We start from the raw sequence: 55848 nt of genomic DNA, 5'->3' as shown, positions 1-55848 counted from the left end.
CGATCTTCGGGGCGTTCTCCCCCAGTGGCCGCCTGCCGATCACCTTCCCGATCTCCGCGGAGGCCGTCGCCATCGATACGGAAGGCCGCTGCGCCTCGCCGAACGACGTCCCCGGCTTCGCCAAGGAGCAGCACATGGACGGCCGCCCGTACGTGTACGTCGACGCGGACGGCAACCGCTACGAGCTCGGCCACGGCCTCGGCTACGAGGGCTGAGCCGGCTCCTCCGCCACGCCCCCGCCCTCACCTCGCCAAGAGGGCGGGGACGTGGCGGCGCTGTTGTGCTCACCGCGTGGGTACAGAGTGGGTACAGGAACGCGAAAGGCCCCCTCCCCCGCGCATCAGCGCAGGTGAGGGGACCTCTCGTCGGTGAGTGCAGCGTGGAGCCGGCGGGAATCGAACCCGCGTCCGATAGTGCGAAGCCAGGGCTTCTCCGGGCGCAGTCCGCGAAAACGTGTTCTCAGTCCCGACGCTCGCACGGACACGTCGTCGACGGACTCAGTCACTCTGAGGTGTTCATCCTTCCCCGGTGACCAGGGTCGGCAGCAGTGGCTCCTTAGCTGATGGAACGATCCGGGTCAGGAGCACCCCCGGGGTTCCAGACTGCTAACGCTGATCAGGCAGCGAGAGCGAAGTCAGTGCGCTTGGGTTCGGCACTTATTGGTTTCCAGAGAACGTTTACGAGATGACTCTGGATTCTCGGCCCGCTTCCCCTCGCTGGACAACTACCGTCGAAACCGATCGGCCCCTGGCGTGGGAAGGCATGACTATCGTGACGGCCTGATGGCCGTCCTGCACTCACTCTTCGGTTGTCAATCACCCACGGGCGCCCCCGGGGGAACGCCGTGGATCTAGTCTACCGCGCCCCACCGACGGACAGAAGCGAATATCCCTCAGCTCACGGCGAAGCGCCGGGGGCTGGACCAGGCAGTCCTCCGCGCCGATGATGACGCGATGAGCAGCTTCGAGATGGCCGGGATGCGGATCGAGATCGACCCCGAGACCCTACGGGAGACCGTCACGGATCCCGCAGCCCTCGCGAACTGGTGCGCCGAGAACCCCGAGGATCCGCGCACGGTGGCCGGTCTGCGCATCGTGGGCCGGCTCGACGAGGCCGCCGCCGCGGGGAGGCGGGCCCTCGATCAGTCGGGGCTGTCGCCGGTGATGCGAGCGGTGCGCCGCACCCGCTATGCGCAGGTACTGCAGTGGCAGGGCGCCTTCCTCGCGGCCGAGGAACAGATGGACCTCGCCGCCGAGGAGACCGGGTTCGAGGACCCGACCTCGCCGTCCTCGCTGTCGGCGCTCGCGAGCGTCTTCCAGCATCGCGCGAAGAATCGCTTCGAGCACGCCCGGGCGGAGCAGGCCGCGGACCGGCCCCGTGCCGCCGCCCGGTTGTGGGACGCGGCGCTCGAGGACGCGCGCCGGGCGCTGCTGATGCGGGAGCGTCTGGGCGTCGCCGATCAGGGACTCCTCGCGTCGAGCCGCCAACTGGTCGCCCGGCTGGAGCGGCGGGACCTCGGGGCCGCGGAGCCGTCGGAACGATCCGGCGTCTGAGCCGGCGTCGGGCCGAACCCTCCGGGCACCGCGGGCGACCCCTCCGAGAGGGGCTCGCGTCGGCTGCAGCCCCGCGGTCGACGACCGGGGTCAGGCGATCTCGCGCTGGCGCATGGCGCGTTGCGCCTCGCGCATGTCCTGCTTCTCGCGGAGGGTCTGGCGCTTGTCCCATTCCTTCTTGCCGCGGGCGAGGCCGATGAGCACCTTCGCGTGCGAGCCGAGGAAGTACATCTCGAGCGGCACGATCGTGTAGCCCTTCTCGCGGGACTGGCTCGCGAGCTTCTCGATCTCCCGCTTGTTCAGCAGGAGCTTGCGCTTGCGCCGCGCGGCGTGGTTGGTCCAGGTCCCCTTCACGTAGGGGGCGATGTGGGCGTTGTCCATCCACACCTCGCCACCCTCGACATAGCAGTAGCCGTCGATCAGCGAGGCTCCCCGATCCCGCAGCGACTTCACCTCGGTGCCGGTCAGGACGATGCCCGCCTCCCACGTGTGGTCGATGAAGTAGTCGTGACGGGCTCGCTTGTTCGAGGTGATCAGCTTCTTCTGGGGGCCGTCGTCCGCCGCGGATTTCTTCGCAGCGCCCTTCTTCGCGGACATGGGTCCCTCCTCGCGGATCCTCGTGGTGGTCGGTGCCGGTGCCGCGGGATGCCTCCCCGCTCGGACCGGATCTCCCAGCTTACGCGCCGGTCAGCGGCGGGGCGAGGGAATATGGCGCGCCCCGCTCGCGAGGCGGCGCTCCCCCGCGGTCCGTCGGCCCTCGGCCCGACCCGGCCTCAGATGTACTTCGTCGGGTTGACGGCGTTGCCGTCCTCGTGGACCTCGAAATGCAGGTGGCAGCCGGTCGAGGAACCGGTCGTGCCGACGTAGCCGACCGTGTCCCCGGCGGAGACCTCCGCCCCGACCGGCAGCGCGAAGCCCTGCAGGTGGTGGTAGCTGGTGGTGATCAGCTTCCCGTTCTGGATGCCGTGGCTGAGGATGATCTTGTTGCCCGCACCGCTGTTGTAGGTGCGGGCGATCACGCGGCCGGAGTGCGCGGCTCCGACGGGCACGCCGCAGGCAACGGGGAAGTCCACGCCCGCGTGCAGCTTCCGCGTGCCGTAGATCGGATGGACCCGCCAGCCGAAGTTGGAGTTCAGGCGGGCATCCACGGGGCGCACCCAGCCGCTCGAGCTCGAGGACGACGACCCGCCGCCGCCACCGCTGCTCGAGCTCTTCTTCGCGGCGGCGGCCTCCCGCTCGGCCCGCTCGCGCTCCTGACGGGCGAGCTCCTCGATCTCCGAGTCGAGGGTCGAGCTGCGGGTCTCCAGTGTGGAGACGTCCCCCTCGTACTGCGCCTTCTTCGTCTCGAGATCGTCGCGCTGGGTGATCTGCGTGGCGTAGAGGGCGTCGAGGTCGGCCTTCGCGTCGGCCGCTGCCTGCTCGGCAGCCTCGGTGCGGGCGACCGCCGCCTCCGCCTCGATCTTCAGATCCGCGATCTCCTCGCGGACGGCCTCGAGGCGGTCCGCGGAGTTCTCCGTGACCGCCTGGTCGCTGCGGAGATCGTCGAGGCGGGTGCCCTGGGAAGCCAGGGTCAGGCGGTAGTTCATGGAGCGGTCCACCGCGTCCTGGGGCTCCTCGCCCCCGAAGTAGATGGTCGAGGGGTTGGGCAGGCCCCCGCCCTTGTACGCCTCGAGCGCGATCTGCGACAGCTCCTCGTCGCTGCGGTCGACCTCGACCCGGCCGTCCTCGACCTCGCCCGAGAGCTCGGCCTCCTCCTCCTCGGCGGCCGCGAGGCGCTCGCCGGTGAGGCGGTCGTCCTCCTGGGCGGCCGCGAGCTCGGCCTGGGCGTCCTCGAGGTCCTGCTGGGCGATCGGGATCTGCAGCTCGGTCTCGGCGAGGGCGAGATAGGTGGAGGCGAGATCGTCGTTGACGCCCTCGAGCTCGAGGCGGAGGTCCTCGAGCTGCTGGTCGACGCTCTCCCGCTCGGCGATCTTGTCCTCCTTGGTGGGGGCGGCCCAGGCGGAGCCGGGCAGGCCCAGCGCGGGGACGACCAGGAGCGCGCCGGCCGCGAGGAGGGACAGCGGGCGGTGCAGACGGCGCAGGAGCATGCTCACACCTTCAGATGTCGGTTGAGGGAGACCACGGAGGAGGCGATCGACAGCACCGCCCCGAGGACGACCAGGGTCGGGGCCGCCCAGAGGAGGTCCGCGGTGGAGACCGTGATCAGCTGCTCCCCGAGGGTGGGCGCGAGCCAGCGGGCGACGATGTACTCGAGGCCCACCCAGAGCATCCCCGAGGCGATCAGGCCGCCGATGATCGCGGCGACGGCACCCTCCAGCAGGAAGGGCAGCCGGATGAAGACGTTGGAGGCACCCACCAGGCGCATGATCGCGATCTCGCGGCGCCGGTTCGCGACCGACATCCGGATGGTCGTGGCCACGAGCAGCACCGCCGCGATCAGCATCAGCACCGCGAGCCCGAGGGCGAAGAGGGTGGACTGGTTGAGGACGTCGATGAAGGGGGCGTATGTGCTCAGGAGGTCGGTGACCTCGTCCACGCCGTCGCGGCCCTGGAAGAACTCGACCACCGCCGCGGAGTCGTCGGCGTCCTGCAGGGTGATGTGGAAGGAGACGGGCATGTCCTCGGCGGTGAAGTTCGAGACGAACCCCTCCCCCGCGAACTGCTCCTGGTAGATCGCGAGCGCCTCCTCCTGGGAGCGTTCGTCGTAGGAGGCGACGTACTCCGAGAGCACGTCGCCCTCGAGCGCCTCGCGCACCGAGTCGATCTGGGCGTCGGTCGCCGCCCCGCCCGCGCAGGAGGCGGCGGTCGAATGCGGGGAGCACAGGAAGATCGTCACCTGCGACTGCTCGACGAGCGTCGCCTTCATGTCCATGATCTGCTTCTGCATCAGCAGTCCGGTGCCCACGAAGGTCAGCGAGACGGCGGTGACGATGACCACCGAGATCACCATCGAGACGTTCCGCCACAGGCCCGAGACGATCTCGCCGAGGATGTAACGGGCCCTCATCGGGTGACCTCCTCGTCCTCGTCGAAGGCGTCCGCGTCGAAGGCATCCGCGTCCCGCTCGCGGCGGGACGCGCGCTCGTCGATCAGGTCCTCGTCGAGCACGTCCGTGCCCTCCGGCTCCGCGGTGCCGGGGGTCCGACCGTCCTCGTCCGAGAGGTCGATCGCGTCGGACGGACGATCGAGGTCCTCATCGTCCTCGCGGGCCGCCTCCGAGGGCTCGTCCGCGGCTCGATCCTCTGCGCTGTCCGGGCTCGCGACCGTGACGACCAGCTCGTCCTCCGATTCCGCCTCGACCCGCAGGGACGAGTCGTCAGGGAGGTTCCCGGAGATCACCGAGACGGCCTCGGCGGAGTCGTATCCGCCCTCGTCTTCGTCGCGCACGACGACGCCGCCGACCATCTCCACGACGCGGCGCCGCATGCGGTCCACCGCCGCCCGGTCATGGGTGGCCATGACCACGGTGGTGCCGCGCTCGTTGATCTCCGCGAGCAGGTCGAGGATGCCCTCGGCGGTCGAGGGGTCGAGGTTGCCGGTGGGCTCGTCGGCCAGCAGGATCGAGGGGCGGTTGACGTAGGCGCGGGCGATCGCGACGCGCTGCTGCTCGCCGCCGGAGAGCTCGTGCGGGAGCCGCTTGCCCTTGTCCTCGAGCCCGACCATCTCGAGCATCTCGGGGACCAGGCGCCGCACGACCTTGCGCGGGGTGCCGATCACCGCGAGGGCGAACTCGATGTTCTGGTACGCGGTCTTCGAGGGCAGCAGGCGGAAGTCCTGGAACACCATGCCGATCTCGCGACGCAGGGCGGGCACCCGCCAGGACGGGATCCGGGAGAGGTCCTTGCCGGCGACGTAGACGGTGCCGCGGGTGGGGGCGACCTCCTTCAGCACCATGCGCATGAGGGTCGACTTGCCGGACCCGGAGGCGCCGACGAGGAAGACGAACTCCCCGCGGGAGAACTCGATGTCGAGATTCTCCACCGCGGGGTGCTGACCGCGCATGTACGTCTTGGTGACGTTGTCGAAACGGATCACGGGAACCTGTCACATCGGGGGTGTCGAGCGACTCCAGCGTAGGGGCGCGCCGCGGCGGGACACGGTCAGGGCATGCGGGATCCGGGTCAAGACCTGGTCAAGGCCTGGTGGGTCCGGTCACGTCGTGCGCTCCGCGGCCCGGTCCCTCCGCCGACGGGTCGGCGCCGAGCTGGGCCGACGCGATGGCGGTCCGGTGGGGTCTCGGTCCGAGGAGAACGCCCGAGCTCGGGTCGGCTCAGTCCTCGGACTTGGACTGCCCGGCGCGCCAGCGGATGCCGGCGTCGATGAACTCGTCGATCTCGCCGTCGAACACCGAGGCGGGGTTGCCCTCCTGGTACTCGGTGCGCAGGTCCTTCACCATCTGGTACGGGTTCAGGACATAGGAGCGCATCTGGTCGCCCCAGCTGGCCTTGACGTCGCCCGCGAGTTCCTTGCGCTCGGCGGCCTCCTCGGCGCGCTTGAGCAGCAGCAGGCGGGACTGCATGACCCGCAGCGCCGCGGCGCGGTTCTGGATCTGGGACTTCTCGTCCTGCATCGACACGACGGTGCCGGTGGGGATGTGGGTCATGCGCACCGCCGAGTCGGTGGTGTTGACCGACTGGCCGCCGGGGCCCGAGGAGCGGAAGACGTCGATCTTCAGCTCGTTCTCGGGGATCTCGATGGAGTCGGTGGACTCGATCAGGGGGATCACCTCGACCGCGGCGAAGGAGGTCTGCCGGCGGCCCTGGTTGTCGAAGGGGCTGATGCGCACCAGGCGGTGCGTGCCGCCCTCGACGGAGAGGGTGCCGTAGGCGAAGGGGGCGGAGACCTCGAAGGTGACGGACTTCAGGCCCGCCTCTTCCGCGTAGGAGGTGTCCATGACCTTGGCCGGGTAGCCGTGCCGCTCGGCCCAGCGCAGGTACATGCGCAGGAGCATCTCTGCGAAATCCGCGGCGTCCACGCCGCCGGCGCCCGCGCGGATGGTGACGACGGCGTTGCGCTCGTCGTACTCCCCGGCGAGGAGGGTGCGCACCTCGAGCTCGTCGAGGGTGCGGTGGATGGAGACCAGCTCCTTCTCGGCCTCGGCGAGGGTGTCGGCGTCGTCCTCCTCGGCGGCGAGCTCGACCATCACCTCGAGGTCCTCGATACGGCTCGCGAGCTCGCTGATGCGGCGGCGCTCGGCCTGTGCGTGGGAGAGTGCGGCGGTGACCTTCTGGGCGTTCTCGACGTCGTCCCACAGGTCCTGGGCGGAGGCCTGCTCCTCGAGCTCCGCGATCTTCGCGTCGAGCGCGTCGATGTCCGTCACCTGCTCGATCGAGGACAGGGTCGATCGGAGCTGCGGGATCTCTGCGGAGAAGTCGGTGGAAGTCACAAGGGGTGAGTCTACGGCAGTGCCCCTCAGGGGCCGGGGGTTTCCGGGGCGACGCCGGACAGGGAGCGTCCGATCTCACGGCCGACGAGATCGAGCAGCTCCTCGCCGCGGGCGATCGCGTCGGGGACGTCCGCGGCGCGGGAGAGCAGGTCCCAGGCGCGGGAGATCCCGGCCTCGTGCAGCTGGGCGGTGTCGAGGTCGATCGCCCCGGCGACTGCGAGGACCTCGGCGCCGGCGGCGACGGCGCGGCGCGCGACCTCCGCGGGCCCCTTGCCGTGGAGGGTCTGCGCGTCGAGCCTCCCCTCACCGGTGAGCACCACGGCGGCACCCTGAAGGCGGGTGTCGAAGTCGGCGAGCTCGAGGACGACATCGGCGCCGGAGCGCTGGGTGGCGCCGAGCACCAGGAGGGCGAAGCCCGCTCCCCCGGCGGCCCCCGCTCCGGGAGCGTCACGGTGCACCGCGCCCGGGTCGAGGAGCTCCGCGGCGGCGGCCAGCACGGCGTCGGCCTCGCGCACGTCCTTTGGGCCGAGGCCCTTCTGCGGTCCGTACACGGCAGCGGTGCCCTCGGGGCCGAGCAGCGGGTTCTGGACGTCGTTCGCGGCGACGAGAGTGATCCCGTCGAGGAGGGCGCGGGCCGGGCCGAGGTCGACCTCGGCGAGCTCCCTCAGCCCGGCGAGGCCGGGGCGGATCGGGGCACCGGCGGCGGTGAGCAGGCGCGCGCCGAGCGCCTGGAGCAGCCCGGCCCCGGCGTCGGTCGAGGCGCTGCCGCCGAGGCCGACGACGATCTGGCGCGCCCCGGCGTCGACGGCCCGGGCGATCAGTTCCCCGAGCCCGTGGGTCGAGGCGGTCTGCGGGGCGAGGGTGCCGCCGGGGAGGGCCTTCAGGCCGACGGCGTCGGCGAGCTCGAGCACGGCGGTGATCCCGTCGAGGGCCCAGGTCGTCTCGCGCTCGTGCCCCGTGGGGCCGGTGATGACGGCCGGGCGGGGCGCGGCGCCGGCGGCGAGCGCGGCGTCGACGGTGCCGTCCCCGCCGTCGGCAATGGGGCAGGCGAGGATCGGGGTCTCCGGGGCGGTCGCGGAGATCCCGCGGGTGAGAGCGGCGACGACCTCGGCGGCGGTGAGGGAGCCCTTGAACTTGTCCGGGGCGAGCAGCAGGGTGCGCGGGGTCATCGCGATCTGGCCTCTCCTTCGACGGTCAGCGGGACCGAGGTGCCGGTGCCGCGCGTGAACCATCCTGCCAGGGGCGGGTCGGTGCGCGCCGTGAGAACCACGCGCACGGTGCCGTCGTCGTCGACGGAAACGTCGGCGAGCTGCAGATCGTGGGTGCGGGAGGAGTCGAGCGGGTAGGACGCCAGGTGGTCCTGCGCCGCGCGACGGGCGGAGCCGGGGTGGATGACGGGGCCGTCGGAGGAGTCGTAGATCCGGGAGGGGTCCACGGCCTGGGAGCCGGCGAGCGCGGCGGCGTCGGCGGCGTGCTGCAGGGCGGTCCGCTCGAGCTGCACCCCGGTGATGGCGGTGCCGACGCCGATGACCATGAGGACCACGACCAGCACCCCCGTCGTGAGCAGGGTCATCGACCCGGTCGCCTCGGCGAGGCGGAGCCGGAGCGCCCGGGCGGCGCGGCGGATCGGACGGTCCCTCGGATGCGGGGACCGTGAGGGGGTCGCGGTGCGGCGGCGTCTCATGCGCGGTGCATGTCGACGGGGACGGAATGCGAGGCGCCGACGGTGATCGGCCCGTCGTCGCCGAGGATCGGTCCCAGCCCGGGGACGGGCACGGGGATGCGGACCGTGGCGACGACGGTCCCGCCCGGGCTCGAGCAGGGATCCTCCGAGCAGCGGATCTCCACGACGTCCCCGGGCTCCAGCCCGAAGTCCTCGAGGACCAGATCGGCATGCCGAGCGGCGCGCTCGGCCGCGATCTGCGGATCGGGCTCGACCGCGTGGATCCTGGCGGCATCCCGCGAGATGGTGTCGGCGGCGAAGACGGCGGCCTGCACAGACCCGAGCGTCAGCACGAGGTAGAGGCTGGGGATGAGCAGCGCCGCGGAGAGCACCACGAACTCCACCACGGCGTTGCCGCGGTCCTCGCGCAGCCGCCGCACCGTGCGGCGGACCGCGTTCACCACTGCTCCTCGTCGAGAGCGCGCCCCTCGACGGCGAGTGTCCCGCTCGGCCCGAGCAGACCGACCAGCGGGAGGGTCGCGGTGACGCGGACGTGGATCGTCCCGTCGGGGTCCTGCACGGCCGTCGCCTCCGCGCCGAGGGCGTCGCCGTAGCGCCTCTCGAGGAGCTCCTCCGCACGCTGAGCCCCATCCTCGGGATCGGAGCCCGCGAGCGCCCCGAAGTGCGCACCCTGCACCGCGGCGTCGACGAGCGAGTTCCGCGTGTGGACGATCAGCGAGGCCTGGATGATCGCGAGCCCGATCAGCACGATCAGGACCGCGACCATCGGGAACTCGACGACCGCCGCACCACGATCGGACCTCAGCCGCGCGAGGATCCCTCCCGGCGCACGGGTCGCGGCCCCGTGCGTCGATACGCACGGACCGGCACCGTCCCGGGAGGAGGAACTGGAGGCGCACACGGTGTGGCTCCGTCCGCGCTCAGAGGCTGCCGCCGAGGAACGGGGCCATGGCGTTCTCGAAGATGCGCACGATCTGGTCGGATGCCACGGCCCACAGGGCGACGACGATCCCGGCGGTCATCAGCGTGATCAGCACCCACCCGGGCACGTCCCCGCGCTCGTCCCGCAGGCGGGCGAGGAGTCGCTGGGTGAGGTGGCGGCGGCGGGTGGGGCTCGCGGAGGTGAGGTCGTTGACGCCGCGGGCATCGGGGGCACCGCCTGCGCCGGGTCGACGGAGCGGACGGTTGCGGTGGACGGTCATGATCTCCTCCTGGAGGTCGGACCGGGGGTGGATTCCCCGGTCGGGTTGGGGTGCTGCGGTCGTGTGGGGCTGGTCGGGTGTCCGGACGGACTTCGCGGTCGGCCGGGGAGCGGGGGTCGGCGCGGGGTCACAGGGAGATCTCCAGGACCGCGAGTCCGGGGAAGAGGGCGAACACGATCACGAGCGGCATCACGAAGAACACGACCGGGACGAGCATGTAGATCTCGCGCCGCCCCGCCATCTCCATCAGGTCCCGCTTCGACGCTTCGCGCGCGTCCTGCGCCTGGGCGCGCAACACCTCGGCCAAGGGTGTTCCGCGTTCGATCGCGATGGACACGCCCTCGCCGAAGCGGGCGAGCGCGTGGAGGGGTGTGCGGGTGCCGAGGGAGGCGAGGGCCTGGGCGACCGTGGTGCCCGCGCGGATGTCGGCGACGGTCGCGGCGAACTCGTCGGGCAGGGCGCCCGACGAGGTGCGGGCCACGCGCTCCATCGCGGCGATCGGGCTCTCGCCGGCCGCGACCGCGAGCGCGAGGAGGTCCGCGATGGTGGGGAACTCGCGGGCCATCCGGCTCGCGCGCCGGGTGATCTCCACTCCCAGGAGGTAGTCGCGCAGGAGCACGCCCGTCAGAGCTCCGAGGATCACGATCGCGAGGCCGAGCAGCGGGCCGGCGCCGCGCAGGGTGATCGCCCCGAGGGCGATAGCGATGCCGAGCACCATCCCGAGGACACCGCAGACGACCTGCTCGATACGGAAGGAGTCGACGGAGGTGCGGCGTCCGGCGAGCCGCAGTCGGCGCTCGAGCTGATCGGCGCCGCCGGTGAGCCGTTCGAGGAGGCCGATCGTGCGCTCGGCGACGGGGCCGAAGAGGTTCTCCGCCACGACCCGCGCCCGGCCGGGCGTCCGGGGTGCCCCGAGGAGGGAGCTCCTGCCGGGTCGGCGCAGGTAGGGGTCGATCCTGGCGGCGAGGTCGCGTCGGCGCAGCCAGGGCAGCTGGCCGGCGAGGAGCGCGAGACCTGTTCCGAGGACGAGGCCGAGCAGGGCTCCGGCGAGCATCGGGGTGGCACCGGTCATCGCAGCACCCGCTCGTCCTGCGGCAGGCGGGCGATGAGGATCATGACCCTGTAGGCGAGCAGCGAGATCCCGGCCCCGGCGAGGATCATCGCCACCCCGGCGGGCGAGTCGTAGGCCTGTGCCGCCTCGGGGCGGGTCGACATCAGGGCGAGCACGATCCACGGTGCGGCGAGGGCGAGCCGGGCGGCGTTGACGGTCCAGGACTGGCGGGCTTCAAGCTCGGCGCGGGTGCGGGCGTCCTCGCGCAGGAAGGCGGAGAGGGTGCGCAGCAGCCCGCCGAGGTCGGTGCCGCCGACGTCCCGGGTGATCCGCAGCGCCTCGACGATGCGATCCCCCACGGGATCCGCGAGGCGATGCTTGAGCCGGTCGAGGCAGACGGCGAAGTCCCCGGTGGCCTGGTAGTCGAGGGAGAACTCGTGGAACGCCGGACGGAGCTGCTCGGGCCCCTTCCGGCTGAGCTGCACGAGCGCCTCCGGGAGGGACAGCCCGGCACGGATCGCCGAATGGATGTGGTCCACCGCCTCGGGCCACACCTCGCGCAGGGCGGTGGTCCGGCGGCGGGCGGCGCCGCGCAGGATCACCGGCGGCAGCACGGCGGCGACGGAGCCGATGGTGAGGGCGGGCACGACCGCCGTCGAGACCGTCCAGAGGATCGCGGCGGCCACCAGGCCGAGGCCGACGCTGAGCGCGGGCACGGCGATCGGCGGGACGCTCGCGAGCCCGACGACGAGCAGGTCCTCCCGGATCCGCTCGAGGCGACGCTGCAGGGGTCCCTCGCGCTCGGGACTTCCCTCCTGCTCCCACAGGGACCACCAGATCGCGAGAAGGCCCAGCCCCGCCAGGAGGCCGAGGAAGGCGCCGCCGCTCATGCCGCCTCCGCTCGGCCCAGGATCGCGGTGAGGTCGTACCCGGCCCGGGCGAACCGTTCGACGTGCGGAGGTTGCCCGTCGCCGCGCACGAGCCGGTCCCCGCGCAGCGAGAAGAGGTCGCTCACCTCGATCGTCTCGTCCTCGACGCGTCCGGACAGCCCGGCGATCTCGCGGACCCGGCGCCGCCCGTCGGGGAGGATGTCGAGGTGGACGACGAGGTCGATGGCGCTCGCGACCGTCGGGACCACGAAGCGGGAGGAGACGTTCTCCCCCGCCAGCAGCGGAAGGGTGCACAGCTTCACGACGGCGTCCCGCGCCGAGTTCGCGTGGATCGAGGCGAGGCCCGGCAGGCCGGAGTTGAGGGCGATCAGCATGTCGAGCGACTCCGCCTCCCGCACCTCTCCGACGATCACGCGACTGGGCCTCATCCGCAGGGCCTCCTTCACCAGGCGGCGCATCGAGATCTCGCCGGCCCCCTCGAGGTTCGCCTGCCGGGTCTGCATCGCGACCACGTCGCGGAGGCGGAGGTCGAGCTCGAACACCTCCTCGATGGTCACCACCCGCTCCCGCGGGCCGACGGAGCCCGCGAGGCAGCGGAGGAAGGTGGTCTTCCCCGCCCCTGTCGCCCCGGAAGTGATGATGTTCAGGCCCGAGGCGACGGCGGCGTGCAGGAAGTCAGCGGACTGCTGCGTGAGGGATCCGAGGGCGACCAGGCCGTCGAGGTCCTGGGCACGGGCGATGAACTTGCGGATGTTCACGGCCCAGTGGGTGCGGGTCACGCTCGGGATCACGACATGGAGGCGCGATCCATCGGGCAGCAGCGCGTCGACGAAGGGCGTGGACATGTCCAGGCGGCGACCGGAGCTGACCAGCATCCGCTCGACGATGCCACGCACCTCGTCGTCGCTCAGCACGATCGTGGTCAGCTCACTGCGACCGTTGCGCGCGAGGAAGACCTGGCTCGGCGAGTTCAACCAGATCTCCTCGACGGTCGGATCGTCGAGGAGTTCCTGAAGGGGGCCGAAGCCGCCGATGCGGCCGGCGACCTCGGCGACCAACGTGTCAGGTTCGCGCAGCACGGGCACCTCGCCGGAGGCGGAGCGTCGGTCGTAGTCGGCGACCACCTCGCGGATGAGCGGCTCGAGCTGATCCGCGCGGGCATCCAGCCCGCGCCTGCGGATCAGCTCCCGCGACTCGTTCTCGATGACGGCAGTGACGTCCATCCGGTCCCCTCGCACCCCGCGCCGGGACTCCATGCTCCCGACGTGCGGTGCTGGCGCACCGCCTCGGCCACCCTAGGCAGGTCCGGGCGCCGTGCGCTCCCCGCTCCCCGGATTTGTGGATAACCCGCCCAGCCCGCTCCCATGGCAGGATGACGGCAGTCAGCCCGACGACTTCCCCCGAGGAGCTCTCCATGGCAGCGACCACGACGAACGGCGAGGACACCCCGAAGCTGTCCGCGCCCACGCTGAAGTACATGGCGAAGCGGGTGATCGCGGAGTTCGTCCGCGACGGCGGCACCGACCAGGCCGCGAAGCTCACCTACTTCATGGTCCTCTCGATCGCGCCGACGCTGCTGGCGCTGTTCTCGCTGGCGACACTGCTGCTCGCGGACATCAAGGACCAGATCGCGGATCTCCTGGTGGACCTCATCAACCAGGCGGCCGGCGGCAGCGGCCTCGGCGCCGAGGACGCGGTGCGCTCGACCGTCACGTCGCTGATGGGTTCTGCGACCGGCGGCACGGTCGCCCTGATCATCGGTATCGGCACGGCCCTGTGGTCGGCGTCGGCGTACATCAAGGCGTACGGCCGCGTGGCGAATCAGATCTACGAGGTGCCCGAGGGGCGCGGTCCCCTCCGGATGAACGGAACGATGCTCGCCCTGACCGTCGCGATCATCCTCGGGATCCTGCTGGTGATGGTCTCGGTGCTGCTGAACGCCTCGCTCGTGGAGGGACTGCTGGGACCGATCGCGTCGAGCATCGGCGCGCAGGGCCTGCTGACCTTCCTGCTGGACTCCTTCCTGCCGATCTGGGCCTTCGCGAAGTGGCCGGTGATCCTGGTGATCGCCTTCGCCCTGATCTCACTGCTGTACTGGGGCGCCCCGAATGTCGACAAGCCCTTCCGCTTCATCTCCCCCGGCGGCGTCTTCGCGATCCTCGGCATCGGCGTCGCCGCGGTCGCGCTGTCGATCTACATGGCCACGGTCGCCGGCTACTCGAGCTATGGCGCGATCGGCGGCATCATGGCCGTGCTCTTCGCACTCTGGGTCATCAACATCGTGATCATCCTCGGGGCGGAGGTCGACGCCGAGTACGAGCGCGCCCGCGAGCTCGAGGCCGGTAAGCCCGCCGAGGACTCCCTCGCCCTGCCCATGCGGGAGTCGAAGGGCGCCGAGAAGGCCGAGGAGAAGCGGGAGGCGATCGTCGACGAGGGCCGCGACATCCGCCTGCGGAACCTCCATCACGACGCCGACTCGTACACCGGTGAGGACGCCCGGCTCACCCCGCGCCACGGCGTGCCCGTGGTCGACGCGGACGGGGACAGGACCAGGGACGAGGACGAGCGCACCGACACCGCCTCCTCCGCGAAGGACTCCTGACATGTGCGGGCGCTTCGCCTTCTTCCAGGAGATCGAGCCGCTGGTCGACGACCTCGACGCCGTCGACCTCACCGATCCGCACCTGCGCGCCCGCTGGAACATCCCTCCCACGGCCCCGATCTACGTGGTCACCGAGTCGGTCGAGAAAGAGACGGGCGAGGTGCGGCGCGCGCTGCGCGTGGCCCGCTGGGGGCTGCTGCCGCCGTTCGCGAAGGACGCCTCCTTCTCATCCCGCACCTTCAACGCCCGCCGCGAGACGCTCGCCGAGAAGCCCAGCTTCCGCGGGAGCCTCTCCCGGTACCGCGCGATCGTGCCCATGGACGGCTATTACGAATGGGTGCGGGACGCGAAGGGCTCCCGCAAGCAGCCGTACTTCATCGCGCCCGAGGACGGCTCCCCGCTGTACATGGCAGCCCTGGTCTCCTGGTGGAAGGGACCCGGCGGGCACGAGGGACCGCCGGCGAGCGAGGATGGCGCCTTCCTGCTCTCGGCCACGATCATCACCCGGGAGGCCACGGGAGAGCTCGCGGAGATCCACGACCGCACCCCGGTGATGCTGCGCCGCGAGGAGATCGACGCCTGGCTCGACCCTGGGATGGACGACCGTGGCGCGGTCCAGGAGTGGGTCCTCGACGACTCCCACCTGCTCGATGACGCGACCCTCTCCGTGCGAGAGGTCGATCCGGCGGTGGGTAAGGTTGGCAACGACGGCCCCGAGCTGCTCGAGGGGCCGAGCCGGCTGCTGTGACCGGGCTCGCCTCCGCGGCGACCGAACGTCCGACCGCGGTCTGACGCCCCGCTCCCTACCCGCCCGTACCCTCGGGAGGATGACCGGCATGCCCGCCCCCACCGCGCCCCCGACGCCCCCGTCGTCGCCGGGTCCGGTGTCCCCGCGCGCTCGCGCGGGCTGGCGCGATCCCTTCCGCTGGGTCCTCGAGAATCCCGGCACGGTGGACCTCGTAGGTTTCGGCGCGGTCACGCTCGTGATGCTGGTGTTCGGGCTGTGGACCGGGAGCTTCGGCTGGTGGGTGCTGTTCTCCGTACCGATGGTGCTCGCCGGCGCGGTCTGCCGCATCCGCCCCCTCGCGGGCGTGCTCGTGATCGGCTCCCTGGCGCTCCTGCACGTGCTCGTCGGCATGCCGGTGGTCCTCGGTGACGCGATGACCTTCTACGCCCTGTTCTGCGCCGTCGCCTACGGCACCGGCACGGTGCACGTGGTGGGCGTCGTCGCCGGGATGCTGGGGGTGTTCGTCCAGGCGAGTGCCTGGGCGGTGGTCTCCCTGCTCGATCCGTCCGGCGGCATCGGGCCGGCGGCGTTGACCTTCGTCGTGCTGATCGTCGTCGGCACCATCACCATCGTCGCGATCTGGGCGCTCGCGAACCTGCAGCGCGCCCGCGTGCGCCAGCTCGCGCTCACCCGGGAGCGGGCCGAGCAGGCGGTGCGCGAGCGGGAGCAGCGCACGGCGCTCGCCGTCGCCGACGAGCGCGCCCGCATCGCCCGCGAGATGCACGACGTGGTCGCCCACTCCCTGTCCGTGATCATCGCGCAGGCCGACGGGGGCCGCTTCGTCGCGGCCCAAAAGCCGGAGAAGGCCGTTGAAGTGCTCGCGACGATCGGCGCGACTGGGCGCTCCGCCCTCGCCGACATGCGCTCCCTGCTGGGCGTGCTGCGCCAGGAGGACGAGACGAGTTTCGGGCCCCAGCCGGGGCCGGCCCAGCTGCCGGATCTGCTGGAGCGGGTGCGCGGGGCTGGCCTCGAGGTCGATCTCGAGATCGAGGGGTCCCTCGAGGGTCTGCCGCAGGCAGTCGGCGTCTCGGTCTTCCGGATCGTCCAGGAGTCGCTGACGAACGTGCTCAAGCACGCCGGGGCCGGGGCCTCGGCCGCCGTCCGGCTCGCGCGCACCGCCCAGAGCCTCACGCTCGAGGTGGTCGACGACGGCCGGGGCACCGATCCCGCCTCCGACGGCCTCGGCCACGGGCTGACCGGGATGCGCGAACGGATGGCGGTGCTCGGCGGGACGCTGCAGGCGGGACCGCTCCCCTCCCGCGGCTTCCGCGTCCGGGCGACGGTGCCGCTGGCGGGCCCCGAGGGACCCATCCCGCCCCGCTCGACAGCTCCCGCCCGCCCCCACTCTGTCGCTCCCGCCCGACCCCACTCTGCTGCTCCCACCCGCCCAACCTCTGCGTCACCCCCAGGAGAGACCCGATGACCGAGCCCGACTCCCGTCCCCTCCGCATCGCCCTCGTCGATGACCAGCCGCTCGTGCGCACGGGCTTCGCGATGGTCATCGACTCGCAGGACGACATGGAGGTCGTGGTGCAGGCCGCCGACGGCGCGGAGGCCGTGCAGACGCTGACCGCCCGCGCCGTCGACGTGGTGCTGATGGACGTGCGCATGCCGCGCATGGACGGCATCGAGGCGACCGCGACGCTGCTCGAGCGGCTCCCCGCGGACCGCGCCCCGAAGATCATCGTCCTGACCACCTTCGACCTCGACGAGTACGTGGTCGCCGCGATCCGCGCCGGAGCCAGCGGGTTCCTGCTCAAGGACGCGCAGCCCGAGGACCTCCTCGGCGCGATCCGCACCGTGCACCGGGGCGATGCGGTGATCGCCCCGTCGGCCACCCGCCGCCTCCTCGAGCGCGTCGTCTCCATCCCCGAGCCCGCCGTGCAGGACGACTCCGCCCTGGACCAGCTCACCGACCGGGAGCGCGAGGTGCTGACGCTCATGGGGCGCGGACGCTCGAACCAGGAGATCGGTGCCGAGCTGTTCGTCGCCGAGGCGACCGTCAAGACGCATGTCGGGCGGGTACTCGCCAAGCTCGGCGCCCGTGACCGGGTGCAGGCCGTGATCATCGCCTTCGAGACCGGACTCGTCAGCCCCGGCGACAGCTGAGCTGGTCCGGCGCGGATCGCGTCATCCCCCGGTATGACGGCCCGTCATCCCTGGGCACGTCACGGGGCCGGAGAGCGCGACCAGGGGCGGACGCCGACGGGGCCGTCGGCCGCGGAGCATGGCAGACGACCCCCGGCCCCTGCCCGAAGGACTCCCGATGACCGCCGCCGCCCAGGCCGCTCCCCCGCCCTCCGCCCCGTCCGGTCCCGGAGCCGATGCCGTCGCCCTCCGCGCCCGCGGCCTCACCCGCACCTACGGCTCGGGCGGTGCGACCGTTCGCGCTCTGGACGGCGTGGACGTCGACATCGCCCGCGGCGCGTTCACCGCGATCATGGGCCCCTCCGGGTCCGGCAAGTCGACGCTGCTGCACCTCCTCGCGGGGCTCGACGAGGCCACCTCCGGCTCGATCGAGCTCGACGGCACCGAGATCACCGCGCTGCGGGACGACGCTCTGACCCGCCTCCGCCGCGAGCGGATCGGCTTCGTCTTCCAGTCCTTCAACCTGCTGCCGATGCTGACCGCCGAGCAGAACATTCTGCTGCCCCTCGAGCTCGCCGGCGCCCGCGTGGACCGGTCCTGGCTGGACACGCTCACCACCGCCTTCGGCATCGCGGACCGCCTGGACCATCTCCCCTCTCAGCTCTCCGGCGGCCAGATCCAGCGCGTCGCGATCTCCCGCGCCCTGGTCACCTCCCCCGCCGTCGTTTTCGCCGACGAGCCCACCGGCAATCTCGACTCCCGCACCACCGAGGAGGTGCTCGACTTCCTGCGCCTGTCGGTGGACGAGTTCGGGCAGACCGTCGTGATGGTCACCCACGAGCGGGACGCGGCCGAGCGTGCCGACCGGATCCTCACCCTCGCCGACGGCCGGATCGCGTCCGACGAGGACCTGCGGGGAGCCCTCACCGCCGAGTCTTCCCGCCCCGAGCGGGGCGAGCGCTGATGGCCCGCCCGTCCGTGCGGCTGACCCCGCTGCGACGACACCTCGCGGCCGTCGTAACCATCGCCCTGTCCTGCGCCTTCGTCGCCGTGATGCTGCTCGCCGGGGCTCTGATGCAGGACACCCTGCGCTCCCAGGCCTCGCAGATGTACGCCGGTGCCGACCTCGAGATCACGCGGGAGCTCGCCGAGGAGGACTGGGCCGCCACGGAGCCCCTGCCCGCCCCCGAGGTCGAGGGCGCCGAGTCGGTGTGGCCGGTCCCGATGACCTACCTCGAGGCGAGCTCGACGAGCACCGGCGCGTATCTCGAAACGGTGATGCTCCCGCCCGGCGCGACCCTCGAGGAGGGGACGACGGCGAGCTCCGCCGGCCAGATCGTGCTCGGCCGCACCGCCGCCGAGACCCTCGAGGTCGGCGTCGGCGACCGGATCGAGCTCGCGACCCCCGTCGCCCCGGACGCGGGAGACGGGGCCGCTCCCGCCACCACCCTCGAGGTGGTCGGGATCGCCGCCGATCCCCCGGGCGCGCTCTTCGGGGGGACGCCCCGCCTGATGATCCAGGACGTCAACGCCGTGGCTGTCCTCGGACCGACGGCGGGCACCCTCACCCCGACCTGGCTCGCCTCAGTCCCCGACGGAGCCGACACCGCCGAGATCGCCGCCCGCGCCACGGACTCGGCCGCGCCCGGCCTCACCGTGCGCAGCGTCGAGGCCGCCGAGGAGGAAGCCGCCGACGCTCTGCTGAAGGGCTTCGCCGTGCTCGGGCTGCTGCTCGCCGTGTTCGTGATCATCGCCCTCGTCACCAGCGCCGTCGTCATCGCGAACACCTTCGCCGTCACCCTCGCCCAGCGCACCCGCTCCCTCGCCCTGCTGCGCACCCTCGGCGCGACCCGCCGCCAGGTCCGCGGCGTCGTACTGCGCGAATCGCTGCTCGTCGGCCTTCTCGGCGCCGTGCTGGGAATGCTGGCCGGCCACCTGCTGGTCCAGGCCGCTCTCGCGGGCGCCGCCGCCCTAGGCCTGCTCCCGGGTCTCGTCGCGGTGCCGGTGACCCTGTGGTCGGTGCTGCTGCCCGTGGTCGCGGGCATCGCGATCACGGTCCTCGCGAGCCTCGCCCCGATGCGCCAGGCGACCCGGGTCGCGCCCCTGCAGGCGCTGCGACCTGCCCCGCCCGCCACGGCACGACGCCTGGGGATCCGGGAGGCGGTCGGCCTCGCCGGTGTGGTCCTCGGCGTCGCCGCCCTCGCCGGGGGCACCGTCCTGGCCGTCCGCGGGATCGCCGGGCCCGGGCTCCTCGCCGCGATCGTCGGCGGCGTCATGAGTTTCACCGGTGTGATGCTGGGACTCGTGACCCTCACCAGGCCGCTCGCCGACCTCGCCGCACGCACCGCCGGCCGGCTCGGCGGCCTCCCGGCGCGGATCGCGGGGGCGAACGTCGCCCGGAACCCGCGTCGGAGCGCGGCCACGATCGCCGCCCTGCTCATCGGCACCACGCTGATGACGATGATGACCGTCGGAGCGCGGACCGCCGAGGCGACCCTGACGGCGGAGCTCGACTCGCGACGACCGATCGACCTGGTTCTCAGCGCCGACGAGATGCCGGAGGACGCCGCCGCGCAGATCGCCGCGATCCCCGGTATCGACGCGGCCGACGCCACCGCGCGGGGCGATGTGCAGGTCGGCGCCGACGAGCCGATGACCCTCGTCGGTGCGACCCCCGAGACGGTCCGCGAGCTGTCCCACCGGCCCGCGATGGCCGGAGAGCTGACCGACGGGACAGTCCTGCTCGGCCAGGAGCGCGCCGAGCGGTTCGGACTGCACGACGGACAGGTCCTCACGCTCCAGGGCGCCGACGGGGCATCCCGCGAGCTGCGGGTCCAGGTCGATGCGAACCTGCAGATGTCCCTCGTCACCCCGGGCACCCTCGAGCTCCTGGTCGGGGACGAGGCGCAGCCGGTGGTGCTCGCGGACTTCGCCGATCCCGGCAGCGCCGGGAGGGAGGGCGTCGACATCCACGAGCTGGTCGCCGCGGTCGAGGAGGTCTCGGCCGGGGAGGGCTTCACGGGCGCGAGCAGCGTGGTCGGCGGGGCCGAGCGCGAGGCCTACGGCCAGATCCTCGACGTGCTGCTCGGCATCACCGTGGCCCTGCTCGCCGTCGCCGTCCTCGTCGCACTCGTCGGGGTGACCAACACGCTCAGCCTCGGCGTCGTCGAGAGGACCGGGGAGAACGCGCTGCTCCGAGCGCTCGGCACCACGCGGCGCCAGATGCGGGCGATGCTCGGTTGGGAGGGCGTGCTGCTCGCGGCGGTCGGCGCCCTGCTGGGCCTGGTGATCGGCAGCCTGTACGGCGTGCTCGGGATCATCGCGATCCTCGGATCGACCTATCCCGTCTCGATCACCATCCCGTGGGACCGCCTGGTGATCGTGCTGGTCCTGGCCCTTGCCGCCGGGGCCCTCGCCTCCGTTCTCCCGGGCAGGGCCGCCGCGCGCACCGCCCCCGCCGCGGCTCTCGCCGCCGGCGACTGAGGCGCGGGGCCTCACGGCGGAGGAGTCCGGCAGGACGTGCTGGGCGGAAAGTGCGCCGCCTCAGCCGTCCTGCCGTGGGAGCGGGGTGGAGCGCACCAGGTTCAGCAGCAGCACGAAGGTCGCGATGGCCAGGAGCAGCGCGAGAGCCCCCTGCCACACCATCCCCGAGCGCAGCATGCTCGCGGCCACGAGGGCCTGGAATAGCTGCCAGGTCACCCCGTAGCCGAGCCCGAAGCGGCCCCGCGCCCGCAGGGACCGGGCCGCGAGCGCGACCAGCACCGCGAAGAGGACGAGGAAGGCGCCGAGACCCAGCCCGAACCGCGGGTCGCCGACGCCGGAAGTGGCCAGCACGAGGAAGTACGACCCGGCGGCGAGCAGCATCACCGCCTCGACGAGGAGCAGCACCGTGGCCGTCGGGCGCAGGCGGGGATCCGGGTCCACCTCGTCCGAACGGTCGGCGGGGCGGGAGCCGGAGGAGGAGGCGCTGGAGGGCATGGACGCACTGTAGCCGCCGCCTCGGGATGCTTCTCCGGGGCCCGCGCGCACAGCATCCCCGGGGCCCCCGCGCAAGCCTCCGTGCCCCGTCTCACGGGTTCCGCGCCGTGTCGGACAACCGTGTGGGAAGTGCCACCCAGGTCGCGCGGGAAGACCCTTGTAGCCCGCCCGGACCTGGCCAGAGAATGGAGGACGGCTCGAACCGGTGCCTGCGCCGGAGACGAGCCGCAGATCCGAAACCGCCCCGTCAGGGAGCGAACCCTCGTCGCAGCGCGAGCGAACCCGCCGCGCCGCGACGTCCTGGAAAGAGAGAGTGACGATGGACTGGCGCCACCGTGCCGAGTGCCTCAAGCATGATCCCGAGCTGTTCTTCCCGATCGGGAACACCGGCCCCGCGATCACCCAGATCCAGGAGGCGAAGGCGGTGTGCCAGAAGTGCGACGTCATGACCGCATGCCTGAAGTTCGCCCTCGAGACCGGTCAGGACTCGGGCGTCTGGGGCGGCCTCTCGGAGGATGAGCGTCGCTCCCTCAAGCGCCGCAACGCGCGCGCCCGTCGCGCCAGCTGACCTTTCCGGGCGTCCCACGGACGCCCCTCCCCCGAGGCCGAGGCCGCGGGCCCGCCGTGGCGGGCCCGGCCCGGCCCGCGGCGGATCCGTCCCTCAGACCTGGATCGGGTCGAGGTAGACGTCGACGACCGCGCTGGTCCCCCCGCCGTCCCGGCTCCCCCAGGTGAGCGTGCCGCCGAGCTGGCCCTGCACGAGGGTCAGGGCGATGTTCGTGCCGAGGCCCGTCGGCTTCGCTGATCCCATTCCGTTCCCGTCGTCCTCGATGGCGATGACCAGGTGCGAGCCGGTGCGCTCGCTGCGGATGGTGAGGGTGCCACCGCTCTCCGACAGCCCGTGCTCCACGGCATTCGTGGCCAGTTCCGTGACGACCAGCGCGAGCGGTGTCGCCTCCTCGGCGCGGATCGTCCCCACCCGGCCGATCTTCTCCGTGCGCACCTCGACCTGGGACTCGGCGAGCTGCGGGGTCCCTGCCCGGTGCACGGAGGCGCTCGCCGCATCCACCGCGAGGCGCAGGCAGCGATCGATGACCTCGTCGAAGTGGACGGCCTCCTCGGACCCCTGCAGGAGCGACTCGTGCACCAGGGCGATCGTGGAGACACGGCGCATGGCCTCGGTGAGCGCCTCCCGGGCCTCGTCCGTCTTCATCCGCCGCGACTGCATCCGCAGCAGGGCCGCCACGGTCTGCAGGTTGTTCTTCACCCGGTGGTGGACCTCGCGGATCGTGGCGTCCTTGGTGATCAGCTCCCGCTCCCGGCGCCGCAGCTCGGTCACGTCGCGCACCAGGATGATGGCGCCGGTGCGCCGCCCGTCCTCGGTGAGCGGGACCGCTCGCAGGGAGAGCGTCCCCCCGCGGGCCTGCATGTCGGAGCGCCAGGCGGCGCGCCCCATGAGCACGAGCGGCAGGGACTCGTCCACCGGCGAGCGGGACTGCAGCACCTCGGTCGAGTGCTCGGCGAGGGTCGAACCGACGATGGATCCCTCGATCCCGAAGCGGTGGAAGGCGGACTGGGCGTTCGGGCTGGTCCACTGCACGATCCCGGCGGCGTCGACCTCGACCACGCCGTCGCCGACGCGCGGAGCGCCGCGGCGGGGCGGGATCGGCGCCCCCTCGATCGGGAACGCCCCGGCCTCGAGCATCTGCAGGATGCGACGACCGAGCTGCTGCTGGCGCCGCTCGCTCTGCGAGGGCTCGCCGTCGGCCGCGGGACTCTCGGTGGCGAGCACGCCGAGGGTCCGTCCCGCCTTCCGGACCCGGACCAGCAGGCCGCGGGCCTCGCGGCCCTCCCGCTCGATCCCGATCGCCTCCCAGCTGGGCTCCGCCCCGGCGAAGAGCGCCCGCACCTCGGAGTCGGAGTCCTCGTCGAGCACCGTCCCGACGGGATCCTCGTAGTACACCGTGGCCCCGGTCGCGGGGCGGCAGTGGGCGACGGCCCGGGGGCCGTCCGCGGAGCGGATCCAGAGCACCAGATCGGCGCGCAGCAGGTCGGACAGGAGGTTCCAGTCCCCGACGAGGTGCTGGAGCCAGTCCGCCTCCTTCTCGGAGAGCTCACGATCATCGGCGAGGAACTTGGACAGGCTCGGCATGCCCCCAGGATAGGCGCCACCCGATGCGGACCGGACTCAGGAGACGTCCCGGTGCTGGCCTAGTCTGGGTCCGACGACCCGACGAGAGGATCCTGATGAAGCTCCGCGAGACGATGAACCTGCCGCTGTCCGCCCGCGAGGCGGCCGCGATGTACGCCGACAGCGACTACGCCGAGATCCGGCGCCGCACCCTCGGGGCCGACGCGGCGAGCGCCGTGGTGTCCGGCGATCCCGCCGGCGAGTTCACCGTCACGACCGATCTGCACCTGCCGACGGATCGGGTGCCGGACATCGCCAAGCGTTTCGTCGGCTCCTCGCTGACGGTGCGCGAGACCCAGCGCTGGTCCGCCCCCGCGGCCGATGGGTCCCGCTCCGGCACGATGCAGTTCGACGTCGTGGGGCTTCCCGCGGGGATGCAGGGCACGGCACGTCTCGCGCCGGCCGGTGAGGGATCCTGCACGGTCGAGATCGACGGCGATCTCACGGCGAAGGTGCCGCTGATCGGGGCTCGGCTCGAGAAGGCCGCCCAGCCCTACGTCTCGAAGGTGCTGCGCGCCGAGGAGCGCTCCGCGACGACCTATCGGGAGCAGTCCGCCGCGAGCTGATCAGCGAGCTGCTCGGGGGCGGCACCCGGGACGATCGCGATCAGTCCGGGGTGCCGCCGGCGAGGTACTCGAGCGCACGCGGGCCCTCGGCGGCGTCGAACCACAGCAGGGCGGGGTCGGTGTCGTCGGCCTCTGCCGCGGCGGCGCTCAGCTCGGTGACATGGAAGCTCGCGATCCTGCCGCTGGTCTCCCGCGAGGCAGCGACCCCGTAGGCGCCGCCGTCCTCGGCGGGCGCCAGGTCGCGCTCGGGGACGTCCAGCGCGATCACGAGAGCTCTCGACGCAGCCGCGACCTCGCCGAGAGCGACGTGGGTCGCCTCCTGGAGCGCCTCGTACTCGAGATCCTCCTCGTCCTCCTGGGGAAAGGAGGCCCGGACCTCTGCGGTGACGGCCCAGGCGGCGCGGCCCGCGACGAGCTCGACGTCGCTGCCGCTGCGCTCGAGCACGGGACGGTCCGCTGGGGTCAGCGGCAGGTAGATCCTCATGCAGTCCATCCTCTCACCCGCCCGGCTCCGATCCGGTCTCACCGGGCGGGCTCGACCGGCGCGAGCGCGGAGCCCAGCAGCGCCGGGGAGAGCGCCAGCTCGCGCAGCGCCCGCCGCAGCGGCGAGCGCGGCGCGGACTCGGCGAGCAGCGCACCGTCCCAGATCGCGGTGCGGCAGGCGACCGGGTCATCGGGCAGGAGGTGGAGGGAGGCCGGCTCGAGCCGGCCGCGCAGCAGCTCGCGCACCTGGTCGCCGGAGATCGGGGGTCCGACCCGGTTGACCACCAGGTGCAGTTCTCCCGCCCCGAGCTCCTCCAGGCGGGCATGGTCCCGCAGCAGCCGGGTGATGCTCACCGGATCCGCTGAGGTCACGGCGATCACGGCATCCGCGGCGGCGACGGCGCTGAGCGTCGCGGCATTGCGCTGCGGGGCGGCGGTGTCATAGCTCAGCTCCTCGTCCTCCTCGAGGACCGCGCCGACGTCGGCGATGACCAGCTCGCCACGCCGCGCGAGCGCCTGCCACACTCCGTCGAGCGAGCTGCTGCGGACCTCGGCCCAGCGTGCGGGCACCCCGATCCCACTGAGCAGGCGCAGGCCCGGCTGGACCAGGGGCAGGAGGGACCCCAGGGTCTCCTCGTCGAGGGTGTCCCGATCATGCGCGCGGCAGGCGGCGACCAGGCCCGGCGCCTCGTCCAGCACCCCGAGGACCTGGCTGAGGGATGGCCCGTAGGTGTCGGCGTCCACCAGGGTCGTCTCGTGGCCGCCGGCCGCCGCCTCGGCGGCGAGGTTGACCGCGACCGTCGTCCGTCCCGGGGCACCCCCCGGTCCCCACACCACGACCAGGCGGCCGTCGGAGCCGGCGCCCATCGCGGCGTCGCTCGCCTCCTGCACCCAGTCCGTCGCCTCGTCCCCGGAGTCCGTCGCGGCGACGAGGGCCGCGAGGATCTCCTCGATCGGGGCGGAGGCGGGCACGACGTGCCGCAGCCCCAGCGAGGTCTGCTCCCCCGCGCGCTCGTCCCACAGGCCCACCACGGCGGCGTCCCGCAGAAGGGTCGCGAGCGGCTCGCGCCCCAGCCCTCTCACCGACACGTCCAGGAGGACGACGTCGCCGATCCCCGCGGAGACCACGGCGAGCGTCTCGGCGAGATCGGCGCAGCGCCGCACGACGCGCGCGGTGCGGCCCCGGTCGACGGCGAGGTCGTGCACGATGCGGACCTCGTCGCTGCCCGAGGCGCAGAGCACCACGTCGATCATGGGGTCACCCCGTACGCCCCGGGGACACCGATGACGTCGAGACGCTCCTCCTCCGCGAGCACCTGGAGCACCTCGGCGACGCTCTCCTGCGGCACGAGCACCTCGACCGACATTGATCGCATGCCCAGCGAGCTGCCCTCGTCGACTCGGCGGACGATCGCCTCCTCCACGAGCAGGCGCGCCTCACCGCTGCCGCCGTCCTGCGGCGCCGGGCTCGTGTGCCACAGCTCGACGGTCGCACCGGGCACCACCGACTCCGCGACCGAGGCGTCGACGGGGATCACCACGGGACGGAGAGCGACGTCCTCCGGCTGGCCGACCGCCGACACCGGCAGCATCTCCCCGGCCTGCACGGCTCGGCCCGCTACCGCTCCGTCCGGGACGGCATCGAGGCTGCCGACATAGAGCTCCTGCTGGTCCCCGAGCCGCAGCTCGACCGTCGTGAGGGTCTCGGCGTCCAGCGGATCGCCCGGGGCGATCGGCCCCTTGGCGATCAGCACGGGGGTGGTCTCGGAGAGCCGCGAGACCAGCAGGGCTCCCATGAGCACGCTGGCCACCACCAGCACGATGCCCACGATCAGACGCGGATCCCTCCATCTCGGCCTGCGCAGCCTCATCACCGGTGCGGTCGCCCCCACGGCATCCTCCTGCCCTCGCCCGGCCCTGATGGCCGGGTCCCTCGGGAGAGTACGGGAGCACGAGCGGACGGGAGGCCGACGGGGCGAGGATTGTGGACAACCCGAGGGCCGGAGCACCATGACCTCGGCGCCGCACGGGGTCGGACCGGTTGTCCACAGCGCCCCCACGGAATGCTCGGAAAGCTGTGAGACTATCCGTGACGCAGTCAAAGCAGCAGTCGCCGGAGCATCCCGTGAGCCGGCAGGAGTCGGAAGGAGCAGTGGTGGCGCCCCGCTTCATCCCGTTGTCCGACGTGGCCGAGATGCTGTCCATCTCCGCCTCGCAGGCCTACGCCCTGGTCCGTTCCGGCGAGCTGCGAGCGATCAAGGTCGGCGGCCGCGGCCAGTGGCGGGTCGAGGTCACGGAGATCGAGTCCTACATCGAGCGCAGCTACGCCGCTACCGCCCAGATCCTCGAGGAGGAGCGGGCCGCCGAGCACCCCTCGATCCGCGGAGAGGTCTGATCCCTCCGGACCGCTCCCTGCTCAGCGGGGACGCACCGCCAGGATCGACGAGAGCACCACACTGAGGCGTGAGGAGCCCGGGACCGAGGATCGCTCCCCCGTCGGGAGCGACACGACGTCGATCAGCTCGGCCCCGACATCGGCGATCCGCCCCGTGATCCCACCCGACCTGGTCTCCACCCGGACCGTGGCGCGATCTCTCGCCATGCCCCGCAGCATCGCCCCCAGTCCCCGCGGCGCGAGCGCCGACTCCTCGAGCGGACGCGCCCGGGCGCTCAGCCCCTCGAGGAGCACGATCGCGGTCAGGGGCACCAGCGAGGCCCGTCCGGCACCATCCTCCCGAAGCGTCATCCAGGAGGACGAGACCTCCTCGACCCGACCGGAGAGGCGCAGGCTCTCGCTCAGCTGGAGGACCACGGGGCGATCGAGGGATGCCCGCAGACGATCCGCGAGGGTCAGCTGCGCCCGCTCTGCGCGGGCCAGATCCTCGGAGACCGCCAGCATCTCCTCCCGCTCCTGATGCGCGAGGCGCCCCGAGAGGTCATCGAGGAGCCGGTCCAGGTGCGGGTCGTCAGCCATGTCCGCCACTGTAGATCCCCGCTCCCGCGGCCGTGGCGCGGGGCCGCCGTCGTCCACATGGCACTAAAGGACCATTGCGCCGTGTCCCAATCCACACTAGGTTCCCAGGAAACAGATCGATCAACACCAAACTGCATCAAACGACACGGTCGGCAGGCCGGGTGTCACGAGGGGTCAGGGGGATCCGATGGAGCAGCAGTACGACGACGGCGCCGAGAGCGTCAGAACACAGCCCGGGGGTCTGCTGTGCGGGGCCGTCCTCGCCGCCCTCGCGACCGCGGGGATGACGGCCGCGGCGTCGGCCCTCCTGCCGAGCGCGCGCTCGGGCGACCCCGCCGCCGCGCTGCAGGGAATGCTCCTGGCCGGGACCGCAGCGCTCGGTGCACTCCTCTGCCTGTACCTCGCGGTGATCTGGTCGCTCGCCGGCCTGATCCTGATCGCCGGCCCCGCCAGCCGCACGGGCCGCACCCTTCTCGCCGCCCTGCGGGTGATCGCCCCGCGCATCGCCCGCCGGATCACGCTCGGGGCCGCGCTCGCGACCACCGCCACCGGTCTCGTGCTCGGCCCGGCGCTCGCCGCCTCCCCGTCGACCGATCCCGAGGAGGCCCCACGCCCGATCGCGGTCGCCGCGGAGCTGCGGCCCGCCGCTCCGGCCGAGGCTCCGACGGAGTCCCCGTCCGGCGATCCGGCCGAGCGGCCACAGCCCTCCTCGGCCCCGGAGGACGCGACGGAGGCCGAGGACCTGCCGCCCCTGGGATGGGAGACGGCACCGCCCGAGTCCGCGCAGGACACCGCCGTCCCTGAGCCGACCCCGATCTCCCCTCCGCCACCGAGCTCGCCCGGATCCTCGGCGCCCCCCGCGCGCACGATCACCGTGGCACCCGGGGACACGCTGTGGAGTCTCACCGATGACCTCCTCGGCCCGGGCCCTGACAGCACGCAGGACGTGGCCGCCGCCTGGCCCCTGCTGTACGACCTCAACCGCGACAGGATCGGCGACGATCCCGAGCTCATCCGCCCCGGGCAGGAACTGATCGTGCCCACCTCCCTCGCCTCCCAGGAGCAGCGATGACCAGCATCGACCACCGACCGGCACACACCGGGGAGCAGTCCGGGCCCCAGCGCACGGACGATCCCGGGCAGGTCCAGCGCATGGTCGAGGCGGTCGCGCGCCACGCCATCGAGATCGTGCGCGATATGCGGCCCGAGAACGCGCTGTCCCGCATCGTCACCCCCGAGGTCACCTCGATGCTCGCCCGCCGTGCCGCCCTGACCCGGCGACTGCGCGCGACCACCGGATATGCCCCGGTGCAGCGGGTGCAGGTGACCGGGGTGCGTACCTGCATCGTCAACGAACGGACCGTCGAGGCGAGCTGCGTGGTCCGCGAGCCGGAGCGCAGCCGCTTCCTCGCCATGCGCTGGGAACTGCGGCACTCCGGATGGCGGGTCACGGTGCTCGAGATCGGGTGACCTCGCGGCGCGGAGGCCGAGCAGCTGCCGCTCGGTGAGAGCTCCGCACCGCCTCATCACGGCAGGAGGGCCGGTCCACCAGATGGTGGACCGGCCCTCCTCACTCGCGGGTCGGCGTGTCGGGCCCGGGTCAGCCCCGGCGGCGCTTGCTCGCGCGGCGTCGCTGCGCCCGGTTCGCCCCGGACTGGCTGGGCGCGCCCTCCGGCTTGTCCGAGGGGGTGGTGCGGGCGGCGCTCTCCGCGGTGGTGTCCTGGCGCTGCTGCCGCTCGCGCTGGCGACGCTGAGCACGGGTGAGCGTGCCGGAGTCCTGCACCCCGCTGCCCTCCGCGGAGCTGTAGCGCAGCTGACCGGCGGACGGGCCGTCATCCAGCCCCTTCGCGACGATCCGCACGGAACCCGAGGGGCTCGCGTCGGCCGCCTCCTCGCTGGAGTCGTTGTCGTCGGCGGCGTCCGCGTCCGCGGCGGTCTCGTCCGCGCCCGCGGTCTCCTCGTCCGTCGACGTGGCGGCGCCCTCGGCGTCGGAGTCCGTGTCGGCCGTCCCGGACTCGCCGTCCGCGGAGTCCGATGCCTCCGACGAGCCCGTCGTCGTGGCCGCCGCCGCGGCACCTGCTCCCGCGCCGGCCGCGGCGGCGCCCGCCGCCTTGACCGCGCCCTGGGTCGCACGCAGCAGGTCGCTGACCGCCTTCGGCACCACCTGCTCGGTCTTCTCGACCTTCACCTCGAGGTTGTAGACGTAGCCGACCACATCTTCCTTGATGCCCGCGATCATGTCGTTGAACATCAGATGGCCTTCGCGCTCGTACTCGATGAGCGGATCGCGCTGGGCCATGGCGCGCAGGCCGATGCCCTCCTTGAGGTAGTCCATCTCGTAGAGGTGCTCGCGCCAGCGACGGTCCATCACCGAGAGCAGCACGCGCCGCTGCAGCTGCGCGAGACCCTCGTCGCCGAGCTCCTCGCGGCGTCGCTCGTAGGCGACGCGGGCATCCGCCAGGATCTCCTCGCGCAGGACGTCGGCGCCGAGGTTCTCCTTGCCGCCGACCTCCTCGATCAGCTCGTCCGCGGTGATCGAGACGGGGAACGCCGGACGCAGGGCGCCCCACAGCTCCTCGAGATCGACGTCCTCGGGGTTCACGCCCTTGGTGTGCTCCGCGACGGTGCCGCCGATGACCTCGTCGATGAAACGCTGGATGTGCTCCTCGAGCTCCTCGCCCTCGAGGATCCGCGACCGCTCCTCGTACAGCTTCTTGCGCTGCTTGGTGAGGACGTCGTCGTACTTCAGGACGTTCTTGCGGATCTCCGCGTTGCGGGACTCGATCGAGTTCTGCGCGCGCTGGATCGCGCCCGAGACCATCCGACCGGTGAGCGGGATGGATTCGTCGACGCCGCCGCGCGCCAGGAGCGACTCGGCCGCGCCCGCGTTGAACAGCCGCATCAGGTCGTCCTGCAGCGACAGGTAGAACCGGGACTCGCCCGGATCACCCTGTCGGCCGGAGCGACCGCGCAGCTGGTTGTCGATGCGTCGCGACTCATGGCGCTCGGTGCCCAGCACGTACAGGCCGCCGAGCTCGACGACCTCGTCGTGCTGCTCGGAGACCTGCTCCTTCGCCGCCTCGAGGGCCTCGTCCCACGCCTCCTCGTACCCCTCCGGGTCCTCCTCGGCGTCCAGCCCGCGCGCCGCGAGATCCGCATGGGCCATGAACTCGATGTTGCCGCCGAGCATGATGTCGGTGCCGCGGCCGGCCATGTTGGTGGCGACCGTGACGGCGCCCTTCGCACCCGCCATCGCGACGATCGCGGCCTCGCCCGCATGGTTCTTGGCGTTGAGCACCTCGTGCGTCACGCCCTGCGCGGTCAGCAGCTTCGAGAGGTACTCGGACTTCTCGACGCTGGTGGTGCCCACGAGCACCGGCTGCCCGCGGTCGTGCCGGGTGACTATGTCCTCGACCACCGCGTCGAACTTGGCCTTCTCCGTGCGGTAGATGCGATCGGGCTCGTCCTTGCGCTGCATCGGGCGATGCGTCGGGATCGGGACCACGCCGAGCTTGTAGGTGTTCATGAACTCGGCGGCCTCGGTCTCCGCGGTGCCGGTCATGCCCGAGAGCTTGTCGTAGAGCTTGAAGTAGTTCTGGAGGGTGATCGTGGCGAGGGTCTGGTTCTCGGCCTTGATCTTCACCCCCTCCTTCGCCTCGATGGCCTGGTGCATGCCCTCGTTGTAGCGGCGACCGGCGAGGATGCGGCCGGTGTGCTCGTCGACGATGAGCACCTCGCCGTTGAGGATCACGTAGTCCTTGTCGCGCTTGAACAGCTCCTTCGCCTTGATGGCGTTGTTCAGGAAGCCGATCAGCGGCGTGTTGAGGGACTCGTAGAGGTTCTCGATGCCGAGGTGGTCCTCGACCTTGTCGATGCCGCTCTCGAGGACGCCGACGGTGCGCTTCTTCTCGTCGACCTCGTAGTCGCGGTCGCGGCGCAGCAGCTTCACAACCTTCGCGAACTCGGCGTACCACTTGTTGGCGTCCCCGCCCGCAGGGCCGGAGATGATCAGCGGGGTGCGGGCCTCGTCGATGAGGATCGAGTCGACCTCGTCGACGATCGCGAAGAAGTGGCCGCGCTGGACCCGGTCCGCCGGGGAGAGGGTCATGTTGTCGCGCAGGTAGTCGAAGCCGAACTCGTTGTTCGTGCCGTAGGTGATGTCCGCGGCGTACTGCTCGCGGCGCTGCGCGGGGGTCATCCCCGAGGTGATTACGCCGGTGGTCAGGCCGAGGGCGCGGAAGACTCGGCCCATCAGGTCGCTCTGGTACCCGGCGAGGTAGTCGTTGACGGTCACCACGTGCACGCCCTTGCCGGCGAGCGCGTTGAGATAGGCGGGGAGGGTCGCGACGAGGGTCTTGCCCTCACCGGTCTTCATCTCGGCGATGCGGCCGCGGTGCAGCGCGGCACCACCCATGACCTGCACGTCGTAGGGGCGCTGGCCGAGAGTGCGGTCGGCCGCCTCGCGCACGGCGGCGAACGCCTCGACCATGATGTCGTCGAGGGTCTCTCCGTCCTCGAGCCGCTCCTTGAAGTGGTCGCTCTCCGCGCGCAGCTCCTCGTCCGTCAGCTCGGAGAAGACCTCGCCGGCCTGCTCGACCTTCCGCGCGATGGACTCGAGCCGGCGGACCTCGCGGCCCTCACCGGCGCGCAGGATCCTGTCGAAGAGGTGTGCCACTCGTGCTCCCGTATCCGTTGATCGGCGCCCGTCCGGGCGCGATGGTGCTGACCCATCGTAAGCGTCCCCCTCGGAGCGGGTGACGCGGTGGGGCGATCGTCACGACGCCCGGGCGTCGGCGAGGCGCTCCCGCAGCGGTGAGGAGAGCGAGCCGGTCCCCGGACCGACGGCGACCTCGAGCGTGTCGAGCCCCTGCCAGCGTGCGGCGTGGCGCAGCTCCGCGGCGAGGGCGTCGAGCATCCCCTCCTCGTCGGGCCGACGCGCGGCGGGCACATGGGGCAACGGTTCGCGGAAGGCCCCGCGCACCTCGAGCACGCCCCGGTCCCGGGCGGCGCGCAGGTCGACCCGGGCCGGGAAGAGGTCGTGGTGCAGGAAGGGCAGCGCGTAGTAGCCGGTGGTGCGCTTCGCGGCGGGGGTGTAGATCCCGATCCGGTAGTCGACGTCGAACAGATGCGCCAGACGGGGGCGGTGGAAGACGATCGGGTCGAAGGGGCTCACGAGCGCGGAGACGCTCAGCGGCGACGCCCCCGGGGCGTCACGGTGCAGCAGCAGGGTGCGGTCCCCCGCCGGGTGCCGGACCACGACCTCCTCGAGCACGCCGCCGGCGAGGAGCTCCTCGACGGCGGGGCGCACCTGGGCGGTGCGCAGGCGGAAGTAGTCGGCGAGCGAGCTGATCTCGGCGATCCCGAGCGCGCGGGCCGCCCGCGCGACGAGCTCTCGGACCTCCGACTCGTGCCGGGCGCCGAGGTCGCCCGGATCCGTCGATGCGTCCGCTGCCACGTCGGAGGGGACCGTCCCGGTCAGCGAGGTGCCGCCGGCGGCGAGCTCGGCGAGACGCTCGGCCGCGTCGTCGACGGCGACGTACAGCCGCTCGAACTGCGCACTGCGCCCCACGCAGTCCAGGCAGCCCGCGCGGAAGAGGTACTCGACCACCCACTGGCTCGAGGTGCGCCTCCATCCCCAGCCCTCGCCGCGCTCGGTGTCGCCGAGATGGCGGGAGATGGCCGCGGCGCTCGAGGGACCGAGTTCCTCGAGGGCGGCGATGATGCGGGGCAGCAGGCGCGGGGAGGCCTCGGCCGCCCCGCGCACGTTCCCCCAGTCGCGCTGCGCCACGGCCCGGCGGCGGAAGTCCAGCAGGGCGTGGACCTCCTCGGTGGTGTAGACCGCCTCGTGGGCGAGGGCCTCATGGACCAGCCGTCCGCGGCCGGGCCGGGAGGCGCGATCCAGCACCGCCGGATCCCAGGCACCCGACCGGGTGTAGACCGGGAGGTGGTGCGCGCGGGCGAAGACGCTCACGGAGTCGATCTGCAGCAGGTGGGTGTGCTCGAGGGTGCGCCGCAGGGCGCGGCGGCTCGTGGCGGCCGTGGGCTCCTCGTGCCGACGGGCCGGGCCGATCCCCTGGGAGCGCAGGGCGATGCGGCGGGCGGCGGTCCAGGTGAGGGTGCGGGTCATGGGTCCTTCAGAGGTCCGGACATGAGCCGGCCGGGAGGGCGGAGACGCTCCTCCCGGCCGGACGTCGGCGGGGCTCAGCCGGCGGGCTGGAGGTCCCCGTCGAGCTCGATCACGCCGTAGTTGAAGCCGCGGCGGCGGTAGACCACCTTGTGCCGGCCGGACTCGGCGTCGATGAAGAAGAAGAAGTCGTGGCCCACGAGCTCCATGCGGTAGAGGGCGTCCTCGACGCTCATGGGCGTGGCGGGGTGCTTCTTGGTGCGGATCAGCACGGGACTGCCGGCCTCGGCGAGGTCCACGCCCTCGGCGGGCGGGTTCTCCGCCTCCGGGGCGTCCTCCGGGGCGGGGGCGACAGCGCTCGCCGGATGCAGGGTCTCGGGCAGCTCCTGGTCCGCGGGCATGGTGCGGACGGACGCGCCGGCGCCCTGATGGGCCTTGTCGCGGCCGCGGTGGCGGTCCTTGCGACGGTCGCGGGCGCGGCGGAGGCGCTCGAGCAGCTTCCCGTAGGCGATGTCCAGGGCGCCGTAGAGATCGTCCGCCCGGGCCTCCGAGCGGACGACGGCGCCGTTGTCGTGCACGGTGAGCTCGACGCGATCGCTGAGCTCGGTCTGCCTGGGGTTCTTCTCCTGCGAGATCTCGACGTCGACCCGCAGCGCCGCAGGGGCGAGCTGGGTGACCTTGTCGAGCTTCTCGGCGAGGTGACGGCGGAAACGATCCGGGACGTCCATGTGGCGTCCGACGACATTGATCTCCATGAGGTTCTCTCCTCCAATCAGGGGCGGCCGCTCGGAGCCCGGCCGCAGTGGCTCTTCGGCTGGGGTGCGCACCTCCTGGCGAGAGGGGGATCGTCCGTGTGTGACGGGTCGCATAAGCATGCCACGTCTTCCGGGGTGTTCGCTGATCAACGGTCCCGCGAAGCCGGATTCCGTCCGCCGGGGAGGCCGACGGGAGCCGGGATCCGCGCGGAGGCCACCACCGCGGCCCCGAGCACCTCCAGCCCCGCCGCGGTGAGTGCTCCGTGCAGGGCGCGCAGCGTGGACCCGGTGGTGACCACGTCGTCGACGATCACCACGGGGGCGCCCCGCCGGGCGGCGTGACGGGCGGCCCGCTCGTCGAGGAGCATCCCGCGGCGGCGCCGACCCCGGGATCCCAGTCCCTCCTGGGTGTTCGTCGGGCTCGCGCGCAGCAGCAGGGGACGGCCCAGGCCCCGCGCCGCCAGCCCGCGGACCAGCTCGGCGGTGTGGTCCTCGCCGCGGCGCAGCCGGGCGGCGAGCCGGGAGGGGACGGGGACCAGGTCCGGCCCCTGCCCGTCGTCGGGGAGTCCCGCGGCCCCGGTGATAGCGGTGACCGCCGGGGCGAGCCCCTGCGCGAGGTCGGGGCCGAGGTGCAGCCGGCCGCCGTTCTTCCAGGCGAGGACGATCCGCTGGAGGTCCCCGCCGTACTCGCCGAGGGCCCAGACGGGCAGCAGCGGCACGTGGTCCACCCCCGCGGGAGCCTCCGGCCCCTCGTCCCGCACCCGCGCAGCATGCAGCTGCTGGAGCGCGTCGCAGGTGGCATCGACCCGCACCGGCGGGGCGCTGAGCAGGGCGCGGCACGCGGCGCAGAGCCATGCACCCTCGGTCCCGCAGGGACAGTCGCGCGGGGCGACGAGACCGCAGGTCTGGGCGAGCACCTCCCGGACCCACTCCCCCGCCGCGGCGAGGACCCCGCGCTGCTCACGCTCGGAGGGGCCGGGGACAGGGGGATCGGCGGTGCGCATGTGCCGATCCCACCGCACCCTGCGCCGCGGCGTCGGGGATCGGGCGCGGCGGTGGATGACGGCGCCCTGGGGAGGAACGATCCGCCCCGGGTCAGTAGAAGGACGGGTCCCTCGCTTCGAGGGGGATCTCGCTCCAGGTCTGGCCGTCGCTGCGCAGCAGCTGCCCGGCGTCGGTGCCCGCCCAGATCGCCTCGGCGATCACGGTGCCGGCCAGGCGGTCGGTGCCGGGTCGCGGGGAGGGCAGCGGGTCCCTCCCCGTCGCGAAGTCCACGACCAGGGCCCGCTGCTCCCCGGTGCTCGGGTCCGTGCCCAGGAGGATCATCGCGATCTCGTCGTACCAGCTGGCCTGGGTGACGTCCTCGAGGAAGGTGCGCAGCTGGACCGGCTCCGTGAGGGAGGAGGGCGCCCCGTCCTCACCGCGCACCACCGCGCAGAGGTCGACCCGGGCGCCCCCGGCGTCGGCGGACAGCACCAGCAGTCGGGTGGCGTCGGCGGCGAGGTCCAGGGCGCGCACTTCGCGCCCGGCGAGCCAGGGGGCGTCGATGCGGGCATCCCCCCGGGCGTCCGGCACGGAGAGGGCCAGCAGTGCCCCGGCGTTCGTGCGCGTCGACGTCCAGGCGTAGCCCGCGTCGTCGAGCCGCGGGGGCACGAAGCTGCCGCCGGCCGCGGCGTCGCGCACGGGCACCGAACCGTCGGTCGACGCCACCAGGACGGTCGAACCGGCGGTGTCCAGCGCCGCGACGAGGATCCCGTCGGGCGCGATGACCGGCGAGCTGACGGTGCGGCCGGCGAGACCGGGGACCAGCTGGACCGGGTCCGTTCCCGCTTCCACCTCGCCGAGGGCGACGACGCCGCGGGGGCCGGCGGCGATGGGCCGATGGCCGGGCAGGGCCCGCTCGATCCGCGCCTCCTCGTCGTCGTTCACGGCACGGCCGGCGAGCAGCAGCTGCACCTCGGCGAGCGCCGGCATGGAGCGCAGCGACGCCTCCATCTGGGCGAGCGCGAGGGCGCGGCGCGCGGTGGGCAGGGCGGTGATCGGGGCCGGCACCACCACCTGGAGGGTGCCGTCGGGCGAGGTGGTGATCTCGGCGAGAGCGATCTCCGCGGAGTCGGGGATCTCGCTGCGGACCGCGGGGCGGAGCATCTCGACCGGTCCCTGCCGCAGTCCCTCGAGGATCGCTGCCGGACCCCGCTGTGCGGCGAACCAGCGGTGATCGGGGACCAGGTGGGCGGACCGCGGGTCGACGAAGTAGAGGCGGGTGGGGCTGTACAGCGTCTCGAAGGCCGCCTCCGAGAGGTGGATCCCGTCGGGGACGTCGCTGATGCGCCACTGCCCCTCGATCAGCTCCACCCCGATCTCGATCTCGCGTGCGAGGGGGCTCGCCAGGTGGCTGCGCACCCCGCGCTGGTCGACGACCGAGAGGGTCTGCAGATGCAGCACCAGTCGGGTCTCGGAGAGGGTTTCGACCTCGATCTCCTGGCTGCCGGAGTAGACGGTCACGGCGGCGCTCGGATCCCACACCGGGGCCAGCTCCGGCGTGAGGTACTTGCGGGCGACCGCGAAGTCGTCCTCGGAGCCGACGCCGGCCTGCACGAAGCCGGACACCACCTCCTCGGGGGTGGCGTCCTCCGGCGGCGGCAGGGCCTGGACGTACGGCGCGCCGGGCCGCTCCTGGACCTCGAGCGGCCGCGAGTCGATCGGCGAGGACGTGGGGATGCGGGCGCAGGCCGCGCCGAGGCCGAGCACTCCGAGCACCCCTGCGGCGCGCAGGAGGTCGCGACGGTCCGGGATCATCGAGGGCCTCCTTCTTCGGTCGGGGACAGCTCGCCCAGGGCGGGCAGTTGGGCGGGATCGATGCGGATCTCCCCCGTCGGCGTGATCGAGTAGGTTCCGGCGTCGGCCCGGTCGAAGGAACGCTGCAGGGGCAGCGGGGACCGGGCGAGGGTGATGCCGGGGCGGCGGGGCAGGGTCAGGCGGAACACCGCTCCAGCCCCCTCCTGGCCCCAGGCCTGGAGCCACCCGGAGTGCAGCCGGGCGTCCTCGACCGAGATCGAGAGGCCGAGTCCGGTGCCGCCCAGGGTGCGGGCGCGGGAGGGATCCGCGCGCCAGAACCGATCGAAGACCCTTCGGGCCGCCTCGGGCGAGATCCCGTGCCCGTAGTCCTGGACCACCACGGCCACGGCGTCCTCGCTCCCGGCGGTCTGCACCAGCACCGGGCTCCCCGCGCCGTGCTCGATGGCATTGGTCAGCAGGTTGCGCAGGATCCGGTCGATCCTCCGCGCCTCCACCACGGCGTGCATCCCGTGCCCGGCGAGGCGCACGTCCAGCAGGCAGCCGCGTGCTCCCGCGAGATGGCGCACGTCCTCGACGGCGCGCAGCACGAGATCGTCGAGGTCCTCCCGGGAGGCCTCGAGCTGGGCGGCGCCCGCGTCGAAGCGGCTGATCTCCAGGAGATCGGCGAGCAGCACCTCGAAGCGCTCGACCTGGGCCGAGAGCAGCTCGACGGGTCGGCGGAGGTCCTCGGGCAGATGCTCCCGATCGGCATGCAGTACGGAGGTGGCCATGCGGATGGTGGTCAGGGGGGTGCGCAGCTCGTGCGAGACGTCGGCGACGAAGCGGTGCTGGACCCGGGACAGCTCGGTGAGGTCCTCGACCTTCTGCTCGAGGGTCGCGGCCATGCCGTTGAAGGAGACGCCCACCCGGGCCAGCTCGTCCCCGCCGGAGACCTCCACCCGGGAGCGGAGGTCGCCGCCCGCGATCCGCTCGGCGGCGACGGCGGCGCGGCGCAGCGGGATCGTCACGAGGCGCGCGACGACGATCGCGATGCCCACCACGAGGGTCAGCAGCACGCCACCCCCGCCGAGGATCACCGACTGCACGAAGGCGAGGGTCTCCTGCTCCTCCTGCATGGAGAAGACGAGGTAGAGGTCGTAGGAGCCGACTCCCGGCACGACCACCCGCGTGCCGACGAGGAGTGCGGGGACGGTGCGGCCCTGCTCGTCCTCCCGGCCGATCGAGCGCCACAGCACCTCGTCCGGCTGCTGGGCGACGGCGGCCGCGAACTCGTCGTCGACCTCCTGGAAGAGGCTGCTGTCCGAGGAGGCGACCGGGAACACGACCCCGGAGGTCTCCACGGGCACGAGGGCGACCTCGCGCCGATCCCCGCCTCCCGGCCCACCGGCCGACTGCACGAAGGCGTTCGAGGCGTCCTGCTGCTGGGTGCTCGTGGCCCCGGCGAGGCCGGTGAGGGTGTCGGTGAGGTCCGTGCGCACCTCGAGCGTCTCCTCGAGCACCCGATCGCGGCGCTGCTCGTACAGACCGTCGGCGATCACGGAGGACAGGTAGGCGCCCACGGCGAGCATCGCGAGGATCGAGAGCAGCGTCGTGACCACCACGACCCGCAGCGCGAGCTGCCAGTGACGCGGGTCGAGGGCGCGCCCGAGGCGGGCCGCGGCCGAGGGCACGGGGCTCCCCGCCCCGGTCACCTGCTCACCGCCGCTCAGGCGGTGCCCGCGCGGTAGCCGACCCCGCGGACGGTCACCACGATCCGCGGGTTCTCGGGATCGTGCTCGATCTTCGAGCGCAGGCGCTGGACGTGCACATTGACGAGGCGGGTGTCGGCGCTGTGGCGGTAGCCCCACACGTCGCGCAGCAGCACGTCACGGGTGAAGACCTGCCAGGGTTTGCGGGCCAGCTGCGTGAGCAGGTCGAACTCGAGCGGGGTCAGCGGGATCAGCTCGCCGTCCCGGCGCACCTCGTGGCCGTCGACGTCGATGGCGAGATCGCCGATCGTCAGCTGCTCGGTGCTGGGCGGCTCCGCGCGGCGCACGCGGGCCTTGATCCGCGCGACCAGCTCCTCCGGCTCGAAGGGCTTGGTGAGGTAGTCGTCGGCTCCGGCCTCGAGCCCCTCGACCACGTCGGCGGTGTCGGTGCGCGCGGTGAGCATGATGATGGGCACGCCGGAGTCGCGGCGCAGCCGCCGACAGACCTCGATGCCGTCCATGCCCGGGAGCATGAGGTCCAGCAGCACGAGGTCTGGGCGCAGGCGCGGGAAGGTCTCGAGCGCCGAGGCGCCGTCGGGCGCGGTGGCGACCTCGTAGCCCTTGCCGCGCAGGACGATCCCGACCATCTCGGCGATCGCCTGATCGTCGTCGACCACGAGGATCCGTGAAGGCGTCGTCATGTCGGACATTGTGCCACCGGCCGGGCCCGGGTCCGGGGAGCGGCGTGGGCCGGGGGCGTCGAACGCCTCCCGAAGACGCCGACCGATCGACGATGGTCGGGTCGGAGAAGGGCCCTCGGTTCCGTAGGTTGTGCGGGGCAGCAGACATCGACGGATCGTTCGAGGAGGACCCATGACCACCGGATGGACCGCACCGGGAGCCGCCGACGCGGAGGGCTCGCCGCCTCCGGAGGTGCCGACGCCCGCACCCGGGACGCCGGCGCGCGGACCGCAGCGGGAGCTCACCGTGTCCCTGCCGCTCTTCCCGCTCCGCCCCCTCGGCCTCGGCGAGATCCTCGGCGCCGCGGTGCGGATCTACCGCCTGCGCGCGCGCACCGCGCTGAGCCTCGCCGCGATCGTCCACGGCATCTCCTACGCGCTGATCACCCTCGCCACTGGCGCGGGACTGATCCCCTTCATCGGCGAGATGCAGGCCGCCTTCGAGGACCCCACCGCCACGACCCCGATCGGTGCGGGCTCCGCGGGGGACCTGGTCCTCACCATCGCGAGCTATGTCCTCACCTTCGTGGTGAGCGTGGTCGCCGCCTCGCTCGTGACGGTCGCGCTCACCGAGCTTGCGATCGGTGAGGCGCGGGGCGACGGCCCGGACCGCGCCGCTCTCACGGCCTCCATGCGTCGCAACGCTCTGCCCGCCATCATGATCTCCCTGCTCGTCGGGCTGCTCGGGCTGATCGTCTTCGCGGTCCCGCTCGGACTCGGCATCCTGCCGGCGATCCTGATGGGCGAGGCGAACCTGCTCACCGTGGGGGCCGTGCTCCTGGGCGTCCTCGTCGGCCTCCTCGGGCTGATCTGGATCTGGGCGCGCACCGTCCTGGCCGTCCCCGCGCTCGTCGTGGAGGGGACGGGGATCGGCGGCTCGGTCGCGCGGGCCTTCGCCCTGACCCGGGGCCGGAACCTGTGGCGGATCCTGGGGATCTCCCTCCTCCTCGTGCTCATCGTGTCCCTCGCGGTGCAGATCATCTCCAGCGTCCTCGGGACCGTCGGCTTCGTCGCCTACATCGCGATCCTGTTCGCGAGCAACGGCACCGCGCTCGTGCTCGGCATCGCGGTGCTGACCATCCTGACGATGCTCGGCAGCTATGTGGCCACGGTGCTGGTCGCCCCGTTCCAGTCGGCGGCGATCGCCGCCCTCTACGCCGACGCCCGGATGCGGCAGGAGGCCTGGGACGTCGAGCTCACCCGCAGCTCCCGCGAGGCCTGGGACGCCGGAGGCGACCGGTGATCCTCGCCGGCGGCGTGCCCGTGGATCCCGAGGAGGCGCGCCGGCGCACCCTCGAGGAACTCTCCAAAGGCGAGTACGACGACTCGCCGGGCTTCGTCGCCTGGCTGCTGCAGACCCTCGAGGATTGGCTCGCGGGGATACTCGACGGGGTCGACGGCTCCTCGCCGCTGCAGGCCGGACTCGCCATCCTGATCGTGATCGCGCTGGTCGTGGCCACGGTCCTGGTGCTCCGGCGCACGGGTCTGCTGCGCCGCGGCCACGCCCTCGCCGTGGACGTCGAGCTCGATGCCGAGCCGGTCCTCTGCGCCGAGGAGCTGCGCGCCGCCTCCCGCCGGGCGGTCGACGCCGGCCGCACCGACGACGGCACCGTCCTCGCGCTGCGCGCGCTGGTACGGGATCTCGAGGAGCGCACCCTGCTCGACGTCGCCGCGGGGATGACCGCGCACGAGGCGGCCCGCGATGCCGCGGTCTCCTTCCCCGACCTGCAGGGACGCCTCGATCGCGCGGCGGCCGCCTTCGACACCGCCGCCTACTCCCAGCGCACCGCCTCCCCCAAGCAGGCCGAGGACCTGCTGCGCCTGGCCGAGTACATCGCCGAGGCCTCGCCCGACCTCAGCCGCGCCGCCGAGGCCGCCGGGGCCGGACACGGGAGCGTGTCATGAGCGGGGAATCCGTCCTGCTGCGCGCCGGGACCGCGCCGTCCGCTGACTCGCCCACGGACGGGGCACGTCGTCGGCCGTGGATGACCGTGCTCGTGGTGATCGCGGTGCTCGCCGCGGTGCTCGCGAGCGTCGCCCGCGGTCTCTACCGGGACGGTCCTCTCGAGCCCGACGCCCCCACCGCCGGCGGGTCGAAGGCCGTGGTGCAGGTGCTCGGGGATCTCGGTGTCGAGGTGACCGTGGATCGGCACACGTCCGCCGCGGCCGACGCCCTCCGCGGCGGCGGGACCGTGCTGGTCACGGAGCCGAACGCACTGTCCGGGGAGCAGCTCGCGCTGCTCGGCGAGGCCCGCTCGGACGGCGGGGGCACGCTGGTGCTGGTCGCCCCCGACGGTGAGGCCCTGTCCTGGCTCGACACCGCCATCTACCCCGTGGGCATGCACGGGGACGAGGCGCTCCTCGAGCCCGGGGCGGGCTGCGGCGATCTCGCCGGCGGCGCGCGGATGCTCGAGATCCCGCAGGAAAACGACTCGCTGCGCGGGCCCGCGTACCTCTACCGCACCGTCGAGGGCACGGGTGCCCGGACCTGCTTCCCCGTCGACAACTGGGCGCTCGTCGCCGAGGACGACGGCCTCGTCGTGCTCGGCAGCGCCGATCTGCTCACCAACGCGGGCGTGGGGCGGGCCGACAACTCGGCGCTGGTCCTCAACACCCTCGGCGCCGAGGGCACGCTGAGCTGGTACGTCCCCTCCCCCAACGACCCGATGGCCGCGACCGAGGGCACCCTGCTCGCCCACATCCCGTCCTGGGCCGGGCCCCTCCTGCTGTGGGTCCTGCTCGCCGCCGTGCTCGCCCTGCTCGCGCTGTCCCACCGGCTCGGACCGGTCGTGGTCGAGCCGATGCCCGTCACCGTGCGCGCCCAGGAGCTCGTGCTGGGCCGAGCCCGGCTGCTGCAGCGGGCCGGCGCCCCCGACGCCGCCGCCCGCTCCCTGCGCGCCGCGACCGCGACCCGCCTCGCCGACCGGCTGGGGCTGCGCCGCACCTCGACCCTCGACCATCTGCTGGCCGCCGTCGGCCCGCACACCGACCTGTCCCCCGAACAGCTGCGCACGCTGCTCGGCCCCACCCCTGTGACCGGCGACGACGCGCTCGTGCGTCTCGCCCGGGATCTCGACCGTCTCGAGAAGGAGATCGACCGATGACCGAGCCCAGCTCCTCCCCCGCCCCGTCGGGCCCGCCCGTCGAGGAGGACGCCCGCACCGCCCTGCAGAGCCTCTCGACCGAGATCCACAAGGGGGTCGTCGGGCAGGACGCCGCGGTGACGAGCCTCGTCGTGGCGCTGCTCTGCCGCGGCCACGTGCTGCTCGAGGGTGTGCCGGGCGTCGCCAAGACCCTGCTCGTGCGATCCCTCGCGGCCGCGCTCGACGTGCGTATGCGCCGCGTCCAGTTCACGCCGGACATGATGCCCGGCGACATCACCGGCTCCCTGGTGTACGACAACACCACGAGCGACCTGGTGTTCCGCGAGGGTCCCGTCTTCACCAACCTGCTGCTGGCCGACGAGATCAACCGCACCCCGCCGAAGACCCAGTCGGCGCTGCTCGAGGCGATGGAGGAGCGCCAGGTGACGATCGACGGCGCCTCCCGGCCCCTGCCCGATCCGTTCCTGGTGGTGGCGACCCAGAACCCGATCGAGTTCGACGGCACCTACACCCTGCCCGAGGCGCAGCTGGACCGCTTCCTGCTCAAGGCCGTCATGCCGCTGCCCGAGCGGGACGTCGAGATCGACGTGCTGCGTCGGCACGCCGACGGCTTCGACACCTCCGATCTCGCGGCGATGGGCCTCGGCCCGGTCGTGGACGTCCCCGCCCTGCACCGCGCCCAGGCCGATGTGGCGCGGGTCGTCGCCGAGGACGCCGTGGTGCAGTACATCGTCGACGTGTGCCGGGCCACCCGTCGCTCCCCCAGCCTCGCGCTCGGCGTCTCGCCGCGCGGCGCGATCGCCCTGCTCCGCACCGCCCGGGCCTGGGCGTATCTCACCGGCCGGGACTTCGTGACCCCCGACGACGTGAAGACCATGGCCCCGGCCACCCTCTCCCACCGCGTGCGGCTGACCACCGAGTCCGAGCTCGAGGGCACGCAGGTCGAGTCCGTGCTCGCCGCGACCCTCGCCGCGGTGCCGGTGCCGCGCTGAGCGCGACCCGCCGAGTCTGGAGGACCGCTGAGCCCATGAGGATCTCGCTGACCCCGCGCGCCGCCCTCGCGGCGCTGCTCGGCCTGCCCGTGATCGTGCTGTGGCCCCACTGGACGACCGTCGTGGGGCTGTTCGTGCTGTGGACGCTGGTGGTGCTGGGCGACGCGCTCATCGCGCCCTCGCCGCGCTCGCTCCTGGTGCGTCGAGAGGCCCCGGCGCAGGTGCGTCTCGGAGGGAACGCTGCCGGTCAGCTGCTGCTGACGAACCCGAGCGGTCGTGCGGCCCGGCTCGAGGTGCGGGACGCCTGGAACCCGACGGCGGGCCTCGAGTCCCCGCGCAGCGCGCTCGTCGTCCCCGCCCGGGAGCGGCGCGCGATCCGGCAGAGGTTCACTCCGACGCGCCGCGGGGAGCACTCCTCGCGGGCGCTCGTGATCGCCTCCCGCGGACCGCTCGGCCTGGCCCGGCGCGCCGCCGCGGTCGACGCCCCCGGGCGGCTGCTCGCGCTGCATCCCTTCGGCGCCCGTCGACATCTCCCCTCGCGGGTGCGCCGTCTACGGGAGATCGAGGGTCTCGCCGCGATCCATCAGCGCGGCCAGGGCACCGAGTTCGACTCCCTGCGGGACTTCGTCGACGGCGACGACGTGCGCTCGATCGACTGGCGGGCGACCGCGCGGCGGCGCAGCGTGGTGGTGCGCACCTGGCGCCCGGAGCGCGATCGGCACGTCCTGATCGTGGTGGACACCTCCCGCACCTCCGCGGCGCGGCTCGGGGACGCGCCGCGCCTGGACGCCGCCTTTGACGCGGCGCTGCTGCTGACCGCGCTCGCCGGTAAGGCCGGGGACCGGGTGGACCTGCTGTGCCTGGACCGGATCCCCCATGTGTCGGTCCTCGGATCGACCCGCAGCCAGGTTCTCAGCGACATGGTCACCGCGACCGCTGCGGTGGATCCGGCGATGGTGGAGACGGACTGGGAGCTCGCCGCGGTCGCGATCGCCGAGAGGGCTCGCCGCGGGTCGCTCGTGGTGCTCGTGACCCCGGTCGAGGAGTCGGCGGTCCACTCCGGGCTGCTGCCCGTCGCGGCCCGGATCGCGCGCGACCATCCCCTGGTGATCGCCTCGATCTCTGATCCCGCTCTCGAGTCCCTTGCCGCCGGTCGCGGCGACGCGGAGGCGGTGTATCGCGCGGCGGCCGCCGAGCAGGCCCGACTCCAGCGCGACGGCCTCGCCCAGGCTCTCGAGCGGGTCGGCGCCCATGTCGCCGACGCTCCGCCCGACCGCGCGCCGCAGGCCCTCGCCGACACCTATCTCGCGCTCAAGGCCGCCGGGCGGCTCTAACGCAGTGCGAGCAGCGGGCAGACTGGGCCCATGAGCACGCCCGACAGCACCTCTCCCGGCACGGCGACCCCCATCGCCCTGCTCGCCGACTTCCTCGACGAGCACCGGAGCCTGCTCGGCGCGAGCCTCGACGGCCTCACCGAGGAGGAGGCCCGCCGCCGCCTGGTTCCGTCGCGGACGACGCTGCTGGGGCTGGTCAAGCACGCGACCTTCGTCGAGCGGGTCTGGTTCGAGGAGGCGCGCACCGGCACGCCGCGACGCGCCCTCGGCCTCCCCGAGAACGCGGAAGACTCCTTCGTCCTCGACCCGGGAGACACGATCGCCTCGATCCGCGCCGCTCACCGCGCCGCATACCAGGCCTCCCAGGCCGTGATCGCGGATCTCTCGGGCGAGGAGATCTGGTCCGGCAACCGCCGCGGTCCGCTCCCCGTGCCCTGGATCCTGCTGCACGTGCTGCGGGAGCTCGCCCAGCACGCCGGCCACGCAGACATCCTGCGCGAGCAGATCCTCGCCGCCCGCCGCTGACGCTGCTCCCGGGACCGGATCCCGGCCGGATCCCGGCAGCTCCTGGCTCAGCCCGCGGTCAGCACACGGTCGCCCACCAGCTCCTCGGAGAGGTCCCCGGTGATCCCGGACCGGTGGGCCTGGCGTCCCCGTCCGAGCATGAACACCAGGAAGGCGATCCAGAGCACCGCGCCGATGCCGATCCGCACGGCGGGCGGCAGGTCCGAGGGCGTCACGAAGGCCTCGACGACCCCGGAGACCAGCAGCACCGGCACGAGGCCGATGCCGATCGTGATCAGGGCCCGGGCGGACTGCGACAGCGCCCAGGAGCGGGGCATCGGCCCCGGGCGCACCCAGGCCCAGAAGGTCCGCAGCCCGGCTCCGGCGCCGACCATCACGGCCGTCAGCTCGAGCAGACCATGCGGCAGGATGAACACGAAGAACGTGCCGAGACCGCCGTGGGCGCCCATCACGCCCGCCGAGAGCCCCACGTTCAGGCCGTTCTGCAGCAGCATCACGATCGGCCAGAAGCCGGTGACGCCGAACACCACCGCCTGCATCGCGATCCAGGCGTTGTTGGTCCACACCTGCGCAGCGAAGCCCGAGGCCTCGCCCTGGAAGTAGTAGGCGACGAAGTCGTGCTCGACGAGGGCGCGCTGCGCCTCCTCCGGGAGGACCGCGGCCCGCGCCTGCTCATCCGTGCCGAAGAAGACCCCCGCGATCACCGCGGAGACGAGGAAGACCGCGGACGCGAGCGCGACGGTCCAACGCGACTGGAAGAGCGCCGAGGGCAGGTCGTTCCAGAAGAACTCCCGGGCATGCCGCCACAGCGGCACCCGTGCCCCGGTGATCCGCAGCCGCGCCCGGTGCACGAGCAGCGAGAGCCGCGAGATGAGCGCGGGATCGGGGGCGGTGGAGCGGACCGTCGACAGATGCGTGGAGGTCTCCTGGTACAGCGCGAGCAGCTCCTCGATCTCCGCGGCCGAGAGGGAGCGGGCACGGGTGAGCTCCCGCAGGCGATCCCACTGCGGGCGGTGCACGGAGATGAAGGCGTCGGTGTCCACCGCCCCAGGGTAGGGCGGGCCACCTTCCACGGGCCGCCGACGAAAGTCGCCCCCGAGGGTGCCGGAAGCCGACCCTCGATGCTCCTGGGCCGTGGCGGCCTCTGCGACGATGGTGCGCATGGCAACCTCCGGGGCGGCCGCCGCTGTGAGCGGCACGGACCGCGACGCGCTCATCACCGGCGACGCCGTGCTGCTCGATCTGCGGCCGGCGTCCTTCGCAGCGCGCATGCTGTCGGGGGCGATCGACGGAGCGATCACCCTCGCACTGCTCGTCGCCGGCTTCGTCGCGGTCGCCGTCCTCGCCGTGCGGCAGGACCTCGACGAGGGACTGATCGCCGCGGCCGTGGTGCTGGTCTCCGTCGGCGCGTACGTGGGCCTCCCCGTGCTCAGCGAGCTGCTGCTGCAAGGACGCTCCGTGGGCCGGATCGCCGTGGGCACCCGCGTGGTGCGCCTCGACGGCGGTCCCGTGCACGTCCGCCAGAGCCTGCTGCGCGCGCTGATGGCGATGCTGGAGATCTGGTCGACGGCCGGTGCGCTGGCTCTCACCTGCGCGGTCATCGATCGACGGGGGCGCCGGATCGGCGATCTGCTCGCCGGGACGATGGTGATCCAGGAGCGCATGCGCGCCCTCGAGCCGCGCCGCCCCGAGGTGCCCGGCGCCTTGCGCGACTGGGCGGACGGGGCGGATGTCGGTCGCCTGCCCCTCCCGCTGCTGCAGGACATCCGCTCGTTCCTGCCGCGCGCCGAAGCGATCCATCCGCAGTCCCGTCGGCAGCTCGCCCGGGACCTGCTCTCACGGACCCTGCCGCACGTGGCCCCGGCGCCGCCGCCGGGCACCGATCCCGAGGAGTTCCTCGCCGCGGTGCTGGCCGAGCGGTCGCGCCGGGACGAGATCCGCCTGCGTCGCGCGCAGGAGCGCCAGCGGGAGCTCTCGGCGGAGGTGCGGGCGGTGCCCTTCAGCAGCTGACGGGCGATGCCCGAGTCGGCGCAGAGCCCTCCTCAGCGGGGCCTCGGAACCTCGGGTCCCCGATTCGCGTCAGCGCAGAGCGCTCCTCAGCGGGTGCTCGGTGCCTCGACACGCCCCGCGATGAGCACGGGGATCCCGCCCTCGACCGCATGGACCCGGTGGCAGTCCGCGCACTGCAGCGCCGCCTCGACGTCCCGCAGCTCGCCCCCGCAGTCGGGGCAGCGCAGGCGCGCGCGGACCCAGCCGGGCACGTCCGCGCCGCTCGGCCCGTCGGGCAGCGCGGCGGCGTGCCCGGCGTCGTGCCCGGTGTCGAACCCGGCCCCGTCGGCGGGAGCGGTCTCGGGGAGCGGCGTGTCCGCCATGGGTGCCTCCTGGTCGGGGGCGTCCCCCGGATGCTGGTCGAGCAGACCGAGGACCGTGTCCCGCACCCGCTCGAGGGTCTGGGGGGTGGCGGCCTCGACGTTCAGCCGCAGCAGCGGCTCGGTGTTGGAGGAGCGCAGCGAGAGCCACCAGCGCTCCTCCGCCGGCGCCCCGTCGTCCCATCGGGTGAGCGTGAGCCCGTCGAGGTGATCCGCCTCGACCGCGGGATCCGCCCCGAGCTCCTGCTCGACTCGGGCCCGGGCAGCGGCCGGGTCCTCGTGGCGGACGTTGATCTCGCCGCTGGCCGCATAGGGGCTGTGCGCGGCGACCAGCGCGGAGGCCGGGCCGTCGAACTCCTCGAGGGCCGCCAGCACGTGCAGGGCGGCGAGCATGCCGGAGTCGGCGGAGAAGAAGTCCCGGAAGTAGTAGTGCGCCGAGTGCTCGCCGCCGAAGACGGCACCATGCTCGGCCATGAGCGCCTTGATCAGGGAGTGCCCGACCGGGGAGCGGAGCACCTCCCCGCCGGCGGCGCGCACCGCCTCGGCGACGTGCCGGGAGGAGACCAGGTTCGCGAGGACCACCGGTCGCTCCTCCCCCGCGGCGAGGGCGCGGGCGATCTCCCGTTGCGCGATCAGGGCGGTAATCGCCGAGGGCGGGACGGGGGTGCCGGTCTCGTCGACGACCACGCAGCGGTCCGCGTCCCCGTCGAAGGCGAGGCCCAGGTCCGCGCCCTCGCGGCGCACAGCCTGGCGCAGGTCCTCGAGGTTGGCGGGGTCCAGCGGGTCCGCGGGATGGTGCGGGAAGGTGCCGTCGAGGGTGAAGTGCAGCGGCACGATCTCGAGGGAGGGCAGGTCCCCGAGGACCGCGGGGGCCGTGTGACCGGCCATGGCGGAGGCCGCGTCGATCACCACCCGTAGGGGTCGGCGTCCTGTCAGCGGCACCAGACCGCGCAGGGTGCGGGCGTAGTCCTCGAGGGTCGAGAGGTCCTCCGCCCGGCCCTCGCCGTGCTCGGGGATCTCGCCGGCCTCGAGGTACGCCTCCGCCGCTCGCCGGATCGTGTCGAGTCCCGTCGCCCGGCTGATCGGGCGGGCGCCGGGCAGGCACAGCTTCATGCCGTTGTCGGCGGGCGGGTTGTGGGAGGCGGTGATCATCAGGCCCGCCGCGCGGTGCAGCCCCGAGGCGCAGTACAGCTGATCGGTCGAGGCGAGTCCGGCATCGGCCACGATCGCCCCGCGGCGCACGGCGCCCTCGATCACCGCGCGCGCCAGGTCCGGAGAACTGACCCGCATGTCATGGGCGACGATCATCGAGTCGCCCGAGAGGAAGTCCGCGAAGGCCGCGCCGAGCGCCCGGGCGACCTCGACGGTGAGCTGCTCGCCGGCGACGCCGCGCACGTCGTTGGCCTTCACGATCGCGGAGAGGTCCGCGGCGGGATGCTGCACCTCAGTCATCGCCGCCCCGCACCACATGGAGGTGGCGGGCCGGCTCACGGCCCGGGGCGGGGGCGCGGTGGCTCGCCGGTGCGGCGGCGGGCCGGGCCGACGGGGCCCGCGTCCCGGCGGGCAGCGGCGCCTCGGTGCGGCGGACCGCATCGGCGAGGGCGACGAGGTCATCGCTGACGCCCTCCCCGCCCGCGACGCGGAGCAGCTCCCACCCGCGAGGGGCGGTCATCCGCGCGGCATGGTCGCGGCAGAGGTCGTAGGCGTGCGGCTCACTGGTGCGGGAGAGCGGCCCCAGGACAGCGGTGGAATCCTCGTAGACGAAGGTCAAGGAGCTGACCGCCGGGTTCGAGCAGGCGGTCCGGGAGCATTCGCGAGCTGGCACGTCCAGCAGTGTACGCAGTGCCCGGTGCACCCCGCGGGCCGACGCGCCCGGCCCGGAACCGTCCCCTCCCGGGGCACTAGAGTGCCCTCCATGGATGTCGAGCCGCTCCGTCCCGGCGCCCCCGGTCCCCGTCGTGCGTCGCGCCGCCGCGACCGTCACGGGCGGGGCCGACGCTTCGATCTCATCCCGCCTCACCTGCCCGGATACCGGACCCGTCGGGAGGTCTTCGACGACCTCGTCGCGGAGTCCGGGGCCACACTCGCGGAGCGCTTCCCCCGCCGCCTCGCGCACCTGCGGGTGCTCGTCGAGGAGGTCCCGCCCACGGATCCGGCACCGTGGGAGGACGCCGCGGTGCTCCTCGGCCGCGCCCTCCCCGCCACCCGGGAGCATCCGCCGCGCGCGATCCTCTATCGACGCCCGATCCAGACCCGCTGCGCCTCGGAGGAGGACCTCGAGGCCCTCGTGCGCCAAGTGCTCAGCGAGCAGGTCGGATCCCTCCTCGGGATCGCCCCCGAGGACGTCGACCCCGGCGCCTGGGAGGACTGAGCACCGCGCGCTGCGCTCGCCGCGCCCCGGTCAGTCCGCGAGGCGGACCATGACCTCGTTCGCGCCGAGACGGGCGGGCAGCACGGGCAGCGAGGACAGCAGCACCCCGCCCGTGCCGTCGTTCTCGCGCTGGGTCCAGCTCGCGTGCAGCACCCCGGGGACGTCGGGGACCACGGTCACCGCCGCGGGCTTCTCGGCCCCGCGGCGCAGCGGCTCGTCGGTGACGCCCACGGCAGTCCCGGCGGCGGCCTCGACCTCGACCGGCTCTCCCGCGGTGCCATCGGCGTAGAGCGGGACGAGGGTGACGGCGGTGTCCTCCGTCGCGGTCAGGGACAGCACCCCCGCGGCGCCCTGGGCGGGGAGGGCGAGCAGGGCGCTCGTGCCGATCGCGGGGGCGGCGACGGCGAACGTGAAGTCGACGGGATTGCTGACGGTGTCGCCGGCGAGGTCCACGCCCGCCTGGGAGCTGCGGGTCGCGGCGTGCACGGGTGCCTCGGCGTTCACCTCGACGCTCCAGGTCCCGGTGGGGAGGTCCTCCAGCGGCACCTGGACGACGGCGCCGGCCGGCAGCTCGACCTCGGGCACCTCGGCGGCATCGAGGGGTCCGTCGGCCCCGAGCACCCGCACCCGCGCGCGGGTGTCCGCCCCGCTCGGATTGGCGAGGGTCAGCACGGGGGAGATCCCGGCGGTCTCGACGCCGGTCATGATCTGCTGCTCGTCGGCGGCGGGGAGGGGCTGCTGGATCTCGGCCCCGCCCGGAGTGAGCCCGTCCCGCTCGGTGGTCTGAACGTGCATCTGCAGGGGCGCGCCGAGCACCGAGACGTCGACACCGAGAGCCGCCTCCCCGGCCGCCACGGACTCCAGCAGCACCGTCTCCTCGGCTCCGGGTGCCACGACGACCTGGCTGCGGCCCTCCATCGCGGCGGGACCGTCGGCCGTCCACACCTGGACCGAGGCGGTCGCGGGGCGGGTGGTGGGATTGCGCAGCACCAGCACGGAGCTGTCACCGGTCTCGGTGGAGACGCCGAGGAAGGCCGCGTCGGTCTGCGCCGCCCCGCACCGGGAGATCATCAGGGAGCGGTAGTCGCCGCTGGTCGTGGAGGTGGACTGGACCGCATCGGCGACCGGGAGCCCCGCCTCGGAGGTCTCGGTGCGCACGCTCGGGGCGGCCTCGAGGTCCGTCAGGGTCTGGACGGAGACGCCCAGGTCCTCCGCGGCGGAGGCGTCGGAGAGCACGGTGCCCTCGGCGTCGGAGGCGGTGATCGACGGGGTGCGCACCCGACCCTGGTCGTCCTGGAGCGTGGACGAGGCGCTCACGGTCCCGAAGAGCACCGAGGAGTCGGGCTCGAGGGAGACGGTGCGCAGCCCGACGGTCGTCGAGGGCGGGGTGACGGACAGCTCGGCGTCCCCGCCGCCCTCCAGGAGCGCCTCGGGGAGCGAGAGCGGGCCGGCGCAGGCGAGGGTCTCGCCGCCCTGCTGCGCGGTGGAGACGGCGCGGGTGACCGGGGTCTGCTCCGTCGGGTCGACGGTGGAGACCGCCGCGACGGCGGCCGCGAGCGGGAGCAGGGCGGCGAGGGCCAGCAACGGGCGCGCGGGGCCGCGGCGCCCGGGACGGTCGGGTCGGGGCGTCGGCTCAGCCATACATCTCCTCGGCACGGGCGCGAGGGCGCCAGGGCACGGCGATCAGGACGGTCAGCAGCACGGCCGCTCCGAGGAGCAGGCGTTCGGCGAGGAGCAGCGGCTGGGCGCGCTCGATCGAGATCTCGCCTCCGGTACCGGCCGGGAGCACGAAGCCCTGGGCCCAGCCGTCGACCGTGGTCGGCTCGAGCGCGGTGCCGTCGATGCTCGCGCGCCAGCCGGAGTCCGCCCGCTCGGAGAGGATGACGGTGCGCTCCTCCGCGGCGGGCTCGACCCGTCCGCTCACGTCGATCGCCTCGCTCGCGAGGGCGATGTTCCCCTCGGACCCGGTGACGACCGCGCGCGGCGCCGAGTCGACCACGCGCCACATGCCGCCGCGGGTCCCCTCGGTGACCTTCTCGAGGGTCGAGGAGGCGTCGAGGGTGGCCATGAGGTCCTGCTGCTCCACGGGATCTCCCTCGACCACGACGTAGGCGACGGCCAGCGAGGCGGTCGCCTCGCGGAGTGCGTCGGCCTCCGCCGGATCGGCGCCGGAGGAGAGCATGAGCGCGACGGTGTCGCGCAGGACCGTGCTCGCCGGATCCGCGTCCACCTCCCCGGCGCGGGCCGCGGCCACGTCGCGCTGGTCGAGGATCGCGGCATGCTGCACGGCGGAGTCGCCGCCGTGCACCACGAGGTGGGCCGTGACCGAGCCGTCGTCCTCCTGCGACAGGCTCAGCACGCGGGACCTCGCCTCGGTGCGCCCCTGATCGGCCGCCGCCGCGGGCACGTCGCCGGTCTCGGTCCGCTCCACGCGGAGCTGCCCGGGGAGCAGCAGGGTCCATCCCGCGACCGCGATCACGCAGCAGGCGGCGACGAGGGAGGCGAGCACGACGGTGGCGGGACGACGCGCACGGGACTCCCTCTCCTCCCGCCGGGCGAGAGCGTCGAAGCTGGCGGCGGCGCCGACGCACAGCGCCAGGAGCGCGGCGCTCAGCAGGGCATGGGGCGGGAAGGGCACGAGCAGCTCGCCGCCGAGGCCCGCCGGGAGCTCCAGCGCGAGCAGCGCCGCGCCGAGGGCGGTCGCCGCCAGGAGCAGCCCGAAACGCCCCGCACGCCCTGCCTGGCCGGCGAGGAAGGGCGCCGCGAGGGCGCCGAGGACGATCGGGGCCAGCGGCAGCGCGAGCGGGAGCCAGAACGCCGCCATCTCCCCGACCAGCGGGGCCAGCACCGCCTGGACTCCCGGGGAGACGGGCCAGAGGGCGAGCAGCTCGGCCCTCTGCGGCAGGTCCCCGCCGAGCGGCATGCCGCCGACGGAGAGCAGCAGTCCCGGATGGCCGAGGTACTGGGGCAGGTAGGGCAGGTGCAGCGCGAGGGAGGGCACGAGCACCAGGGCGAGTCGACGACGGCGACCGGGAACGGCCGGGAGGATCAGCAGCAGCGCGAGGGCGGTGAGCAGCACGAGCGCCGGAGTCACGGCACCGATCACGAGCAGCACCAGCCCGCCGGCCGCCGCGGCGGCGGGGCTGGCCTGCGAGGCCTTGTGGGGCAGACCGATCGCGCGCCCGATCAGGAGCGCCAGCAGCGGCAGCAGCAGGTGCACCAGCAGCAGGGGCCAGGCCCCCGTCGTGAGGGCGCTCAGCAGCGAGGGCGCGAGCGTCCAGGCCACCACGAGGGCGAGCCGGGCCCCGACCGCCCGGGTGATGGCCCCCGCCGCCCACCAGGACAGCAGGGCGCTCAGCGGGAGGGCGGTGAGGATCAGCGCCTCGACCAGGAACGATCCGGGCACGGGAATGCTCCCGAGCAGGCGGAGCAGCGGGTCGGCGGGGCCGCGCTCCCCCAGACCCCCGGGGATCCAGTCCGACCAGCCGACCTGCCAGCGCAGCGCGAGATCGTCGGGCAGGGAGCGCAGGGCCGGACCGCTCAGCTCGCCGCGCCCGAAGAGCCCGCGCAGGGCGACCAGGCCCAGCACCGTGGCGAGCAGGGCGATCACGGCGGTCCACACCGCGTGCCGGCCGAAGTCGGCGTCGTCCTGGCCGTGGTGCGTGCCTGCGATACCCCAGGTGGTGCGGCGGATGGTCCGTCGGCGGTCGTCATCGGCCAGCAGCCGGGTCGCCAGGTCCTCGAACCGCCGGCGGGCGGCCTCGCCGCGGGGCAGGTACAGCGGGGCGAGGCGCCGGGCGGGGACACGCGCGAGACGGCGATCCCGTCGGCCGCGCTGGAGCACCCGGGGCGCTCGACGCAGCATGCCCGCCCAGGCGCGCAGCTCGGCCCCTGCCCGCCGCGGTTCCGAGGCGGCGATCGCCCCCGCGGCGCGCAGCAGCGCGGACAGCGGCGAGAGCAGGATCATGAGCAGCGCCGCGGCCAGCGAGCGGTGCTTCAGCAGGAGCAGCAGCTGACCCTTCCGCTGCTCCTGGAGCCGTTCGAGTCGCGGGCGCGTGGGCAGCGGGTGGAGAGTGCGTGCTCGGGACCGCACGGCGACGCGATCGCCGCCGCGCCACACCCGTCGGCACAGGTCGATCTCGGCCCAGGGACCGGGCAGGTCGGGGTCGAGCACGCCGACGGCGCGCAGGGTCGACTCCCGCACGAGCATTCCGGCGAGGGGGACCGCGAGCACGTCCTGCCGCCAGTCCGCCTGCCCCTGGTCGACCTCGCCGGCGTCGACCCCGGTGATGATCCGGCCGCCATGGGTGAGCGTCAGCCCGACGTCGACCAGCGCATCCGCCTCCTCAGCGGTGCGGATCACGGCGTTCTCCGCGGCGGGGTCGACCCCCGTCGACGGGGCGGCGGGCGCGACGCGCTTGGTGCCGACGACGGCGGTGGTCGGCGACTCCGCCACCAGCTCCAGCTGGGCCTCGAGCGCGTCGAGACCCGGCGTGGAGCCGTCCACGACGCACCAGAGCCAGCTCTCGTCCTCGGCGCTGCGGCCGGCACGGCGTCCCGTCCGCGGACCGTCCTCGCGCAGGCGCACCGGCACCTGGGCGAGGGCCGCGAGCTCCTGGGTGCGCTCGCGCTCGACGGCGTCCGGGTCGATGTCGCTCGCCCGCCGCCCGCGCGAGGCCGGAGCCTCCCCGGAGCTCACCTCGGGGGCGGAGCTCACGGCGTGATCCACGTGATCTGCGGCAACGGATCCCTCGCGCGCGCCGTCGGTCTCGTCGAGCTCGGCGAGCAGACGCAGCACGGCGCGCAGCGCGGCCGTCCGCGCGGCCCCAGCGGGCACGGTCAGGACATGGTCGAGACCACCCGCGGAGCGCTCGTCGCGCAGCAGCGCGACGCAGTCCTCCGGGAGATCCTGGGGAGCGACCGCGACCAGGCGGTCCACCGGCCTGCTCTGTCCCTGCGCCCCGGCGAGCGTCGCCCGGAGAGAGGGCTCGGTCGTCGCCCGGCTCAGCAGGACGACGGCGGTGACATGTCGATCGCTCACCAGGTCACGGGGTCAGACCGCCCGGCGCTTGAGCTTGCGCCGCTCGCGCTCCGAGAGTCCGCCCCAGATCCCGAAACGCTCGTCGTTCTCGAGCGCGTACTCGAGGCACTCGGCCCGCACCTCGCAGGAGACGCACACCTTCTTCGCCTCTCGCGTGGAGCCGCCCTTCTCGGGGAAGAACGCCTCCGGATCCGTCTGCGCGCACAGCGCGCGCTCCTGCCACGACAGCCCGGCCTCGTCGCCGTCCTGTCCCCCGAGATCGAGCAGGGACAGTTCGGCCCGCGCGCCCTGTTCGAGGAGGTCCTCGTCCATCGCCGCCACCCCTTCCACTGCATGGTCGCCTGTTGCGCGCCTAAAGTACACCCGTGTAGTTATGCCCCGTCAAGCGGCTCCGGCGCGTCGTGCAGCGCATCGGGTCCGGATCACAGCCCGGGAGGGCCCATGTCCGACTCCCCCCGTCCGCCCCAGCCACCCCGTCCCGTCGACGTGATCCCGGTCACCGGGATCGGGGGGGGGGGCGGGGGGGGGGAGGCCGATGTCATCCCCCCCCCCTCCCCCCCAACCCCCCCGC

General features: G+C 73.2%; 53 protein-coding genes and 1 other RNA gene (1 of these 54 only partly in view). 21 read left to right on the top strand and 33 right to left on the bottom strand.

Annotation, left to right across the window (positions count from 1 at the left end; genetic code table 11):
• Positions 1 to 215 carry the end of a glycoside hydrolase family 3 protein gene (locus tag V1258_RS00725; protein ID WP_329747902.1) on the top strand. 1813 nt of this gene lie to the left of the window's left edge, so only the last 215 of its 2028 coding nucleotides appear in the window; the start codon falls outside the window, past its left edge; it ends in the stop codon at positions 213 to 215.
• Between the two features lie 162 nt (positions 216 to 377).
• On the opposite strand, the gene ssrA is transcribed toward V1258_RS00725, so the two are convergent.
• Positions 378 to 748, bottom strand: a transfer-messenger RNA (tmRNA) gene (gene ssrA / locus V1258_RS00720).
• A 205-nt stretch (positions 749 to 953) separates the two neighbouring features.
• On the opposite strand from ssrA, the gene V1258_RS00715 reads away from it, so the two are divergent.
• The gene (locus V1258_RS00715) at positions 954 to 1553 is read left to right on the top strand and encodes a hypothetical protein (RefSeq protein WP_329747901.1); all 600 of its coding nucleotides are present in this window, start codon (positions 954 to 956) and stop codon (positions 1551 to 1553) included.
• Between the two features lie 90 nt (positions 1554 to 1643).
• On the opposite strand, the gene smpB is transcribed toward V1258_RS00715, so the two are convergent.
• From smpB to V1258_RS00650, 13 genes are all read right to left on the bottom strand, one after another.
• Entirely contained in the window at positions 1644 to 2150 is a 507-nt protein-coding gene (smpB, locus tag V1258_RS00710) for an SsrA-binding protein SmpB (protein WP_329745207.1), read from the bottom strand.
• A 176-nt stretch (positions 2151 to 2326) separates the two neighbouring features.
• The gene (locus tag V1258_RS00705) at positions 2327 to 3640 is read right to left on the bottom strand and encodes a peptidoglycan DD-metalloendopeptidase family protein (protein WP_329747900.1); all 1314 of its coding nucleotides are present in this window, start codon (positions 3638 to 3640) and stop codon (positions 2327 to 2329) included.
• A gap of 2 nt (positions 3641 to 3642) precedes the next feature.
• Positions 3643 to 4560: a permease-like cell division protein FtsX gene (gene ftsX / locus V1258_RS00700; protein ID WP_329745205.1), complete on the bottom strand. Its 918-nt coding sequence runs from the start codon at positions 4558 to 4560 to the stop codon at positions 3643 to 3645.
• Positions 4557 to 5588, bottom strand: coding sequence for a cell division ATP-binding protein FtsE (ftsE, locus tag V1258_RS00695; RefSeq protein ID WP_329747899.1), 1032 nt, complete (start codon positions 5586 to 5588; stop codon positions 4557 to 4559). Before ftsE ends, ftsX begins: the two co-directional genes overlap by 4 nt.
• A 235-nt stretch (positions 5589 to 5823) precedes the next feature.
• Positions 5824 to 6939 (bottom strand): peptide chain release factor 2, encoded by a 1116-nt coding sequence (gene prfB / locus V1258_RS00690; RefSeq protein ID WP_329745203.1) that lies wholly within the window; start codon positions 6937 to 6939, stop codon positions 5824 to 5826.
• A 26-nt stretch (positions 6940 to 6965) separates the two neighbouring features.
• Positions 6966 to 8108 (bottom strand): glycerate kinase, encoded by a 1143-nt coding sequence (locus V1258_RS00685; protein ID WP_329747898.1) that lies wholly within the window; start codon positions 8106 to 8108, stop codon positions 6966 to 6968.
• The gene (locus V1258_RS00680) at positions 8105 to 8623 is read right to left on the bottom strand and encodes a pilus assembly protein TadG-related protein (protein WP_329747897.1); all 519 of its coding nucleotides are present in this window, start codon (positions 8621 to 8623) and stop codon (positions 8105 to 8107) included. Before V1258_RS00680 ends, V1258_RS00685 begins: the two co-directional genes overlap by 4 nt.
• Positions 8620 to 9063 (bottom strand): hypothetical protein, encoded by a 444-nt coding sequence (locus V1258_RS00675; RefSeq protein WP_329747896.1) that lies wholly within the window; start codon positions 9061 to 9063, stop codon positions 8620 to 8622. The genes V1258_RS00680 and V1258_RS00675 overlap by 4 nt, the downstream gene beginning before the upstream one ends.
• Positions 9060 to 9389 carry a pilus assembly protein gene (locus V1258_RS00670; protein ID WP_442878548.1) on the bottom strand — a complete coding sequence of 110 codons (330 nt, stop codon included), beginning with the start codon at positions 9387 to 9389 and terminating at the stop codon, positions 9060 to 9062. The genes V1258_RS00675 and V1258_RS00670 overlap by 4 nt, the downstream gene beginning before the upstream one ends.
• A 154-nt stretch (positions 9390 to 9543) precedes the next feature.
• The gene (locus tag V1258_RS00665) at positions 9544 to 9825 is read right to left on the bottom strand and encodes a hypothetical protein (protein WP_329747895.1); all 282 of its coding nucleotides are present in this window, start codon (positions 9823 to 9825) and stop codon (positions 9544 to 9546) included.
• Between the two features lie 127 nt (positions 9826 to 9952).
• Entirely contained in the window at positions 9953 to 10897 is a 945-nt protein-coding gene (locus V1258_RS00660; RefSeq protein WP_329747894.1) for a type II secretion system F family protein, read from the bottom strand.
• The gene (locus V1258_RS00655) at positions 10894 to 11766 is read right to left on the bottom strand and encodes a type II secretion system F family protein (protein ID WP_329747893.1); all 873 of its coding nucleotides are present in this window, start codon (positions 11764 to 11766) and stop codon (positions 10894 to 10896) included. Before V1258_RS00655 ends, V1258_RS00660 begins: the two co-directional genes overlap by 4 nt.
• Positions 11763 to 12989 carry a CpaF family protein gene (locus V1258_RS00650; protein WP_329747892.1) on the bottom strand — a complete coding sequence of 409 codons (1227 nt, stop codon included), beginning with the start codon at positions 12987 to 12989 and terminating at the stop codon, positions 11763 to 11765. Before V1258_RS00650 ends, V1258_RS00655 begins: the two co-directional genes overlap by 4 nt.
• 191 nt (positions 12990 to 13180) lie before the next feature.
• Between V1258_RS00650 and V1258_RS00645 the strand changes: the two genes are divergently transcribed.
• The 6 genes from V1258_RS00645 (at position 13181) to V1258_RS00620 (ending at position 20726) form a co-directional block, all read left to right on the top strand.
• Positions 13181 to 14368: a YihY/virulence factor BrkB family protein gene (locus V1258_RS00645; protein ID WP_329747891.1), complete on the top strand. Its 1188-nt coding sequence runs from the start codon at positions 13181 to 13183 to the stop codon at positions 14366 to 14368.
• A 1-nt stretch (position 14369) separates the two neighbouring features.
• Entirely contained in the window at positions 14370 to 15116 is a 747-nt protein-coding gene (locus tag V1258_RS00640) for an SOS response-associated peptidase (RefSeq protein ID WP_329747890.1), read from the top strand.
• A 79-nt stretch (positions 15117 to 15195) separates the two neighbouring features.
• On the top strand, positions 15196 to 16578 hold the full coding sequence (locus V1258_RS00635) for a sensor histidine kinase (RefSeq protein WP_329747889.1): 1383 nt from the start codon (positions 15196 to 15198) through the stop codon (positions 16576 to 16578).
• Positions 16575 to 17264: a response regulator transcription factor gene (locus V1258_RS00630; protein WP_329747888.1), complete on the top strand. Its 690-nt coding sequence runs from the start codon at positions 16575 to 16577 to the stop codon at positions 17262 to 17264. The genes V1258_RS00635 and V1258_RS00630 overlap by 4 nt, the downstream gene beginning before the upstream one ends.
• Positions 17265 to 17421: 157 nt before the next feature.
• Positions 17422 to 18207 (top strand): ABC transporter ATP-binding protein, encoded by a 786-nt coding sequence (locus V1258_RS00625; protein WP_329747887.1) that lies wholly within the window; start codon positions 17422 to 17424, stop codon positions 18205 to 18207.
• Entirely contained in the window at positions 18207 to 20726 is a 2520-nt protein-coding gene (locus V1258_RS00620; protein WP_329747886.1) for an FtsX-like permease family protein, read from the top strand. The genes V1258_RS00625 and V1258_RS00620 overlap by 1 nt, the downstream gene beginning before the upstream one ends.
• A 60-nt stretch (positions 20727 to 20786) precedes the next feature.
• On the opposite strand, the gene V1258_RS00615 is transcribed toward V1258_RS00620, so the two are convergent.
• Positions 20787 to 21221: a hypothetical protein gene (locus tag V1258_RS00615; RefSeq protein WP_329747885.1), complete on the bottom strand. Its 435-nt coding sequence runs from the start codon at positions 21219 to 21221 to the stop codon at positions 20787 to 20789.
• A 319-nt stretch (positions 21222 to 21540) separates the two neighbouring features.
• On the opposite strand from V1258_RS00615, the gene V1258_RS00610 reads away from it, so the two are divergent.
• Positions 21541 to 21789, top strand: a complete 249-nt coding sequence (locus V1258_RS00610) for a WhiB family transcriptional regulator (RefSeq protein WP_329745188.1) — start codon at positions 21541 to 21543, stop codon at positions 21787 to 21789.
• Between the two features lie 93 nt (positions 21790 to 21882).
• Here V1258_RS00610 and V1258_RS00605 read toward each other — a convergent pair whose 3' ends face one another.
• Positions 21883 to 23373, bottom strand: coding sequence for a sensor histidine kinase (locus V1258_RS00605; protein WP_329747884.1), 1491 nt, complete (start codon positions 23371 to 23373; stop codon positions 21883 to 21885).
• A 95-nt stretch (positions 23374 to 23468) separates the two neighbouring features.
• On the opposite strand from V1258_RS00605, the gene V1258_RS00600 reads away from it, so the two are divergent.
• Entirely contained in the window at positions 23469 to 23978 is a 510-nt protein-coding gene (locus V1258_RS00600; RefSeq protein ID WP_329747883.1) for a DUF2505 domain-containing protein, read from the top strand.
• Between the two features lie 40 nt (positions 23979 to 24018).
• Here V1258_RS00600 and V1258_RS00595 read toward each other — a convergent pair whose 3' ends face one another.
• Genes V1258_RS00595 through V1258_RS00585 form a run of 3 tightly spaced genes read right to left on the bottom strand, consistent with a single transcriptional unit; the run spans position 24019 to position 26353 of the window.
• Positions 24019 to 24462 carry a DUF6912 family protein gene (locus V1258_RS00595; protein ID WP_329747882.1) on the bottom strand — a complete coding sequence of 148 codons (444 nt, stop codon included), beginning with the start codon at positions 24460 to 24462 and terminating at the stop codon, positions 24019 to 24021.
• Between the two features lie 38 nt (positions 24463 to 24500).
• Positions 24501 to 25715 carry an AAA family ATPase gene (locus tag V1258_RS00590; RefSeq protein WP_329747881.1) on the bottom strand — a complete coding sequence of 405 codons (1215 nt, stop codon included), beginning with the start codon at positions 25713 to 25715 and terminating at the stop codon, positions 24501 to 24503.
• Positions 25712 to 26353, bottom strand: a complete 642-nt coding sequence (locus tag V1258_RS00585) for an SAF domain-containing protein (RefSeq protein ID WP_329747880.1) — start codon at positions 26351 to 26353, stop codon at positions 25712 to 25714. The genes V1258_RS00590 and V1258_RS00585 overlap by 4 nt, the downstream gene beginning before the upstream one ends.
• A 263-nt stretch (positions 26354 to 26616) precedes the next feature.
• Between V1258_RS00585 and V1258_RS00580 the strand changes: the two genes are divergently transcribed.
• Positions 26617 to 26856, top strand: coding sequence for a helix-turn-helix transcriptional regulator (locus V1258_RS00580; protein WP_329747879.1), 240 nt, complete (start codon positions 26617 to 26619; stop codon positions 26854 to 26856).
• Positions 26857 to 26877: 21 nt separating this feature from the next.
• Here V1258_RS00580 and V1258_RS00575 read toward each other — a convergent pair whose 3' ends face one another.
• Positions 26878 to 27435, bottom strand: coding sequence for a hypothetical protein (locus V1258_RS00575; RefSeq protein ID WP_329747878.1), 558 nt, complete (start codon positions 27433 to 27435; stop codon positions 26878 to 26880).
• A 187-nt stretch (positions 27436 to 27622) separates the two neighbouring features.
• On the opposite strand from V1258_RS00575, the gene V1258_RS00570 reads away from it, so the two are divergent.
• Both V1258_RS00570 and V1258_RS00565 read left to right on the top strand, forming a co-directional pair.
• Positions 27623 to 28507, top strand: coding sequence for a LysM peptidoglycan-binding domain-containing protein (locus V1258_RS00570; protein WP_329747877.1), 885 nt, complete (start codon positions 27623 to 27625; stop codon positions 28505 to 28507).
• A complete protein-coding gene (locus V1258_RS00565; RefSeq protein WP_329747876.1) occupies positions 28504 to 28905 on the top strand; it encodes an Rv3235 family protein in 402 nt (133 codons plus the stop codon). Before V1258_RS00570 ends, V1258_RS00565 begins: the two co-directional genes overlap by 4 nt.
• A 130-nt stretch (positions 28906 to 29035) precedes the next feature.
• Here V1258_RS00565 and secA read toward each other — a convergent pair whose 3' ends face one another.
• The 7 genes from secA to mtrA form a co-directional block, all read right to left on the bottom strand.
• Positions 29036 to 32110 (bottom strand): preprotein translocase subunit SecA, encoded by a 3075-nt coding sequence (secA, locus tag V1258_RS00560; protein WP_329747875.1) that lies wholly within the window; start codon positions 32108 to 32110, stop codon positions 29036 to 29038.
• Positions 32111 to 32209: 99 nt separating this feature from the next.
• A complete protein-coding gene (locus V1258_RS00555) occupies positions 32210 to 33562 on the bottom strand; it encodes a winged helix-turn-helix domain-containing protein (protein WP_329747874.1) in 1353 nt (450 codons plus the stop codon).
• Positions 33563 to 33636: 74 nt separating this feature from the next.
• The gene (hpf, locus tag V1258_RS00550; RefSeq protein ID WP_329747873.1) at positions 33637 to 34314 is read right to left on the bottom strand and encodes a ribosome hibernation-promoting factor, HPF/YfiA family; all 678 of its coding nucleotides are present in this window, start codon (positions 34312 to 34314) and stop codon (positions 33637 to 33639) included.
• Between the two features lie 146 nt (positions 34315 to 34460).
• Positions 34461 to 35318, bottom strand: a complete 858-nt coding sequence (locus V1258_RS00545; RefSeq protein WP_329747872.1) for a phosphoribosyltransferase family protein — start codon at positions 35316 to 35318, stop codon at positions 34461 to 34463.
• Positions 35319 to 35409: 91 nt separating this feature from the next.
• Positions 35410 to 37113, bottom strand: coding sequence for an LpqB family beta-propeller domain-containing protein (locus V1258_RS00540; RefSeq protein WP_329747871.1), 1704 nt, complete (start codon positions 37111 to 37113; stop codon positions 35410 to 35412).
• Complete coding sequence (mtrB, locus tag V1258_RS00535; protein WP_329747870.1) at positions 37110 to 38783, bottom strand: MtrAB system histidine kinase MtrB; 1674 nt, start codon at positions 38781 to 38783, stop codon at positions 37110 to 37112. Before mtrB ends, V1258_RS00540 begins: the two co-directional genes overlap by 4 nt.
• 35 nt (positions 38784 to 38818) lie before the next feature.
• Complete coding sequence (gene mtrA / locus V1258_RS00530) at positions 38819 to 39511, bottom strand: MtrAB system response regulator MtrA (RefSeq protein ID WP_329747868.1); 693 nt, start codon at positions 39509 to 39511, stop codon at positions 38819 to 38821.
• Positions 39512 to 39674: 163 nt separating this feature from the next.
• On the opposite strand from mtrA, the gene V1258_RS00525 reads away from it, so the two are divergent.
• From V1258_RS00525 to V1258_RS00500, 6 genes are read left to right on the top strand one after another with little or no spacing between them, the layout of a single operon-like run.
• Entirely contained in the window at positions 39675 to 40784 is a 1110-nt protein-coding gene (locus tag V1258_RS00525) for a glycerophosphodiester phosphodiesterase (RefSeq protein ID WP_329747867.1), read from the top strand.
• Positions 40781 to 41446: a DUF4129 domain-containing protein gene (locus tag V1258_RS00520; protein ID WP_329747866.1), complete on the top strand. Its 666-nt coding sequence runs from the start codon at positions 40781 to 40783 to the stop codon at positions 41444 to 41446. The genes V1258_RS00525 and V1258_RS00520 overlap by 4 nt, the downstream gene beginning before the upstream one ends.
• Complete coding sequence (locus V1258_RS00515) at positions 41443 to 42645, top strand: DUF4350 domain-containing protein (RefSeq protein WP_329747865.1); 1203 nt, start codon at positions 41443 to 41445, stop codon at positions 42643 to 42645. Before V1258_RS00520 ends, V1258_RS00515 begins: the two co-directional genes overlap by 4 nt.
• The gene (locus V1258_RS00510; protein WP_329747864.1) at positions 42642 to 43637 is read left to right on the top strand and encodes an AAA family ATPase; all 996 of its coding nucleotides are present in this window, start codon (positions 42642 to 42644) and stop codon (positions 43635 to 43637) included. Before V1258_RS00515 ends, V1258_RS00510 begins: the two co-directional genes overlap by 4 nt.
• A 35-nt stretch (positions 43638 to 43672) precedes the next feature.
• On the top strand, positions 43673 to 44971 hold the full coding sequence (locus V1258_RS00505; protein WP_329747863.1) for a DUF58 domain-containing protein: 1299 nt from the start codon (positions 43673 to 43675) through the stop codon (positions 44969 to 44971).
• Between the two features lie 30 nt (positions 44972 to 45001).
• Entirely contained in the window at positions 45002 to 45496 is a 495-nt protein-coding gene (locus V1258_RS00500; RefSeq protein ID WP_329747862.1) for a DinB family protein, read from the top strand.
• A 47-nt stretch (positions 45497 to 45543) separates the two neighbouring features.
• On the opposite strand, the gene V1258_RS00495 is transcribed toward V1258_RS00500, so the two are convergent.
• A complete protein-coding gene (locus V1258_RS00495) occupies positions 45544 to 46539 on the bottom strand; it encodes a stage II sporulation protein M (RefSeq protein WP_329747861.1) in 996 nt (331 codons plus the stop codon).
• Positions 46540 to 46657: 118 nt separating this feature from the next.
• Here V1258_RS00495 and V1258_RS00490 point away from each other — a divergent pair, with 118 nt between their 5' ends.
• Entirely contained in the window at positions 46658 to 47506 is an 849-nt protein-coding gene (locus tag V1258_RS00490) for an RDD family protein (protein WP_329747860.1), read from the top strand.
• A gap of 86 nt (positions 47507 to 47592) precedes the next feature.
• On the opposite strand, the gene V1258_RS00485 is transcribed toward V1258_RS00490, so the two are convergent.
• A complete protein-coding gene (locus tag V1258_RS00485) occupies positions 47593 to 49317 on the bottom strand; it encodes a phosphomannomutase/phosphoglucomutase (protein WP_329747859.1) in 1725 nt (574 codons plus the stop codon).
• Positions 49310 to 49690 (bottom strand): DUF3499 domain-containing protein, encoded by a 381-nt coding sequence (locus tag V1258_RS00480; protein WP_329747858.1) that lies wholly within the window; start codon positions 49688 to 49690, stop codon positions 49310 to 49312. The genes V1258_RS00485 and V1258_RS00480 overlap by 8 nt, the downstream gene beginning before the upstream one ends.
• Positions 49691 to 49780: 90 nt before the next feature.
• On the opposite strand from V1258_RS00480, the gene V1258_RS00475 reads away from it, so the two are divergent.
• Positions 49781 to 50236: a metallopeptidase family protein gene (locus tag V1258_RS00475; RefSeq protein WP_329747857.1), complete on the top strand. Its 456-nt coding sequence runs from the start codon at positions 49781 to 49783 to the stop codon at positions 50234 to 50236.
• Positions 50237 to 50266: 30 nt separating this feature from the next.
• Here the strand turns inward: V1258_RS00475 and V1258_RS00470 are convergent, their stop codons facing one another.
• From V1258_RS00470 to V1258_RS00460, 3 genes are read right to left on the bottom strand one after another with little or no spacing between them, the layout of a single operon-like run.
• Complete coding sequence (locus V1258_RS00470) at positions 50267 to 51877, bottom strand: DUF5719 family protein (RefSeq protein ID WP_329747856.1); 1611 nt, start codon at positions 51875 to 51877, stop codon at positions 50267 to 50269.
• A complete protein-coding gene (locus V1258_RS00465) occupies positions 51870 to 55277 on the bottom strand; it encodes a hypothetical protein (RefSeq protein WP_329747855.1) in 3408 nt (1135 codons plus the stop codon). The genes V1258_RS00470 and V1258_RS00465 overlap by 8 nt, the downstream gene beginning before the upstream one ends.
• 12 nt (positions 55278 to 55289) lie before the next feature.
• Positions 55290 to 55589 (bottom strand): WhiB family transcriptional regulator, encoded by a 300-nt coding sequence (locus V1258_RS00460; protein WP_329747853.1) that lies wholly within the window; start codon positions 55587 to 55589, stop codon positions 55290 to 55292.
• Between the last annotated feature and the right edge of the window lie 259 nt (positions 55590 to 55848).

The organism is Brachybacterium sp. J153 (assembly GCF_036311905.1).
Taxonomy (GTDB): Bacteria; Actinomycetota; Actinomycetes; order Actinomycetales; family Dermabacteraceae; genus Brachybacterium.
The sequence above is the reverse complement of the archived record's forward strand: the minus strand, read 5'-3'. Positions and strand labels throughout refer to the sequence as shown.

Bases quoted from the DNA above. Each gene is read 5' to 3' on its own strand.
- V1258_RS00545 (WP_329747872.1), bottom strand. From the start codon at position 35,318: ATGCGCACCGCCGATCCCCCTGTCCCCGGCCCCTCCGAGCGTGAGCAG.
- V1258_RS00590 (WP_329747881.1), bottom strand. From the start codon at position 25,715: ATGATCGACGTGGTGCTCTGCGCCTCGGGCAGCGACGAGGTCCGCATC.
- V1258_RS00655 (WP_329747893.1), bottom strand. From the start codon at position 11,766: ATGAGCGGCGGCGCCTTCCTCGGCCTCCTGGCGGGGCTGGGCCTTCTC.
- V1258_RS00670 (WP_442878548.1), bottom strand. From the start codon at position 9,389: ATGGTCGCGGTCCTGATCGTGCTGATCGGGCTCGCGATCATCCAGGCC.
- V1258_RS00705 (WP_329747900.1), bottom strand. From the start codon at position 3,640: ATGCTCCTGCGCCGTCTGCACCGCCCGCTGTCCCTCCTCGCGGCCGGC.
- V1258_RS00515 (WP_329747865.1), top strand. From the start codon at position 41,443: ATGAGCGGGGAATCCGTCCTGCTGCGCGCCGGGACCGCGCCGTCCGCT.
- V1258_RS00640 (WP_329747890.1), top strand. From the start codon at position 14,370: ATGTGCGGGCGCTTCGCCTTCTTCCAGGAGATCGAGCCGCTGGTCGAC.
- V1258_RS00595 (WP_329747882.1), bottom strand. From the start codon at position 24,462: ATGAGGATCTACCTGCCGCTGACCCCAGCGGACCGTCCCGTGCTCGAG.
- V1258_RS00510 (WP_329747864.1), top strand. From the start codon at position 42,642: ATGACCGAGCCCAGCTCCTCCCCCGCCCCGTCGGGCCCGCCCGTCGAG.
- V1258_RS00600 (WP_329747883.1), top strand. From the start codon at position 23,469: ATGAAGCTCCGCGAGACGATGAACCTGCCGCTGTCCGCCCGCGAGGCG.
- ftsX (WP_329745205.1), bottom strand. From the start codon at position 4,560: ATGAGGGCCCGTTACATCCTCGGCGAGATCGTCTCGGGCCTGTGGCGG.
- mtrA (WP_329747868.1), bottom strand. From the start codon at position 39,511: ATGTCCGACATGACGACGCCTTCACGGATCCTCGTGGTCGACGACGAT.
- V1258_RS00635 (WP_329747889.1), top strand. From the start codon at position 15,196: ATGACCGGCATGCCCGCCCCCACCGCGCCCCCGACGCCCCCGTCGTCG.
- V1258_RS00660 (WP_329747894.1), bottom strand. From the start codon at position 10,897: ATGACCGGTGCCACCCCGATGCTCGCCGGAGCCCTGCTCGGCCTCGTC.
- V1258_RS00685 (WP_329747898.1), bottom strand. From the start codon at position 8,108: ATGACCCCGCGCACCCTGCTGCTCGCCCCGGACAAGTTCAAGGGCTCC.
- V1258_RS00605 (WP_329747884.1), bottom strand. From the start codon at position 23,373: ATGCCGAGCCTGTCCAAGTTCCTCGCCGATGATCGTGAGCTCTCCGAG.
- V1258_RS00615 (WP_329747885.1), bottom strand. From the start codon at position 21,221: ATGCCCTCCAGCGCCTCCTCCTCCGGCTCCCGCCCCGCCGACCGTTCG.
- V1258_RS00625 (WP_329747887.1), top strand. From the start codon at position 17,422: ATGACCGCCGCCGCCCAGGCCGCTCCCCCGCCCTCCGCCCCGTCCGGT.
- V1258_RS00645 (WP_329747891.1), top strand. From the start codon at position 13,181: ATGGCAGCGACCACGACGAACGGCGAGGACACCCCGAAGCTGTCCGCG.
- V1258_RS00680 (WP_329747897.1), bottom strand. From the start codon at position 8,623: ATGAGACGCCGCCGCACCGCGACCCCCTCACGGTCCCCGCATCCGAGG.
- V1258_RS00630 (WP_329747888.1), top strand. From the start codon at position 16,575: ATGACCGAGCCCGACTCCCGTCCCCTCCGCATCGCCCTCGTCGATGAC.
- V1258_RS00610 (WP_329745188.1), top strand. From the start codon at position 21,541: ATGGACTGGCGCCACCGTGCCGAGTGCCTCAAGCATGATCCCGAGCTG.
- V1258_RS00540 (WP_329747871.1), bottom strand. From the start codon at position 37,113: ATGATCCCGGACCGTCGCGACCTCCTGCGCGCCGCAGGGGTGCTCGGA.
- V1258_RS00490 (WP_329747860.1), top strand. From the start codon at position 46,658: ATGGCAACCTCCGGGGCGGCCGCCGCTGTGAGCGGCACGGACCGCGAC.
- smpB (WP_329745207.1), bottom strand. From the start codon at position 2,150: ATGTCCGCGAAGAAGGGCGCTGCGAAGAAATCCGCGGCGGACGACGGC.
- V1258_RS00620 (WP_329747886.1), top strand. From the start codon at position 18,207: ATGGCCCGCCCGTCCGTGCGGCTGACCCCGCTGCGACGACACCTCGCG.
- V1258_RS00565 (WP_329747876.1), top strand. From the start codon at position 28,504: ATGACCAGCATCGACCACCGACCGGCACACACCGGGGAGCAGTCCGGG.
- V1258_RS00570 (WP_329747877.1), top strand. From the start codon at position 27,623: ATGGAGCAGCAGTACGACGACGGCGCCGAGAGCGTCAGAACACAGCCC.
- V1258_RS00475 (WP_329747857.1), top strand. From the start codon at position 49,781: ATGGATGTCGAGCCGCTCCGTCCCGGCGCCCCCGGTCCCCGTCGTGCG.
- V1258_RS00665 (WP_329747895.1), bottom strand. From the start codon at position 9,825: ATGACCGTCCACCGCAACCGTCCGCTCCGTCGACCCGGCGCAGGCGGT.
- hpf (WP_329747873.1), bottom strand. From the start codon at position 34,314: ATGGAGATCAATGTCGTCGGACGCCACATGGACGTCCCGGATCGTTTC.
- V1258_RS00715 (WP_329747901.1), top strand. From the start codon at position 954: ATGAGCAGCTTCGAGATGGCCGGGATGCGGATCGAGATCGACCCCGAG.
- V1258_RS00460 (WP_329747853.1), bottom strand. From the start codon at position 55,589: ATGGACGAGGACCTCCTCGAACAGGGCGCGCGGGCCGAACTGTCCCTG.
- V1258_RS00505 (WP_329747863.1), top strand. From the start codon at position 43,673: ATGAGGATCTCGCTGACCCCGCGCGCCGCCCTCGCGGCGCTGCTCGGC.
- V1258_RS00575 (WP_329747878.1), bottom strand. From the start codon at position 27,435: ATGGCTGACGACCCGCACCTGGACCGGCTCCTCGATGACCTCTCGGGG.
- V1258_RS00650 (WP_329747892.1), bottom strand. From the start codon at position 12,989: ATGGACGTCACTGCCGTCATCGAGAACGAGTCGCGGGAGCTGATCCGC.
- V1258_RS00470 (WP_329747856.1), bottom strand. From the start codon at position 51,877: ATGGCTGAGCCGACGCCCCGACCCGACCGTCCCGGGCGCCGCGGCCCC.
- V1258_RS00555 (WP_329747874.1), bottom strand. From the start codon at position 33,562: ATGACCCGCACCCTCACCTGGACCGCCGCCCGCCGCATCGCCCTGCGC.
- V1258_RS00485 (WP_329747859.1), bottom strand. From the start codon at position 49,317: ATGACTGAGGTGCAGCATCCCGCCGCGGACCTCTCCGCGATCGTGAAG.
- V1258_RS00525 (WP_329747867.1), top strand. From the start codon at position 39,675: ATGACCACCGGATGGACCGCACCGGGAGCCGCCGACGCGGAGGGCTCG.
- V1258_RS00500 (WP_329747862.1), top strand. From the start codon at position 45,002: ATGAGCACGCCCGACAGCACCTCTCCCGGCACGGCGACCCCCATCGCC.